Below are 53254 nucleotides of genomic sequence, written 5' to 3'. Positions count from 1 at the left end.
GGGTCTCGTCGGTAGGGTCAGGCCGGCAGCGAGGGTTCCGCCTGGCACAGGGAAAGGCCCAGGCTGGCGCGGCGGCGCAGCCAGGGGCTGGGGCGGTAGCGCGGGTCGCCGCTGAGGCCGTGGAGGCGTTCGAGGATGCGCAGCAGGCGCGCGGCGCCAAGTTCGTCGCCCCAGGCCAGCGGGCCCCGCGGGTAGCCCAGGCCCAGGCGCACCGCCAGGTCGATGTCGGCCGGTTCGGCGATGCGCTGCTGGGCGATCTCGCAGGCCAGGTTGACGATCGACGCCAGGCTGCGCTGGACGATGAAGCCGGCGCTGTCGCGGATCAGCGCCACCACCGCGCCATCGCGGGCGAACAGGGCGTGGGCGGCATCGCGCATGGCATCGGCGGTGACCGGGGTGAGCATCAGGCAGCGCAGGCGCTGCAAATCGGCCAGGACGTCCAGCGCCACCACCCGCGCCGGGTCCACGGCGAAGCGCTGCGCGGCCTGGCTGGCGTCGTCGCCCAGGGGGGCCAGCAGGCACAGCGCCGCGGCGGAGGGGCGCTGGCCGGTCTCGACCCGCGCGCCGAGGCGTTCCAGCAAGGCCAGCAGGCGCGGGCGCTCCTGCTCGTCGTCGACGCCCAGCCATACCGGCGGCAGGCTCTCGCAGGCCGGCACGGCCGCGGCCACCCCGGCGGCCTGCGGCTGCCCTTCGCGGTAGTGGTAGAAACCCTGGCCGCTCTTGCACCCCAGGTGCCCGGCCGCGAGCATCTGGCGCAGCAGCGGGTGCGGGCGGAAGCGCGGCTCCTCGTACCACTGCCGGTACACCGACTCCATCACCGGCAGGCTGACGTCCAGGCCGATCAGGTCGAGCAGTTCGAAGGGCCCCATGCGAAAGCCGGCGCCCTCGCGCAGCACCGCGTCGATCACCGGCACGCCGGCCACGCCCTCGCCGAGGATGCGCAGCGCCTCGGTGCCGAAGGCGCGCCCGGCGTGGTTGACGATGAAGCCGGGGGTGTCCCTGGCGCGCACCGGCTGGTGGCCGATGGCGACCACCAGGGCCTGCAGGCGCTCGCCGACCTCGGCGCGGGTGGCCAGGCCGTCGATCACTTCCACCAGGCGCATGCGCGGCACCGGGTTGAAGAAGTGCAGCCCGGCGACGCGCCCGGCGTCATGGCAGGCCGCGGCGATGGCGGTGATCGACAGCGACGAGGTGTTGCTGGCGAGGATGGCGCCGTCGTCGAGCAGCGCCTCCAGTTGGCGGAACAGCGCCTGCTTGGCCGCCAGGTCCTCGACGATGGCCTCGACCACCAGTTGGCAGCCACGCAGCTCGTCCAGGCTGTGCACCACGTGCAGGTTGTGCAGCGTGCGCTGCATGGCCTCGCCGCTCAGCCGGCCCTTCTCCGCCAGCCTGCCGAGGCTTGCCGCGACCTGCTCGCGGGCCTGCTGCGCCGCGCCGGGGCGCAGGTCGAACAGGCGCGTCGCCAGCCCGGCCCGGGCCATGACCTGGGCGATGCCCCGGCCCATGGCGCCGGCGCCGACGATTCCGATGCGGGTGATGTCCGATGCGTTCATTGGCCCAGGTACTCCGGCTTGCGTTTCTCCAGGAAGGCACGCATGCCCTCCTTCTGGTCGCGGGAATCGAACAACAGCTGGAAGGCCTTGCGCTCCAGCGCCAGAGCCTGCTCCAGCGGCATGTCCAGGCCGGCCAGCACCACTTCCTTGATCTGCGCCAGCGCCAGCGGCGGCATGCCGGCGATCTGCACGGCCAGCTCCAGGGCGCGCGGCAGCACCTGCTCGTCGTCCACCACCTCGCTGGCCAGGCCCATCGCCAGCGCCTCGCCGGCGCTCACCCGGCAGCCGGTCAGCAGCATGCGCAGCGCCTGGTACTTGCCCACCGCCCGCAGCAGGCGCTGGGTGCCGCCGGCGCCGGGCATCACGCCGACGCGGATTTCCGGCTGGGCGAAGGTGGCCGAGGCGCCGGCGACGATCAGGTCGCAGTGCATCGCCAGCTCGCAACCGCCGCCCAGGGCGTAGCCGTTGACGGCGGCGATGACCGGCTTGCTGCAGGCGGCAATCGCCTGCCAGTGGCGTTCGACGTGGCGCTGGTAGACCTGCAGCGCCGAGGCCTCGGCCAGCTCGCCGAGGTCGGCGCCGGCGGCGAAGGCCTGCGCATTGCCGGTGATGACGATCACCCGCGTCTCGGCGCAGCCCTCCAGTTGCCGGAAGTGCGTGGCCAGCGCCTCGCGCAGGCTCATGTTCAGGGCGTTCAGCTGCGCCGGGCGGTTCAGCCGCAGCAGGGCCACGCCCTCCCGCGGGCGCTCCAGCAGCAGCGTGGCTTCGGGGCGCGCGGCCCCATGGCTAGCGCTCATGGCGTTCTCCAAGGCGATGGATTCGAAGGGCGGCCGCCGGCCGCCCGGAAGGCTCAACCGCGGACGATGCCGCGCTGGTACAGGGCCTCGATGGTCTCGGGCGCCAGGCCCAGCTCCGCGAGCACCTCGCGGGTGTCGCCGCCCAGGGCCGGCGGCGCGCTGCGGTAGCTGGCCGGGGTGCGCGAGAGCTTCACCGGCGAGGCGATGCCGCGGTAGTCGCCCAGCTGCACCACCAGGCCGCGGTGGCGGGTGTGCGGGTGCTCCACCACGCGGTCCACCGTGGCCACGGCGCCGCAGGGCACGCCCAGGCGGATCAGCCGCTCGGCCAGTTCGCGGCCGTCGTGCGCCGCCAGGTGGCCTTCCAGCGCCTGCTTCAGCGCCTCGCGGTTGACCAGGCGCTGGCCGTTGTCGGCGAAGCGCGGGTCCTGCGCCAGCTCGCCGGCGCCCAGGTACTCGCAGAGTTTCGCGAACTGGCGGTCGTTGCCCACCGCGAGGAAGATCGGCTCGGTGCCGGTGCGGTAGCTGTCGTAGGGGGCGATGTTCGGGTGGGCGTTGCCGGTGCGCCGCGGCGTGCGGCCGGAGGCGAAGTGGTTCGGCAGGTGCGGGTGCAGCAGCGAGATGCCGCAGTCGTACAGGGCGATGTCCACCGACTGCCCGCGCCCGCTGCGTTCGCGCTCGTGCAGCGCCAGCAGGATGCCGGCCACGGCGTTCAGCCCGGTGACCATGTCGACGATGGGCAGGCCGATGCGCAGCGGCCCGCCCTCGGCCTCGCCGTTCACGCTCATCAGCCCGGCCATGGCCTGGATGGCGGCGTCGTAGCCGGGCAGCCCGCCGAGCGGGCCGTCGGCGCCGAAGCCGGACACCGCGCAGTGGATCAGCCGCGGGAAGCGCTGGCTGAGCACCTCGGCATAGCCGATGCCCCAGCGCGCCAGGGTACCGGGCTTGAAGTTCTCGATCAGCACGTCGGCGCCTTCCAGCAGTTGCAGCAGCAGCTCGATGCCCTCGGGCCGCGAGAGGTCGACGGCGATGCCCTTCTTGTTGCGGTTGACGCCGCGGAAGTAGGACGCGGTGTCGCCCTCGAAGGGCGGGCCCCAGCCGCGCGTCTCGTCGCCGCCCGGGGGTTCCAGCTTGATCACTTGCGCGCCGTGGTCGGCCAGAGCCTGGGAGCAGTAGGGGCCGCCCAGCACGCGGCTCAGGTCGATGACTTTCAGGCCACGCAGGGCACCGGTCTCGTGGTTCATGGCAACTCTCTTGTCGATTCTTGTCGGTTCTTGTCGGTTGCGGGGAATCAGGCGGGCAGCAGCTGCATGGCCTCGTCCAGGCTCAGCTCGCCTTCGTCGAGCAGCCGGGCCAGCACGGCCGGACTGCCCTGCAGACCCAGCGGGTCGCGCGGCAGCAGCTTGTGCTGCAGCACCAGGTGGGCCAGGGCCAGGCGCCGGCGGTCGCTGGCCTGGCGGCCGGCTTCCCAGGCCATGAAGATGGCGCTGCAGATGTGGTAGAGCGCGCTGCCGGCCTGGCGCACCTGCTCGTCCCGGCGGCCCTCGGCCACTTCGGCCATGAGCGCCACGCTGCGCTCCAGCAGCGCCTCGAAGCGGGCGTGGCTGGCGTCCGGCAGGTTGCTCTCGGCCAGCAGGCCGCGCAGGTAGCGGTGCAGCGGCGCCAGGGCCTGCTCGCGGGTGACGGCGCGGGCGATGTCCAGCGCGACTATGTTGCTGGTGCCCTCCCAGATCGAGCCCAGGTGGGCATCGCGTACCAGGCGCGCGTCGCTCCATTCCTCGATGTAGCCGACGCCGCCACGCACCTCCATGGCGTCGCCGGTGACCCGTCGCGCATCGCGGCAGGCGCGGAACTTGATGAGCGGGGTGAGGATGCGCACGCACTTCTGCGCCTCGGCATCACCACCGTCGGCGCGCGGCAGCAGGGTGGCGATCTGCATGAACATGGAGCGCGCCTGCTCGGCCGGCAGCATCAGCTTCAGCAACTGCTTCTGCATCAGCGGCATGTCGACCAGGTGCTTGCCGAACGCGCGGCGGTGGCGGGCGATGAACAGCGCCTCGCTCAACGCCCGGCGCATCAGGCCGGCGGCGCGCACGCCGTTGGACAGGCGCGACATGTTGACCATGTCGGCCATCTGCTGGAAGCCGCGGCCGACCTCGCCGATCAGGTAGGCGCTGGCGCCTTCCAGGCAGATTTCGCCGCTGGCCATGGAGCGGGTGCCCAGCTTGTCCTTCAGGCGCAGGATGCGGTAGGCGTTGCGCGAGCCGTCCGGGCGGTGCCTGGGCAGCAGGAACAGGGTCACGCCCTTCATGCCCTCGGGCGCGCCTTCGGGGCGGGCCAGGACCATGGCCAGGTCGGCGTCGGGGTTGGAGCAGAACCACTTGTCGCCATACAGCTTCCACTCCCCCTCCTCCAGCCGCGCCAGGGTGCGGGTACGGGCCACGTCGGAGCCGGCGGCCTGCTCGGTCATGAACATGGCGCCCTGGAACAGGCTGTCGAAGTCACGCGAGGCCAGCGACGGCAGGTAGCGCGCCACCAGCTCGGGCGAGCCGAACTTGCGCAGGGTGCGGGTCAGCGAGTCGGTCATGCTCACCGGGCAGCACAGGCCGAACTCGGCCTGCACGAACAGGTAGGTGAGCGCGTATTTCACCAGCGGCGGCGGGCCGTCGGGGCGGTGGCTCATGGAGGCCAGGCCGAGTTCCGAATAGGCCACGCGCTCCAGGGCGACGTAGTCCGGGTGCTTGCGGATGCTCTGCAGGTCCTCGCCGCGGCGGGTGCGCGGGGCCAGCACGGGCGGGTTCCTGTCGGCCGACAGGGCCAGCACGTCCAGCTCGTCGCCGGCGCGGGCGCCGAGGCCTTCGAGGGTGTCCTGCCACTGCGCCAGCACCTCCGGCGGCAGGTAGACCTCGAGCAGGCGCCGCAGCGACGGGTCGCACGCATACAGGTTCATGCCCCGGCTGTCGGGAATGTTCAGGGCGTCTTCGGGGCCTATCTCGGGCATAGCGGTCATGGCGCGTCTCCGTGTCTTGTTCTGGCGCCGAGACTAGGAGAGCGTGACGATAAGTATCCAATACAATAAAAATCATCCACGATAAGAAAAACAAATCGTAGAAACCCCGGTGCCCTGCCATGGACCTCAAGCAACTGCGCTATTTCATCGCCGTCGCCGAAGAGCTGCACTTCGGCCGCGCCGCCGCGCGCCTGTTCATCTCCCAGCCGGCGCTGAGCTTCGACATCAAGAAGCTGGAGGAGCAGCTGGGCATCCAGCTGCTGGTGCGCAACAACAAGTCGGTGAAGCTGACCAATGCCGGCCAGGTGCTGCTGGACGAGGCGCGCGACCTGCTGCTGCAGGCCGAGAAGGTGAAGCGCCTGACGCGGCTTTCCGCCGAGGGCGCGGTGGGCCAGCTGCGCGTGGGCTTCGTCAACTCCATGCTCTACCGCGGCCTGCCCCGGGCCATGGCGCGCTTCGAGGCGCAGCACCCGAACATGGAGGTGCTGCTGATGGAAATGAACACCTCCGAGCAGGCCCTGGCGCTGCAGCGCGGGCAGATCGACATCGGCTTCGTGCACTGGGCCAGGCTGCCGCCGGGGATCGTCTCCGAGTGCCTGGTCGCCGACCCCTTCCTCTGCTGCCTGCCGGCCGGCCACCGCCTGGCCGGGCAGGCGCGCATCGACCTCGCCGAACTGCGCGACGAGGGTTTCATCCTGTTCCCGCGCAGCCTGTCGCCGCACTACCACGACCTGATCATCGCCCGCTGCGTGGACGCCGGCTTCAGCCCGCACATCCGCCACGAGGCGCGGCTGTGGCAGACCATCGCGGCCATGGTCGGCCTGGGCATGGGCGTGGCGCTGCTGCCCAAGACGCTGTGCCTGGCCTGGAAGAACGACGTGAGCTACCTGGAGATCGAGCAGAGCGGCGCGCGCTCGGAGATCCACGCCATCCTCGCCGCGCAGGATGCGCCGCAGGCGGCCCAGGGCTTCCTGGCCACCCTGCGCGAGTGCCTGGCCGAGGCCGAGGCGGGCGTCGATACGGAATCGCTTATCACACCATAAGATTAAAAAACTATTGATCCGCAGGGCCCCCGCATAGACTCCGAGCCAACCCGGGCCAACACCGACGCACGCCAGTCGCCACCCCGCGCCCTCCCCCGGAGGGTGCGGGCGGGGCCTGCGCGTCGGCGACAAAAACAATAAGCAGGATTTGCCCATGCCCCGCACGACTCCCCTCTCCGACGCCGAACAGCACAGGAAGGCCCGCAAGGCCGGTATCGCTTCCTTCATCGGCACCACCATCGAGTGGTACGACTTCTACATCTACGGCCTGGCCGCCGCCCTGGTGTTCGGCAAGGTGTTCTTCCCCGCCGACATGGACCCGGGCCTGGCCACGCTGCTGTCCTTCGTCACCCTCTGGTCCGGCTTCATCGCCCGTCCGCTGGGCGGCATCATCTTCGGCCACCTGGGCGACCGCATCGGCCGCAAGACCACCCTGGTGATCACCCTGATCATGATGGGCATCGCCACCACCTGCATCGGCCTGCTGCCGGTCTACGCGCAGATCGGCGTGTGGGCGCCCATCGCCCTGGTGCTGCTGCGCGTCATCCAGGGCATCGCCGTGGGCGGCGAATGGGGCGGCGCCATCCTCATCGCCAGCGAAAGCGCGCCCAGGGGCAAGGGCATTCTCTACGCCGCCTTCGCCCAGCAGGGCTCGCCCACCGGCAACCTGCTGGCGACGCTGGTGTTCTTCGCCCTCAGCGCCCTGCCCACGCCGGAGTTCATCCTCTGGGGCTGGCGCATCCCGTTCCTGATCTCGGCGGTGCTGGTGATCGTCGGCATGGTCATCCGCCTGAAGCTGGAGGAATCGGAGGACATGAAGCGCCTGCTGCAGCAGAACAAGACCGTGAAGCTGCCGCTGGCGGAAGTGCTGCGCAAGCACTGGCTGATCGTGCTGCTGGGCGCCGGGGTGCTGCCGGTGATCCACGTCACCTACTTCAAGAGCACCTTCGCGCTGTCCTGGGCGACCAAGGCCCTCGGCTACAGCCAGGGCACCTTCCTCAGCATCATCGTCATCGCCCTGGTGGTGCAGTTCATCACCCAGCCGCTGGGCGCGCTGCTGACCTCGCGCATCGACATGCGCAAGGCGGTGTGCCTGATGGTGCTGCCGGAGTTCATCCTGATGCCGGCGATGTTCTTCGCCGTGGAAACCAAGGTCTACTGGATAGCCGCCGTGGGCATGTGCCTGGCCACGGTGCCCCACGCGATGTTCTACGGCGCGGTGGGCGGCATCCTCGCCCGCGCCTTCCCGGCCCGGGTGCGCTACACCGGGCTGTCGCTGGCCTACCAGCTGTGCTCGCTGCTGGTGGGCGGCGGCACCCCGGTGCTGGCCCAGTGGATCCTCAACAGCAGCGGCAGCATCGTCGGCGTGGCCATCGCCTCGGGGCTCTACGCCGCGGTTTCGCTGGCCTGCACCCTGGCGCTGCTGCGCATCACCGGCTTCAACGCCAGCGAGCTGTCCAGCGCCGAGCACGCCGACGCCCGCGACCTCGCCGCGGGCACCGAACCGGAGCCGGTGTCAGGCGAGCGCGGCCGGCGCGTGCACGCCGGCCCGCACCCGGCCTGAGTCAGGCTTCCTCGAAGTGCATCTCCGGCGGCTGCTGACGGAAGCCGCCGGTGAGCACGGCCAGGTAGACCACCCCGGCGGTGAGCCAGGCCAGGCCCAGGTAGATGGCCAGGTGGTCGAGGCTGGCCATCAGCCACAGGTCGGCGACCAGGCCGATCAGCGGGAACGCCAGGAACAGCACCGCGCCGCGCAGGCCGCGTTCGCCGCGGGCGATCCAGTAGTGGAAGATCACCGACAGGTTGACCAGGCTGAAGGCCAGGAAGGCGCCGAAGTTGATGAACGAGGTGGAGGTGGTCACGTCCATCTCCAGCGCCAGCAGGGCCACCACGCCGCACAGCACTATGCTGCCCACCGGGGTGCCGAAGCGCTCGCTCAGGGTGCCGAAGAAGGCCTTGGGCAGCACGCCGTCGCGGCCCATGGCGAACAGCAGGCGCGAGGCGCTGGCCTGGGCCGACAGGCCGGAGGTGAACTGGCCGACGATCAGGCCGATGAGGAAGATGCTGACGAAGAGGTCGCCGCCGATGTTGCGGGCGATCTCGTAGGCCGCCGAGTCGGCGTTCTGGAACTCGGTGGACGGGTGCGCCAGTTGCACGAAGTAGCTGGCGGCGATGAAGATGCAGCCGCCGATCAGGGTGATCAGCAGGATGGCGCGCGGGATGTTCTTGCGCGGCTCGTGGGTTTCCTCGGTCAGCGTGCTGACCGCGTCGAAGCCCAGGAACGAATAGCAGGCGATGGCCGCGCCGCTCATGATCAGCGGCAGCTGCACGCCTTCCTTGAAGAAGGGTTCCAGCGACCACAGCGGCTTGCCGGCGTCGCCCAGCACGTAGTGCACCGCCAGCAGCACGAAGGCCGCCAGCACCAGGAACTGCACCAGCATCAGCACGCCGTTGACGTTCTTCGCCAGGCGCAGGCCGATGACGTTGATGCCGGTGGTCACCCCGATGAAGGCCAGCACCCACAGCGCCTGGGGCACCGCCGGGAAGGCCGAGTGCAGGTAGGCCGCGCCGATCAGCCAGATGGCCATGGGCAGGAACAGGTAGTCCAGCAGCACGCCCCAGCCGGCGAGGAAGCCCAGCTTGGGGCTGATGGATTTGCGCACGTAGGTGTAGGCCGAGCCGGCCACCGGGAATGCGGCGGCCATGCGCCCGTAGCTGAGCGCGGTGAAGAGCATCGCCACCGAGGCCACGAGGTACGCGGCGGGCACCACGCCGCCGGTGGTGTCGGCGAGGATGCCGAAGGTGCCGAGGACGATGATGGGGGTCATGTAGGCGATGCCGAACAGCACCACCGCGCCCAGCGAGAGGGTCCGCTTGAGTCGAGCCATTACTGCTTACTCCGAGTTGTGGTTGTTATGGCAGAGTCGAAATCGACGCGTGCAAAGGCGCCTCCCCTCACCCGGGAGACGCAGGCGGAAGGGGCTCCCCCGCCGGTACTGCTTGGGAAGATCGGTCGGCGCGGCCCTGCGCCTTCCGGGGCTCAGCCCGGAATCAGCAGCTCGCGCAGGCCGTCGGCGTGCTCGCGCAACTCGCCGGGCAGCTCGAAGCGACGCTCGGCGAGGTAGCTGTAGTCGTGGCGCGACTGCTGCAGGCGCGCCAGGTCCAGTTCCACGCTCAGCCGGCATTCCTCGCGGCCGGCCTCGCAGAGCAGCTGGCCGTAGGGGTCGACCACCGCGCTGCCGCCGGCGAACACCAGGCCGCCGTCGCCTTCGCCGACGCGGTTCACCATCACCGCGTAGGCCTGGTTCTCCATGGCCCGGCCCATGATCGCGGTGCGGTGGGTGGGGCCGTAGGGGTCCATGTTGCCGTTGGTCACCAGGATCAGCTCGGCGCCCAGCTGGCCGAGGGCGCGGGCGCTTTCCGGGAACTCGATGTCGAAGCAGATCAGGATGCCCACCCGCACGCCCTTGAACAGCGCGGTGGCGTAGCGGTCGCCGGGGGTGAAGATGCCGCGATCGGAGGCCCACAGGTGGGTCTTGCGGTACTTCAGGGCGATGCCTTCGGGGGTGATCAGCAGCGTGGTGTTGTAATGGCGGCCGTCGTCGCCGGCCTCGGCGATGCCCACCACCACGGCGAGGTCGCGCTCCTGCGCGGCCTGCTGCACGGCGCGCACGCTGGGGCCGTCCAGCGGCTCGGCGAGGCGGGCGACGTTGTCCTCGGTGGGGAAGCCCATCAGCTGGGTCTCGGGGAACACCACCAGGTCGGTATCCGCGGCGCAGGCGCGGATGGCCGCCAGGGTACGCCCGAGGTTGTAGGCGGTGTCGCCGTCGCGGCCGGCCAGTTGGACGAGTTCGACCTTCATTGCAGCTCCTGTTGTTCTCGCGCCGGCCTCGATCGCCGCGCTCTGGGTGAATCAGCCGTCCTGGCCAGGGAAACATGACCGCCCGGCGCAAAAGGGTCAGAATGCGCGCCGGGCCGGTGCAAGGCATTCACCGAGTATGCAGTTCGCCATCGCGCCCGGGTAATTACGCCCACGTGGTAACCCAACAGGGGTAGAGGCATGAACCTTACGCTGCAGGACATCGCCTGGCACCGCTCGGTCGGGCAGCTGATCGAGACGCTGGACAAGCCCAACTTCTGGCTCGCCCTGGTGCGCCTGCTCGACGAGTATGTGCCATTCGACAGCTGGGTGGCGCTGCTCTTCAGCAACGGCCGCCCGCAGGTGTTCGCCGAGTGCCCGGGCGAGGACGGCGGCCCCGACCCGCTGTTCCAGGACTACCTCAAGGGCCTGTACCTGCTCGACCCCTTCTACATCGCCAGCCGCGAGGCGCCGGGCAGCGGCCTGCTGCGCCTGGCCGACGTGGCCCCGGAATGCTTCGAGCAGACCGACTACTACCAGCGCTACTTCCGCCTCAACGTGGTGGCCGACGAGGTGCAGTTCAACGTGCAGCTCGACGCCGAGCGCACCCTCTGCCTGTCCCTGGGCAGCAAGGGCCGCTTCAGCGCCGAGCAGGTCGCCCTGCTCGACCTGCTGCGCCCCTGGGTGGCCGGGCTGATGCGCCAGCGCATGGCCTTCGAGCGCGAACTGCTGGAACAGGCCACGCCCCCGGCGCCACGCTGGCAGAGCCGCCTGGAAGAAACCGTGGAACGCCTGGAAACCCCGCTGACTGCACGCGAGCTGGAAGTGGGCCGGCTAATGCTCAGTGGCTGCTCCAGCAAGGAGATAGCGCGCAAGCTGGCGATTTCGGCGGAGACGGTGAAGGTGCACCGCAAGCACATGTACAGCAAGCTGGGGATCAAGTCGCAGTCGGAGTTGTTTTCGTTGTTCCTGCAGGCGCAGGGGTAAGCCAGGGGCAATTTTTCGTAGGAGCGAGCTTGCTCGCGAACCTTGGTCCCCTGCACCTCCCTTAACCTTGTCATTCCCGCGAACTCGGTAACCCAGTGGCTTGGGGGCTTGGTGTAGCGCGCCGCTCCGAGTGCTCGGATGTCTCTCGTTTCGCCCCCTCGGGCGAGTCCCTTTTGTCAAACGCCACAAAAGGAACCAAAAAGGCTTGCCCCGCATACGGGCCCGATGGAGCCGGGCTACCCTCGCGAACTCCCCCGCCACGGAGGCCCGCCCCGACAGCACGTCCCTGTGCTGATCGGGGCTCTCGCGACATCCATGTCGCATGACCTCCTGAGCGCCGGTTTCGCTCGGCCTTCTGAAGGGGCGTTCCGGTGCGCTCGGTTGTTTCTCTGGAAGTCCCAAGGCAAAAGCCAGAGCAAGAGCGGCACGGCTCTTCGTAGGAGCGAGCTTGCTCGCGAACCCTGGGTTTCCGCGTTCGCGATAGTTCGTAGGTTCTAGGAAGCACGGACGTAGGAGCGGACTCCGTCCGCGATAGGCCGAGCGCCGTTGCGAAATCGCAGATGAATCCATGCCTCCCTGGCCTGTAGGACGAATAACCGTTCGCGGTTATCCGCCGTTGGCCCGCGCTCCCGTGGCTACAGCCCCGCATCGGGAGCCGGTTCCAGGATCAGGCTGCCCAGCGGCGGCAGGTCCAGCAGCAGCGAATACGGCTGGCCATGGGAGGGTTCCGGGAGCGTCTCGCAGCGCTCGCGGCTGCCGGCGTCGGAGCCGGCGTAGGCGGCGCCGTCGGAGTTCAGGCGCACGCGCCAGGCGCCCTGCAGCGGCACCCCCACCCGGTAGCCCTCGCGCGGCTGGGGGGTGAAGTTGTGCACCACCAGCAGCGGCGAACGCTCGCGGTCCAGGCGCAGCCAGGCGTAGACGCTGTTGCGCTGGTCGTCGCCGATCAGCCAGTGGAAGCCCTCGGGGCCGTCGTCCAGCTGGTGCAGCGCCGGCAGCCCGCGGTACAGGCCGTTGAGGTCGCGCACCAGCGCCTGCACCCCCAGGTGCTCGGCGTAGCGCAGCAGGTACCAGTCCAGCTGGTCGTCGTGGTCCCATTCGCGCCACTGGCCGAACTCGCAACCCATGAACAGCAGCTTGCGCCCCGGGTGCGTCCACATCAGGCTCAGGTACAGGCGCAGGTTGGCGAACTGGCGCCAGCGGTCGCCGGGCATCTTGGCCAGCAGCGAGCCCTTGCCGTGCACCACCTCGTCGTGGGAGATGGGCAGGATGAAGCGCTCGGTGAAGGCGTACAGCAGGCCGAAGGTCAGGCGGTGGTGGTGGTAGCCGCGGTACAGCGGGTCCTCGCGGATGTAGGCCAGGGTGTCGTGCATCCAGCCCATGTTCCACTTGTGCGAGAAGCCCAGCCCGCCCTCGGCCACCGGCCGGCTGACGCCGGGCCAGGCGGTGGATTCCTCGGCGATCACCAGGGCGTCGGGCACCTCGGCGGCCACCACTTCGTTGAGGTGGCGGAGGAACTCGATGGCCTCCAGGTTCTCGCGCCCGCCGTGGCGGTTGGGGATCCACTCGCCTTCCTTGCGCGAGTAGTCGCGGTAGAGCATCGAGGCCACGGCGTCGACGCGCAGGCCGTCGACGTGGTACTCGCGCAGCCAGTGCAGCGCCGAGGCCAGCAGGAAGCCGTGCACCTCGGTGCGGCCGAGGTTGTAGATGTAGGTGTCCCAGTCCGGGTGGAAGCCCTCGAAGGGGTGCGCGTACTCGTACAGCGCGGTGCCGTCGAACTGCCCCAGGCCGTGCTCGTCGGTGGGGAAATGCGCCGGCACCCAGTCGAGGATGACGCCGATGCCGGCCAGGTGGCAGCGCTCGACGAAGGCGGCGAACTGCGCCGGGCTGCCATAGCGCGCGGTGGGCGCGAACAGCGACAGCGGCTGGTAGCCCCAGGAGCCGCCGAAGGGGTGCTCCATGACCGGCATCAGCTCGACGTGGGTGAAGCCCATGTCCTGCAGGTAGGGGATCAGCCGCTCGGCCAGCTCGTCCCAGCTCGGCGGCCGGCCGTCCAGGGTCTGCCAGGAACCGGCGTGCAGCTCGTAGATCGCCAGCGGGCTTTGCGGCCCCTGGCGGCCGTGGCGCTCGCGCATCCAGCGCTCGTCCCGCCATTGCCGCGGGGTGGGCTCGGCCACCCGCGAGCCGGTGGCCGGCGGCCGCTCGGTGGCCAGCGCCAGCGGGTCGGCCTTCAGCGGCAGCAGGCCGCCGGGGCCGAGGATTTCATACTTGTAGACCTCGCCGGGCTGCAGGCGCGGCACGAACAGTTCCCAGACGCCGCTGGGGTAGCGCAGGCGCATGGCGTGGCGGCGCCCGTCCCAGGCGTTGAAGTCGCCCACCACCGACACACGCCGGGCGTTGGGCGCCCACACCGCGAAGCGCACCCCGGCCACGCCGTCCAGGGTCATGGCCTGGGCGCCGAAGCACTGGCCGAGGTGGCGGTGGTTGCCCTCGGCAAACAGGTAGAGGTCGGTGTCGCCCAGCAGCGGGCCGAAGGCGTACGAGTCCTCGGTGATCTGCTCGCCCTCGGGCCAGTGGATGCGCAGCAGGTAGGCCTGGCGCGCATCCAGGTGGGCGCTGAATAGCCCGCTGGCGTCCTGCTGCTCCATGGCCGCGAGGAACTCGCCCTCGCGGCCCAGCAGCTCGCAGGCCAAGGCTCCCGGCAGCCAGGCCCGCACGCGCCAGCCGTCGCCCTCCGGGTGCGCGCCGAGGAAGGCGAAGGGGTCGCCGTGCTCGGCCCGCTGCAGCCGTTCCAGGTGGTTGCGTTCGTCGTCGTGCGACGCCTGTGTCATGTCCTTCCTCCCAGCAGGTGGAGCGCGAGCTCCAGCATTCCCAGCAGCGGCACCCCGACCCAGTCGGGCCGGTGGCCGCTCTCGTAGACCACTTCGTAGGCCGCCTTCTCCAGGCTGAACAGCGCCATGGCCGCGCCCTCCCCCTCGCGCCCGTGCCATTCGTGGGGCAGCCCGGCGGCCGCCAGGCGGTAGGCATCGAGGAAAGCGTCGCGGGCCTGGGTGCGGTAGCGCTGGGCGATGGCGCGGCGCACCTGCACCGCCTCCTCCGAGACGTCGGCGCTCTGCAGGTTGCGTTCGGCCATGGCGGCGGCGTAGTCGAAGGAACGCAGCACCCCGGCCACGTCCTTCATCGGGCTGTTCAGGGCCCGGCGTTGCTCCAGCGAGCGGTTGGGCTCGCCCTCGAAATCGATCAGGTAGGCGTCCTCCTGCACCACCAGCACCTGGCCCAGGTGCAGGTCGCCGTGCACGCGGATCATCAGCCCGCCCTCGGCCAGCCGCGCCAGGTTGCCCACCGCCAGCAGCAGTTCGTCGCGCAGCTCCAGCAGGCGGGCGGCCTGGGCGCGGCCGCGCTCGTCCAGGCCCGGGGCGTCTTCCAGCGCCTGCAGGGCCTGGCCGACCTGGGCGCCGACGCCCTCCTGCCAGGCGCGGCTATCGGCCGGGCCGCTGCGCCGCGGGGCGAAGTCCGGCTCGTCCACGCCCTCGGCGAGCACCTGATGCATCTCGCCCAGGCGCCGGCCGAGGGTGGCGGCGAAGCCGCGCAGCTCGTCCAGGGCATCGAACTCCGGGGGCTGCGCGGCGCCGGCGGCCAGGGCCTCGCGGATGGCCCGCTCCAGGTTGTTCTGCGTCCAGGTCCAGGCGTCGCCCTGGTTGCTCAGGTAGCCCTGCAGCAGCATCAGGGTGTGCGCCTGGCCCTGCTCGTCCACCCGGCGCACCTCGCCCAGCAGCGGCGCGACGTTGGCAAAGCCGTGGCGGCTCAGGTAGGCGCCCATTTCCGCCTCCGGGTGCAGGCCGGGCGAGACGCGCCGCAGCACCTTGAGCAGCAGGCCGTCGCCGAGCAGCGCCGAGGTGTTCGACTGGTCCGCGGCGAGTACCCGCACCGGGGCGTCCTCGGCCAGCTCCGGCCCGGCCAGGCCGGGCTGCGGCACGAACTGCACCTCGCCGCCCGGGCCGACCAGGGTGGCGCCCTGGCGCAGCAGCTGCAGCACGGCGCGGCTGAAGCGCGGCAGGCTCAGGGCGTCGGTCAGCAGGCCGACGCGGCGGCCACGGCGCAGGCGGGCCATGGCCAACTGCTGCGGCAGGTCGTAGCCGCTGCTGCTCTTTTCCGGCGCCGCGGCCAGGGGCAGCTGGTAGTGCTCGCACAGCTCGCCGTCGCGGTATTCCAGCTCCACCAGCAACGGCGCGGCGTCGCCCTCCTCCAGCGGCAGCGCGTAGAGCAGGCGCACGCTGCCGGGCAGCGCCCGGGCATGGGGGAACCAGCGCCGGCGCGGCAGGTAGCGCGGTAGCGAATCCTTCTCCAGCAGCTCGCGCGGGGTGCCGCCCATGAGTTCCTCCAGGCGCTGGCCCAGCACCAGGGTGGGCAGCTCCGGCAGGCGCTCCTCGGGCTGGCGGTGCCAGCTGGGCATGCGCTGCGAGTCGGCCAGGTAGAACCAGTAGAAGCCGTAGGGCGGCAGTGTCAGCAGGTAGGTCAGCCGGCCGATCGGCGGGAAGGCGGCGCCGCCTAGCATTTCCAGCGGCACGCAGCCTTCGAACTCGGCCAGTTCCAGCTCCACCGCCTGGGCCGCGCCGGACAGGTTGGCGATGCACAGCAGACTGTCCTCGCCCTCCTCGCCGCGGTACTGCCGCAGGTAGGCGAGGATGCGCCTGTTGCTCGGCGACAGCAGGGTCATGCTGCCGCGGCCGAAGGCCTTCTGCTGCCTGCGCACGGCGAGCATGCGCCGTGTCCAGTTGAGCAGCGAATGCGGGTCACGCAGTTGCGCCTCGACGTTGACGCTCTGGTAGCCGTACAGCGGGTCGAGGATCGGCGGCAGCACCAGGCTCGCCGGGTCGGCGCGGGAGAAGCCGCCGTTGCGGTCCACCGACCACTGCATGGGGGTGCGCACGCCGTCGCGGTCGCCCAGGTAGATGTTGTCGCCCATGCCGATCTCGTCGCCGTAGTACAGCGTCGGCGTGCCGGGCATCGACAGCAGCAGGCTGTTGAGCAGCTCGATGCGCCGCCGGTCGCGCTCCACCAGCGGCGCCAGGCGCCGGCGGATGCCCAGGTTGATGCGCGCGCGGCGGTCGGCGGCGTAGTAGTTCCACAGGTAGTCGCGCTCGTCGTCGGTGACCATCTCCAGTGTCAGCTCGTCGTGGTTGCGCAGGAAGATGGCCCACTGGCAGTTGTCGGGGATGGCCGGGGTCTGGCGCAGGATGTCGCTGATGGGGAAGCGGTCTTCCTGGGCGATGGCCATGTACATGCGCGGCATCAGCGGGAAGTGGAAGGCCATGTGGCATTCGTCGCCGGGGCCGCTGTCGTCCATGCCGCCGAAATAGGGCCGGGTGTCCTCCGGCCACTGGTTGGCCTCGGCCAGCAGCATGCGGTCGGGGTAATGGGCGTCCAGCTCGGCGCGGATGCGCTTGAGCACGGCGTGGGTCTGCGGCAGGTTCTCGCTGCTGGTGCCCTCGCGCTCGATCAGGTAGGGAATGGCGTCCAGGCGCAGGCCGTCCACGCCCAGGTCGAGCCAGAAGCGCATCACCCCGAGCACGGCGCGCAGCACCTGGGGGTTGTCGAAGTTCAGGTCCGGCTGGTGCGAGTAGAAGCGGTGCCAGTAGTACTGCCCGGCCTGCGGGTCCCAGGTCCAGTTGGAGGTCTCGCTGTCGACGAAGATGATCCGGGTGCCGGCGTAGCGCTCGTCGCTGTCGGACCAGACGTACCACTCCCGCGCCCGCGAGCCCTTCTTCGCCCGCCGCGCACGCTGGAACCAGGGGTGCTGGTCGGAGGTGTGGTTGATCACGAGCTCGGTGATCACCCGCAGGTCGCGCGCGTGGGCGGCGGCGATGAAGCGGCGCACGTCGGCCAGGGTGCCGTAGTCGGGGTGCACGCCGCGGTACATGGCGATGTCGTAGCCGTCGTCGCGCCGCGGCGAGGGGTAGAACGGCAGCAGCCAGAGGGTGTTCACCCCCAGGTCGGCGATGTAGTCCAGCTTCTCGATCAGCCCGGGGAAGTCGCCGATGCCGTCGTTGTTGGCATCGAAGAAGGACTTCACGTGCAGCTGGTAGATGACCGCGTCCTTGTACCAGAGCGGGTCGTGCAGGAAGGGACGGGGCTTTCTCAGGCGTCTGGCCATGGGCGACTCCTACCGGCGCTGCGGGTGCAGGCGCCAGATGCCGAAGGGAAGGTGCCAGGGCTCGATGCGCATCCGTTGGCGTTTGCCGTACCAGGTCCACTGGTGGCCGTTCATCAGGTCCTCGCCGCCCATGGCGGCGTCGTCCGGCAGGCCGAACTCCCACAGCGGCAGCTCGAAGTCGGCCTCCTGGGCGTTGTCCGGGTCCAGGCACACGGCGACCAGCACGAAGTTGTCCAGGTCCGCGGTGCGCTTGCCGAAGTAGAGGATGTTGTCGTTCCAGGCGTTGTAGGCCTGGAAACCGAGGTGGCTGTGCAGCGCCGGGTTCTCCCGGCGGATGCGGTTGAGCCGGGTGATCTCGCCGACGATGTTGCCCGGCGCGCGGTAGTCGCGCTGGCGCAGTTGGTACTTCTCGGAATCGGCGTATTCCTCGCGGCCGGGGATGGCCGCCGCCTCGCACAGCTCGAAGCCCGAGTACATGCCCCACAGCCCGGAGCCGGTGGCCGCCAGCACGGCGCGGATGAGAAAGCCGGCGCGCCCGCTGCGCTGCAGGAAGAAGGGGTTGATGTCCGGGGTGTTGACGAAGAAGTTGGGCCGGTAGCAGTCGCGCCAGGGCGGCTGGCCGAGTTCCTCGAAGTAGCTCTGCAGCTCCTGCTTGGTGTTGCGCCAGGTGAAGTAGGTGTAGCTCTGGCTGAAGCCGAGCTTGCCCAGGCGCGCCATCATCGCCGGGCGGGTGAAGGCCTCGGCCAGGAAGATGACGTCAGGGTGCAGGTGGCGCACCTCGGCGATCAGCCATTCCCAGAACGGCAGCGGCTTGGTGTGCGGGTTGTCGACGCGGAACAGGGTCACGCCCTGGGCCACCCAGCCCAGCACCACCTCCAGCAGGGCCAGCCACAGCGAGGGCACGGCGTCGGCGGCGTAGAAGTCGACGTTGACGATGTCCTCGTACTTCTTCGGCGGGTTCTCGGCATGGCGGATGCTGCCGTCGGCGCGCCAGCTGAACCAGCCGGGGTGCTGGCGCAGCCAGGGGTGGTCGGGCGAGCACTGGATGGCGAAGTCCAGGGCCACCTCCAGGCCGTGGGCGCGGGCATCGGCCACCAGGGCGCGGAAGTCCTCCAGGCTGCCCAGCTGCGGGTGCACCGCCTCGTGGCCGCCCTCCCCGCTGCCGATGGCGTAGGGGCTGCCGGGGTCGTCCGGGCCGGCCTGCAGGCTGTTGTTGGGGCCCTTGCGGTGGCTGCGGCCGATGGGGTGGATGGGCGGGAAATAGAGCACGTCGAAGCCCATGGCGGCGATTTCCGGCAGGCGCCGGCGCACGTCCTCGAAGCGCCCGTGCACGCCCGGCTGCGCCCCCTCGGAGCGGGGGAACAGCTCGTACCAGCTGGCGAAGCCGGCCAGCGGCCGCTCCACCTCCAGGCTCAGCACCGGGCTGCGCACCCGCTGCAGGCGCGGCTGCACCTGCTGCATCAGCGCCAGGGTGGCCGGGGCCAGCAGCAGGGCCACGCGGCCGTCGCGGGGCTGCTCGGCGGCGAGCCGCGCCAGCAGGGCGTCGAGCTGCTCGGCCGGCTCGCCCTGGGCCGCCTGGCGTGCCTCGCGCAGCAGCTGCTCGCCTTCGCTCAGCTCCAGGTCGATGGCCTGGCCGGCGGCGTACTTCTTCTCCAGGTCGTGGCGGAAGCTGGCGTAGCGGTCCAGCCAGGCCTGGATCACGAACTGGATGCGCCCCTCGTGGGGCGGCAGCAGCTCGGCCTGCCACAGGTCGTTGCCCTGCCAGGCCAGCGGCTGGCTGCGCCAGGCCTCGTCCGGCGCCAGGCGCCAGGTCACCTCGGCGCCCAGTTGCTCGTGGCCGTCCATGAAGACGCGCGCGCTGACCGGGCAACGCTGCCCGGCGATGGCCTTGGCGGCGAAGCGCCCGCCCTCGACCTGGGGCTCGATGCCCTCGATGGCGATGCGCGGCGCCTTGGCCGCGGCGCTGGCGCGCCCGTGCAGGTCCGAATTCATCGCTGCGCCCTCCTCGCCAAGCGATTCGATGATCGTCGGCCGCAACCTGCGGCCCCATGCTTTCCGAGGCTGGGCCAGCCGGCAAGTTCAGACTTTTCGCCGGCGGGCCGGCTCAGCGCGCGGCGCGTCGCCGGCTGCCGGCCTTGCGCCGCGCCGGCGCTTCCTCGGCCGGCTTCTCGCTGGCCTTGCCCTTGCCCGCCGGCCTGGCGCCAGCGCCCTTGGCGTTGCCGCGCAGGCTGCGCCGCAGCAGGTCGGTGAGGTCGATGATGTCGGCGCCCTCGCTGGCCTCCGGCGCCTCGGCGCCGGGCACTTCCTCCAGCTGGCCCTTGGCGGCCTTCTGCTCCACCAGGGCGTGGATCTCGTCGCTGAAGGTGTCCTTGAAGGCCGAGTCGTCCCAGGCCTGGCTCATGTCTTCCACCAGGCGCGTGGCCATCTCGCGCTCGCGCTTGTCCAGGGCGATGTCGTTCAGCTCCAGCGCCAGCTCGTCCACCGGGCGCACCTCGCCCGGCCAGCGCAGCGTCATCAGCAGCAGCGCCTCGCCGTCGGCCAGCAGCGCCGCCAGGTGCTGGCGGCTGTGCAGCACCAGCTGGCACACCGCGACCTTGCCGCTGCGCGCGAGGGTCTCGCGCAGCAGCACGTAGACCTTCTCGCCGCGCCGCTCGGGGCTCAGGTAGTAGGGGGTGTCGAAGTACGGCAGGGGAATCTCGCCACGCTCGACGAAGCGCAGGATGTCGATGGTCTGCGTGGCCCGCGGGCGCGCCGCGCGGATTTCCTCCTCGCTGAGCACCACGTAGCGGCCCTTCTCGTACTCCACGCCCTTGACGATCCGCTCCCTGGGCACTTCCTTGCCGGTCGCCTTGTTCACCCGCTTGTAGCCCACCGGCTCCAGGCTGCGGGCGTCCAGCCAGTCGAAGTCGGTGCCGCCGGAACGGCTGGCGCTGTTGAGCCCCACGGGGATGTGCACCAGGCCGAAACTGATCGCGCCCTTCCAGATCACGCGCGCCATGTGCGCCTCCTACAGTGAGATGCCATCGTCGAAACGGACGCGGCCGTCCGCGCCGATGTCGCGGATGCGCGCCAGCATGCGCCGGGCCGCGTCCTCGGCTTCGGCCGCGTTGCGGCTGCCGGGGGCGAACACCCAGAGCACTTCCACCGGCGCGCCCTCGCGCTTGGGCTGGTACTGGATCAGCCCGACGTAGGCGCCGCCGTCGCACATGGCGTCGGTCCAGGCGCTGCTGCCGCTGAAGTCACGGAACATGGCGCTCCTCCGATGTATCGGACACCTGCGGCCGCTCGAACAGCCGCGGCAGGCTGTGCAGCACCGCCAGCGCCAGCAGGGTGCCGAGCACCGCGGTGGCCGAATGGCCGCGGCCCACGCAGATGCCGATGGCGGTGCTCAGCCAGAGCCCGGCCGCCGTGGTCAGCCCCTTCACCCGCGCGGTGTCGGCGCTGTCCTTGAGGATGGTGCCGGCGCAGAGGAAGCCGATGCCCGCGGCGATGCCCTGGATCACCCGGCTGATGGCGTCGTCGCCGGCGCCGCCTTCGCTGATCGCCATGACGAAGAGCGCGGCGCCCAGGGTGACCAGCATGTGCGTGCGCAGCCCGGCGGCCTTGCCCTGGCTCTCGCGCTCGTAGCCCAGCAGGCCGCCCAGCAGCGTGGCGAGCGCCAGGCGGAAGCAGGCGCGGGTGATCTGCTCCAGCTCGCGCAGGTCGGAAAACTCCGCCAGCAGGGCCTCGGCGATGCGCGACAGGGTCTCCATGGGCCTCTCCGCGAAGGGGTATTGCTGTTGCAGACTGCCGCGCCGGCCGATGGTTTGAACGATTTTCCCGGCGGTAGCGCCAGCACTACCGCCCGGCGGCTGGTCCGCGCGTTTCGCCGCCGCGCCGGTCCAAACCCGGCAATCGCCGAACAAAGGGACGCGCCATGAACAGCGACGAAGACGACTTCGCCCACGCCTACGAGCAGGCCCTGACCGAAGTGGCCCTGCCCGCCTTCGCCGCGGCCGGCGAGTACGCCCGCGACCACGGGCTGCTCTGCCACCTGGGGTTGCACCGCGGCGCCGGCGGGCTTTCCGAACTGGGCCTGCACGCCCGCCGCCCCGGCGAGGGTCTGGACTGCCACTGCCTGATCAGCGCCGACCCGCAGAGCGCCAGCCTGGTGCACGAGAACCACTACGGCGGGCGCGGCGACCCGGAGCGCATCGTCGGGCCGCTGGCCTCGCTCAACCGCATGGTGCTGGACACCCGCCTGCAGGCCTTCTTCCAGGCCGGCTTCGGCCTGAGCCTGGACTACCTGGCGCGCCGCCATGGCGGCGGCTTCTGGTAGGCCCTAGCCGCCCACCGGCACTTTCCAGATTTCCTCGGCGTACTCGCGGATGGTGCGGTCGGAGGAGAACCAGCCGACCCGCGCGGTGTTCAGCACCGCCGCGCGCCACCAGCGGGAGGGCTCGCGCCACAGTGCCTCGACGCGCGCCTGGGCCTGCCAGTAGGCCTCGAAGTCGGCGCAGAGCATGAACCTGTCGTCGTGGCGCAGCCCCTCCACCAGGGCCGTGTAGCGGTTGGCGTCGTCCGGCGAGAAGACCCCCGAGCCGATGGCCTGCAGCGCCTCCTGCAGGCGCGGCGAGGCGGCGATCTCGCCGGCCATGGACAGCTCGCCGGCATGCTTGCGGGCCTCCACCTGCTGGGCGGTGAGGCCGAAGATGAACAGGTTCTCCAGGCCGATGCGCTCGGACATCTCGACGTTGGCGCCGTCCAGGGTGCCGATGGTCAGCGCGCCGTTCAGGGCGAACTTCATGTTGCTGGTGCCCGAGGCCTCCAGGCCCGCGGTGGAAATCTGCTCGGACAGGTCCGCCGCGGGGATGATGGCCTCGGCCAGGCTGACGTTGTAGTTGGGGATGAACACCACCTTGAGCAGGCCGCGCACCGTGGGGTCGTCGTTGACGATACGGGCGATGTCGTTGGCCAGCTTGATGATCAGCTTGGCCTGGTGGTAGCTGGGCGCGGCCTTGCCGGCGAAGATCTTCACCCGCGGCAGCCGCGGCGCGGCCGGGTCGTTGCGGATGTCCTGGTACAGCGCCACGGCGTGCAGCAGGTTGAGCAACTGCCGCTTGTACTCGTGGATGCGCTTGACCTGCACGTCGAACAGCGCCTCGACGTCCAGGCGGATGCCCAGGCGCTCCTCCACCAGCTGCGCCAGGCGCGCCTTGTTGTGCCGCCGCTGCTGGGCGAAGCCGCGTTGCACGGCGGCGTCGCCGGCGTGGGCCTCCAGGCCGCGCAGGCGCCGCTCGGGGTCGTCGAGCAGCTCGCGGCCGAGGCACTCGCAGAGCAGCCCGGTCAGCTCCGGGTTGGCCTGGAACAGCCAGCGGCGGAAGGTCACGCCGTTGGTCTTGTTGCTGATGCGCGCCGGGTACAGGCGGTGCAGGTCGCGGAACACCGTCTCGCGCATCAGCTCGGTGTGCAGCGCGGAAACGCCGTTGACGCTGTGCGAGCCGAGGAACGCCAGGTTGCCCATGCGCACCCGGCGGCCGTTGTCCTCCTCGATCAGCGACACCGCGCGCAGCAGGGCGAAGTCGTGGATGTCCTTGGCCCGCAGCGCATCGATGTGGAAGGCGTTGATCAGGTAGATGATCTGCATGTGCCGCGGCAGCAGGCGCTCCATCAGCGCCACCGGCCAGGACTCCAGGGCCTCGGGCAGCAGCGTGTGGTTGGTGTAGGACAGCGTGGCCACGGTCAGGCCCCAGGCCTGTTCCCACTGCAGATGGTGGTCGTCCAGCAGCAGGCGCATCAGCTCGGCCACGGCGATGGCCGGGTGGGTGTCGTTGAGCTGGATGGCCACCCGCGCCGGCAGGCTGGCCAGCGCCAGGCCCTGGCCCAGGTGGCGCTGCAGCAGGTCCTGCAGCGAGGCGCTGACGAAGAAGTATTCCTGGCGCAGGCGCAGTTCCTGCCCGGCCTCGGTGCTGTCCGCCGGGTAGAGCACCCGCGAGATGCTCTCGGCGCGCGCCGTGTCGGCCACCGCGCCGAGGTGGTCGCCGGCGTTGAAGCGGTCCAGCTTGAGGGTTTCCTCGCCACGGGCGCGCCACAGCCGCAGGGTGTTCACCCCGGCCCGGCGCCAGCCGACGATGGGCATGTCGTAGGCCACCGCGCGCAGGCGCTCCATGGGTTCCCAGTGCTGCCGCGCGCTGCCGTCGCTGCCGTTGAGGGCGTACACGCTGCCGCCGAAGCCGATGCTGATGCTGCATTCCGGGCGCTCGAACTCCCAGGGGTTGCCGAAGTCCAGCCAGGTCTCCGGCTGTTCCTGCTGCCAGCCGTCGGCGATGCTCTGGCGGAACAGCCCGTGCTCGTAGCGGATGCCGTAGCCGTAGGCGGGGATGTCCAGGGTCGCCATGCTTTCCATGAAGCAGGCCGCCAGGCGCCCCAGGCCGCCGTTGCCCAGGGCCGCGTCGGGTTCGGCCAGGCGCACCTGCTCCAGGTCCACGCCCAGTTGCAGCAGCGCCTCGCGGGCGATCTCCAGCAGCCCGAGGTTGCTCAGGTTGTCGATCAGCAGGCGGCCGATGAGGAACTCCAGCGACAGGTAGTAGACGCGCTTGCGCCGGCCGCGGTCGATGCTGTGGCTGGCCTCGTCCCAGCCATCGACGATGTAGCGCCGGGCCGCCAGCGCCAGGGCCTCGAACCAGTCGTGGGCGTAGGCGTCGGCGGCGTCCTTGCCGACGTCGTAGCGCAGTCGCGTCAGCACTTCCTGCTTGAAGTTTTCCACCTGTTCGGGAACGGGGGTGCTGGAGCCTTGCATGGCGGTCTCTCCACGGTTCGCCTGTGGGAAACGGCGGCGCCACCGGCCGCCTCGTGTATCTAGGCCCCCGGGCCGGGGCCGGAGTTCAGGTGTTTTCCCCGCCCGGGGCGGCCGTCCGTCCGAATCGCTGAACACCGCGCGGCGCTGCGGCCTCTCCCGAACGAACCCCGCAGTGAAGCGGCCGACAAAGGAGAACAGCCATGCCCCGAGGCAGCAAAGACAAGTACACCGACAAGCAGAAGCGCAAGGCCGAACATATCGAGGAAAGCTACGAGGAGCGTGGCGTCTCCAGGGACGAGGCCGAAGCGCGGGCCTGGGCCACCGTCAACAAGCAGTCCGGCGGTGGCGAGCGCTCCGGCGGTTCGGGCCAGAAGAAGAGCCCGGGTGCCAAGGCCGAATCGCGGCGTTCCTCGGCGCGCCGCGCGGTGGCCACCAAGCACGGCGTGCCGCGCCCCGGCCAGCGCCTGGAGGCGATGAACAAGCAGGAGCTGCTGGAACGCGCGCGCCGGCAGAACATCCGCGGCCGCTCGAGCATGCGCAAGCAGGAACTGATCGAGGCCCTGCGCAAGGCCTGAGCCCCGCGGCCCCTGGTGCGATAGCGCGCCGGGGGCCGCGTGCGCTTCAGCCATTGACCACGGTGCCACCGTTGACGTGCAGCACCTGGCCGCTCATGTACGAGGAGTCGGAGCAGGCCAGGTAGACGTAGGCCGGCGCCAGTTCGTCGGGCTGGCCCGGACGCCCCATCGGGGTATTGCTGCCGAATGTCTCCACCTCCTCGGCGCTGAAGGTCGAGGGAATCAGCGGCGTCCAGATCGGCCCCGGGGCCACTGCGTTGACCCGGATGCCGCGCTGGACGAGGTTCAGCGCCAGGGAACGGGTGAAGGCGGTGATGGCACCCTTGGTCGAGGAATAATCGATCAGCCTGGGGTTGCCCTTGTAGGCGGTGATCGAGGTGGTGTTGACGATGGCCGCGCCCTCGCCCATCAGCGGCAGCAGTGCCTTGGTCAGCTGGAACATGCCGAAGATGTTGGTGCGGAAGGTGCGCTCCCACTGCTCTTCGCTGATGTCCTCCAGGGAAGCGGCCGGGTGCTGCTCGCCGGCGTTGTTCACCAGCACGTCCACCCTCCCCCAGCGTTCCTCCAGGCGCCGGGCCACCTCGGCGCAGAAGCCGGCATCGGCGACGTCGCCGGCCAGCTCCAGGCAGTGCTGGCCGCAGGCCTCGATCAGTTGGCAGGTCTTGGTCGCGTCCTCGGTTTCCTCCAGGTACAGCAGCATCACGTCGGCCCCCTCGCGGGCGAAGGTCAGGGCCACGGCGCGGCCTATGCCGCTGTCGCCGCCGGTGACCACCGCCACCCTGCCCTCCAGCTTGCCGGCGGCGCGGTAGCTTTCCGAGGCGAACTCCGGCGGCGGCTGCATGGTCTCCTCGCGGCCGGGCTGCTGGTCCTGGTGCTGGGGCGGTAGTTTGTCGCTCATGGTCGCTCTCCTCTCCGGCGCGCGCGCCGGTCGGTGTCGGGGCGTCAGCCGCGTGGCGGCACGGCCTCGCCGCAGTGGCAGTGGGGGTCCTGGCAGTGCTTCTCGCCGTCGGGGTGTCCATCCGCACAGGCCTGGCAGCAATAGGCGCGGCCTTCGGCGAACACGGCGGCGGCGCCCAGGCTGCACTGGCAGCCGGGGCAGGCGCAGGGTTGGTCGCTCATCGCAGGTCTCCTTCGGCTCGGTGTCAGGGAGCGGGGCCGCAGCCCCGCCGGTCACAGGGTTCGGCCGGCGGCGGGCGGTGGAGTTCAGCTTTTTCCGCCAGCGGCCCGCCGGCCGCGTTTTCTGAACCTGCGGCCACCGCGGGCGTCCACCCAGCACAGCCCACCACCGGAGGAAAGGCCCATGGCCGCGCGCATTCCCCTGCTGCTGTTCGCCTGCCTGTGCTGCATCGGCCTGGCGCACGCCGCCCCCGCCAGCGAACCCCACGCCACCTTTGTCGCCAGCGCCCTGGCCAACAGCCAGCAGCAACTGGCCCGCGCCCGCCTGGCCCTGGACCACGGCCACACCACGGCGGTGCGCGACCAGGCCCAGGGGCTGATCGACCAGCACCAGCGCCTGCAGGACGACCTGCGGATACTGGCGCGCAAGAAAGGCCTGCTTCCGCCCCGCGACGAAACCCGCGAAGCCCGCGCCACCCAGGCCCGCGAGCAACTGGCGAACAGCCAGCGCTTCGACCGCGACTACGCCGAGGCGCAACTGGCCTCCAGCCGCCAGGCGGTGGAACTCTTCGACCGCCTGGCCGGCGACGGCAGCGACGCCGAACTGCAGCGCTTCGCCCGGCACTGGCAGCCGCAGCTCTACCACCAGCGGGAGATCGCGCAGCAGTTGGTGGATGGGGAGAAGCCGTGACGCGCGGCCACGGCCACGTGATCCGCTCCTACGCTGCCCGAGCCATGCCATTCCCCTGTAGGAGCGCGCCCTGCGCGCGAAATCGCGGGCAGGGCCCGCTCCTACAATGGGGCAACATGGGAGACGCGGATTTTGATCCAGTCACTCCCGTGAACGAGGGAGCCCAGAAGACAGTTGCTCCTGCGTACGTGGGGCCAGGAAGACGTTCGGTACAGCCAGGAAATCCCGGGTCATCCCGATTCTTTCGAGCGTAGGGCGCATAACGCCTACGGCGTTATCCGCCATCGTCATCGGCGCTGCGCCCCAACTGCTCCCACATCTTCCGCGTCAGGCGCTGCCGGACATCGCCCCAGCCCGCCCAGGGATCGTCCTTGCCCCGCAGCGCCAGGCGTTCATCGATATTGCCGAGGGTCCAGGCATTGGCCCCCTTCAAGGAGTCCAGCTCGCTCTCGGCCACCGGCACCGACACCGGCAGGCCCTCGCGGGCGCGGACCGACCAGGCGCACACGGTACTGGCGCCGCGGCTGTTGCGCAGGTAGTCGACGAAGATCCGGCCCACGCGGTTCTTCGGCCCGGACACAGCGCTGAAGCGGTCCGGCATCTGCTTTGCCAGGTGGCAGGTGATGGCGTGGGCGAAGCCCTTGACCTCGTCCCAGCCGTGCCGGCGCTCCAGCGGCACCAGCACGTGCATGCCCTTGCCGCCGCTGGTCTTGAGGAAGCAGGCCAGGCCCAGCTCGTCCAGCACGGCGAGGGTCAGCCGGGTGGCCTCGATCATCCGCGCCCAGGGCAGGCTGGGGTCGGGGTCCAGGTCGAGGACGAAGCGGTCGGGGTGCTCCAGGTCATCCACCCGGGCGTTCCAGGTGTGCAGCTCGACCACGCCCATCTGCGCGGCGCCGGCCAGGGCCCTGGCGGTGGCGATGCGCAGCAGCGGCGCGTGGCCGGGGTCCAGCCGCGGGTCCAGCTGTTCCACGCCGGGCATGGCGTTGCGCGAAGCGTGGCGCTGGAAGAAGACTTCGCCGCCGACGCCGTCCGGGGCGCGCAGCAGCGACACCGGGCGGTCGTCGAGCCAGGGCAGGATGCATTCGGCGGCCTTCTCGTAGTAACGCGCCAGGTCCAGCTTGCTCAGGCCGCTGGCGGCGTCGATCACCCGCTCGGGGTGGGTGATGGCGACGCCGGCGACCTTCGCGTCGTCCCGCGCCGCCTTCCTCGGGCTTTTGGCCGTGGGTTTCGCCGCCTTGCCGGCCACCCCGGCCGCCGGGCTGGCGCGTTCCTGGACGATGGCCTTGGCGGGCTTGTCGCTGCGCAGGCCGTGGAACACCGCCTGGCGCACCAGGCCCTCGCGGGTGATCTCGGCGAAGGCCACCTCGCAGAGCTGCTCGGGGCGCAGCCAGGTCACGTCGCGGTAGGCCTGGCCGCGGGGCGGCGCGGCCAGCGGGCAGGTCTTGCGCGCCAGCGGGCGCAGGCTGGCGTGCACCCGCTTCAGCGTGGCGGCGTCGAAGCCGGTGCCCACCTTGCCGGCGTAGCACAGCTCGCCCTCGTCGTCGTGCAGGCCCAGCAGCAGCGCGCCGAAATGCTGGCGGCTGCCCTTGGGCGGAGTCATGCCGACGATGACGAATTCCTGGCGGCGCTTGCACTTGAGCTTGATCCAGTCGGTGGAGCGGCGCTCTACATAGGCGCTGCCGGCGCGCTTGCCGATCAGCCCTTCCAGGCCCAGGCGGCAGGCGCTGTCGAGGATGCTGCGCGGATCGTCGGTGAAGTCCTCCGAGTAGCGCAGGCGGTCGCTGGCGTTGCCCTGCAGCAGCGCGGCCAGCGCCGCTCGGCGTTTTTCCACCGGCTGCCGGCGCAGGTCCTCGCCATCCAGCCAGAGCAGGTCGAACAGGGTGTAGCGCACCTCGTCGCTGGCGCCCACGTCGAAGGCGTTCTGCAGGCGCTGGAAGTCCGGGCGGCCCTCCTCGTCCACCACCAGTATCTCGCCGTCGAGCCAGGCCGACCGCAGCGGCAGGGCCCGCAGCCCGGCGCAGATGTCCGGCAGGCGCTCCGACCAGTCGTGGCCGTTGCGCGTCTGCAGGCGCACCTTGCCGTCCGCCACCCGCGCCAGGATGCGGTAGCCGTCGAGCTTCAGCTCGTAGCGCCAGTCGCCCTCGGGCGGCGCATCCAGCAGGGTGGCCAGTTCCGGGGAGATGTGCTCGGGCATGGCGCCGGCCACCTTGCGCGGGGCCTTGGCCGGCATGGCGCGCTTCGGCGGCGGCGTCTTCGGTGGCGGCGCCGCCTCGCCGGGCAGCGTCCGCCCGCTGAGCACGCTCTGCGGCGCCTCGGCGAGGATGTCGTGGCGGGGGAAGTCGCGGGCCTCGTCGTCGCGGCCCTTGACCAGGAACCACTGCGGCTTGCGCCCGGCCATGCGGGTGCGGATGAGGTTCCAGCTGCCGTGCAGCTTGCTGCCTTCCAGGCGGAACTTCAGGTGGCCGTTTTCCAGGCCCTGGCGCGGGTCGCCCAGGGGGACCCAGCGGCCGCGGTCCCAGACGATGACGTCACCGGCGCCGTAGTGGCCCTCGGGGATGTGGCCCTCGAAGCCAGCGTATTCCAGGGGGTGGTCCTCCACCTCGATGGCCAGGCGCTTCACCGAAGGGTCCAGGCAGGGCCCCTTGGGCACCGCCCAGCTCTTCAGCACCCCGTCCAGTTCCAGGCGGAAGTCGTAGTGCAGGTGGCTGGCGTCATGCTTCTGGATGACGAACGCCAGTTCCCCGGCATGCCGCCCGGGGGCTTCGCCGCGGGGCTCCGGCGTACCGCCGAAGTCGCGGCGGCGGGCGTATTCCTCCAGGCTGGAGGTGTCACTGGCCATCGGTGCTTCCTCCGTGGCTCGGGCGTTCAGCGTTCTTCTTCGTCAGTGTCCGGCGGCGATACCCGGTCGGTCCAGGGCTTGCCGTCCAGTGGCGCGGAGCGGCCCAGTTCGGCCTCGTCCAGGCCGATGCCGCCGCCGATCTCCTCCTCGCCCACCACCCGCAGCTCGCGGTCCACCGGCGTGTCGTCGGCCGGTTCCAGCTCGGATTCGCTGCCCTCGTCGAGCAGCGTCTCCGGGGCCAGGTCGTCGCTGTCCACATGGTCCTCGTAGTCGCCGTCGACCAGTGTCTCGCCGCCGGTCATGCCCATCTCGGCCGCCCGTTCCGGCGGGAACTCCTCGTTCACCTCGCGCCGCGGGCGCTCGTCGCCGATGCGGCCCTGGGCGCGCTCCCCGTCGAAATCCAGTTCGCGCACCGAGCCCATGCGGTCCTCGGTGTCGTCGATTTCCTGGGGCTGGCTGTGCTTGCGCTCGTCGTTCATGGCCTTCTCCTCTCGCTGGGCGCCGCCCTGCCCCGGCCTCGGGCTGCCGGGCAGGCAGCGGCGCCGGCCTCAGGGGGAAATGGGGTCGCTGGCGGGAAAGGTTTCTTCCAGGGAGTGGTCCAGCTGCTGCTCCTGGCTCTTCTTCGCCTTGCCGCGGTCGGCGCAGGGGCATTCGGGGTCCTTGCACTGCCGGTCCCCGGGGTGGCCCTGGGCGCAGGCCTGGCAGCAGAAGTAGCGGTCGCCCTCGCGCACGGCGGCATCGTCCAGCTCGCAGATGCAGCCGGGGCAGGCGCAGATATCGGGTTTCATCTCCAGGCTCCTCCGTGCGTCAGCTCTACCTGGGTTGAGCCGGACGCCAGCGGGGAGTTCAGCTTTTCGTGCGGGCGAGGCCGCCGCGGTTCAGGCGGCGTCGTAGGTGCGGATCAGCTCCTGGCCCAGGCTTTCCACCTGCTCGGCGGTGCACAGTTCCTCGCCGCTGATGCCCACCACGGTGGCGGGCGCCCTGCCCTGCGACGGGTGGCGCAGGCTGATCGCGTAGCAGCCATCGAGCTGCCGGCAGCAACTGAAGCGGAACGCCGGATGGTTGTGCTGCAACAGGTCTTCGATTTCACCGCGTGTGAAGTGGGTCATCTGCATGCCCCTCCCAGGAAAAGAATGTCTTTGAGCAAAGGTAGCGCCGGCAGCCGGCGAAAACAGGGTGGCGGGGAGCCATCGTTCGGCCATGCAGAATGCCTGATCGACGAAAGCGCTCCGCGCTTCATCCACTTAGCGGGACTGCGAGCCCGCGCGCCGCTTTCTTGTCGCCAAAAAAAGCGCCAGGCCGGACGAACGGTCGGCGCCGCGGACGTTGCCGGCACCCAGGTCATCCCACCGGCGAGGTGGCGCGCTTCAGCATCACTTGGCCATCATCCTGGCATGCAGTAAGGCGGCGGACGATCCCGCCGCTTTGCAATGCGCAAGTATCAAGGGGCCATCTCTCCAATAAGAAGTTAAACAAAAACAGTTGGTTGAAGATGACGACAGAGACGGAACGATTGCTGCAAAGCCATCGACCACCGTCCAACGAACAGGGAGCACGTCATGCCTGCCACCCCCAACGCTGCCATCGAACACCTGCAGAACCAGTTCCGAGCCTATTCCCCGCGATTCACCTTCCGCCCCGACGGCTCGGTGCTGATGGACCTGCACGACGCCAACGGCGAGCGCATCGCCCTGCGCGTGCTGCACAAGGAAGAGCAGGAAAACGAGGTTCTGCTGAACAACCTGGTGGAACGCATCCGCCGCGACCTGATCACCGAGTCGGGCCCGCTGCAGCCGGACAACGTCGACTGGTTCCTCAAGCGCATCGAGCTGCGCACCTTCGTCCCCGGCAACTACCAGCACCGGCCGCGCAAGATCGTGGTGGCCGGCGAGCGCCTGCGCGCCCAGGCCGACCGCAACCCGCGCTGGTAGGGCCCACCCCGCCGCCGGCAGGGTTCGAACAATCTGCCCGGGCGTCAGGCATGCACCGTCCACTGGCAGGTGGAATCGGCGATGGGCATGGCGTCCACCCGCTCGACCAGGCCGCAGGCGATGGCCTCCTGCGCCCCGAGGATGCGCGGGTAGGCCATCAGGTAGCTGGGAATGTCCAGGCGCTCCGCCGCGCCCCGGGTGCGCTCGGCGACGATGTCGGCGTAGAGCTTCAGGTCGTAGTCCAGGCTCATGGCGTACTCCGCCATGCGCGCATGGTCCACCGCGCCATGCAGCGACCAGTGGAACGGGTGGAACAGGAACTTGCTGTACGGGCAGGCGGTGCGCACCTGGCCGGCGAGGAACAGGATGTTGCCCATGGATTCCACGGTGCCGAGGTTGTGGGTGTCCACCTGCACCGGCAGCGAAAGCAGGTAGTTGTACAGGGTGAAGCCGTAGCTGCAGTCGCCGCCCATGGTGGCGATGTTCAGCTGCAGGTGGCTGGCGCCCTGCTGCAGGGCGCGGGTGCAGGTGCTGATGAGGTTGCCGCAGGTGGACGAGTTGATCGGGCCGGTGAAATGGATGATGTGCGTGGACATGGGCGTGCTCTCCTGGTTGCGGGGGCCTCCGGGCTGGACATTCTGCTGAGTCGCGGCGAAGCCCGGTCGAGCCATCGGCGCGACGAACGGCTGGGGCGTGGTTCCGCCCATGCCCGATGATCGGCGTGGCCGCGGGTCATCGCGGACGGAGTCCGCTCCTACGCAGCCCGAGTCATGCCATTCCCCTGTAGGAGCGCGCCCTGCGCGCGAAATCGCGGGCAGGGCCCGCTCCTACAAAGAGCACCCCGGCGCGGACTGTAAGACAGTTGCTCCTACGATTCCAGGAGGCACGGACGTAGGAGACTCCGTCCGCGATCGGATTCACCGGCCGCGCCGGACCATTCGCTGGCGCGGCCTGTGCTTACGGCGACTCCCTCGCCTTCAACCAGGCCGCTAGGCCCTCGGCCGGTAGCGGCGGGGACAACAGGTAGCCCTGGGCCAGCGTGTAGCCCTGGGCTTCGAGGATGCGCAGTTGCTCGGGGTTCTCTATGCCCTCGGCGACCACCGTCATGCCCAGGCTGCGGCCGATGTGCAGCACGGCGTCGCTGAGGGTGCGGCTGGTGCTGTTGCTCTCCAGGTCGCGGACGAAGCTGCGGTCCAGCTTCAGTTCCTGCACCGGCAGGCGGTTCAGCCGGGCCAGGCTGGAGTAGCCGGTGCCGAAGTCGTCCAGGGCCAGGCGGATGCCCAGTTCGTGCAGCTGGTCGAGCACGCCCAGGGTGTCGCTGTCCGCTTCCATCAGCGCGCTCTCGGTGATCTCCAGGGTCAGGTCGGCGCCGTGCAGGCCGTGTTCCTCCAGGGTGCGCAGCACCGCGGCGGGCAGTTGCGGGTCCTGGAAGTCGCCGGCGGACAGGTTGACCGATATCTCCGGTACCCGCAGGCCCGCGCGGCGCCAGGCCGCCAGTTGCCGGCAGGCTTCGCGCAGCACCCAGCGGCCCAGTTCGATGCTCAGCCCGCATTCCTCGGAAAGGGGGATGAAGCGTTCCGGGGAGATGTTGCCCAGCTGCGGGTGGTGCCAGCGGGCCAGGACCTCGACGCCGCGCAGGCGGCCCTCGCGGATGTCCACCAGCGGCTGGTAGTTCAGGTGCAGGCGCTGCCTGGCGAGGGCTTCGCGCAGGGCGCTTTCCAGCGCCACGCGTTCCTGCGCCAGGCGTTCGAGTTCCTCGCTGAAGAAGACGTGGCCGCCGCGGCCCTTGCCTTTGCCCTTGGCCTGGTTCATCGCCATCGCCGCATGGCGCAGCAGCGTCTGGAAGTCCTCGCCATCCTCCGGGAACAGGCTGACGCCGATGCTGGCCGATGGGTTGTGGGGCGCGCCGGCGACCCGCCAGGGCGCGTCGAGCGCGGCTTTCAGGCGGGCGATGTGGCGGCTGGCCGCCGCGCGGTCGCAGGCCGGCAGCAGGACGACGAATTCGTCGTTGGCCTGGCGCCCGACGTGGTCCTCGCTGCGGCAGGCCTGGCGCAGGCGCCGGGCGATGGTGCGCAGCAGCTCGTCGCCGGAGGGGCGGCCGAAGGAATCGTTGATCTGCCGGAAGCGGTCCAGGCCGATGTACAGCACCGCCAGGCCCTGCCGGCCGGCCAGCTCGGTGCCGGCCAGGACCTGCAGCAGGTGGCGGTTGGGCAGGCCGGTGAGGTCGTCGTAGTAGGCGAGCTGGTGGATGCGGGCGCGCGCCTGGTCGCGCTCCAGGACCAGCGCGCAGAGGTGCGTGCAGATGTCCAGCAGGCACTGCTGCGTCGCGCAGGGCAGCTGTGCCCCTTGGCCGTAGCAGACGAAGCAGCCGATCAGCTGGCCGCCGCTGGAGCGGATCGGCGTGACGCTGCAGCTGCGCAGCTCCGGCGGCAACAGGTGGCGGTAGGCGGACCACAACGGGTGCTGCTCGATGTCGCCGGCCCAGGCCTCCTCGCTACCCGGGCCGTCGCCCAGCGGCAGGCCGTCCAGGGCCTGCAGGTAGGCGGGGGGCAGGCTCGGCCCGGCCAGCGGGTACAGGCGGCCTGCATTTATCCGCAGGACCGAGGCGCTGACCCGCGGCAGCAGCCGTTCGATTTCCAGGCAGGCCGCTTCCATCAGGCGTTCCGGCGCCTCGTCGCGGGCCATGCCTTCGAGGAGGCGGTCCAGCAGCACCTCGTGGATCTTCGACTGGGTGATCTCGGTGAGCGCCAGCAGTCGCAGGCCGGGTTCGCCGGGGGCGCTGTCCAGCCCGGTGCTGGCGATGCCGCACCAGATGCGCCGGCCGTCGCGGCAGCGCACCAGGGTTTCCAGGCGGCCGTTGGCCGCCGGCTGCGCGGGCCGCGGTGCCCCCGCCAGTTCGTCGAATGCCCGGCCCACCAGGGTTTCCGGGGCATGGCCGAGCAGCCGGCCGAAGGCGGGGTTGCAGTACAGCAGGCGCCGGCTGTCATCGTGGATGCAAAGGGCGGTTTCGGCATGCTCCAGGGCTTTGCAGAGCATCCGGGGGAGGTCGGGAATACTGTGGATCGGCATGCTTGCACTCCGGCCTGGCGATCGAGGAACGGCGCTAGAGCTTGAAGCGCAGCACCATGTCGTTGAGCTCCACCGCCAGGCGCGACAGCTCGTGGCTGGCGGCGCTGGTCTGCTGGGCCCCGGCCGAGGCGCGGGTCGACAGGTCGCGGATGTTCAGCAGGTTGTGGTCCACCTCGCGGGCCACCTGGGCCTGTTCTTCGGCGGCGCTGGCGATGACCAGGTTGTGTTCGCTGATCTGGCCGATGGTCTGGAACACCTGTTCCAGTGTCTGGCCGGAGGCGCGCGTACGCTCCAGCGTCGCCCGCGAGCGCTGGGCGCTTTCGTTCATGGACTCGACGGCGCGCCCGGTGCCCTGCTGGATCTCCTCGATCATCTGTTCGATTTCCTGGGTCGAGGCCTGGGTGCGGTGCGCCAGGGTGCGCACCTCGTCGGCGACCACCGCGAAGCCGCGCCCGGCTTCCCCGGCGCGCGCCGCCTCGATGGCGGCGTTCAGCGCCAGCAGGTTGGTCTGCTCGGAAACCGTGCGGATCACGTCGAGCACCTTGCCGATGCCGTTGGCCTGGGCTTCCAGCGCCTGCACGTGCTGGGCCACCGCCTGGATGCCGTCGGCCATGGCGCCGATTTCCTCCAGGGTGGTGCGGACCTGGCTGCGGCTCTGCTGGGCGAGCTGGTTGGAGGCCTGGGAGGTTTCCGAGGTGGCGCTGGCGTTGCGCGCCACTTCCTCGGCCGCGCTGGTCATCTCGGTGACGGCGGTGGCCGCCTGTTCCAGCTCGCGGTGCTGCTGGTTCAGGCCCTGGTTGCCGTCCTCGGTCACCGCGCTGAGTTCCTCGGCGGCCGCGGCCAGGCGGCTGGCCGAGGCGGAAATGCCGCTGAGCATGCCGCGCTGGCCGTCCTGCATGTGCCCGAGGGCGGCGAGCAACTGGCCGATCTCGTTGTCCGAACCGGTCTCTATGCCCTGGCGCAGGTCGCCCAGCGCCAGGCGGTCGCAATGCTGGCCGGCCTCGCGCAGCGGGGCGAGCAGGCAGCGGGCGACGAACCACCAGCAGGCGCCGAGCAGCAGCACGGCCAGGCTGGCCAGCAGGACCGCCTCCAGGCGCGCCATGCCGTAGCGGTCGTGGGCGGCTTGCATCACCGCCTGGGCGTGCGCCTCGATCAGGGCCTCGAAGGCCTCCAGCGCGTGCTCGAAACGGTCGTTGGCCTCCCGCGCCCTGAGGTTGGTCTGGATGTAGCCGCTTTCCGAGCCGGCGCGCAGCACCTGCATCTGCTCGACCAGCACCGCGCTGTAGTCGCCGAAGGCCGCCTGCAGGTCCTTGCCCTGGGCTTGCCAGTCGGCCTCCGCGCCATTGGCCTGGGTGAAGCGGGCGAAGCCCTCGCTGGCCTCGCGGAACAGCTCTTCGCTGCGTTGCACGCTGACGCGGGCCTTGTCGGCGTCGCCGGCGCGCGCCTCGAGGAAGGCGCCGGCCATGGCGATGCGTGCGCGCAGCAGGCGTTCGTAGGCTTTCTGCAACTGGTTGTTGCGTTCCACCGCCACGCGGTTCAGCGACTGGATCTGCTGGTCGCTGCTGCGGGCGCTGCTCCAGCCGGTGAAGATCGAAAGCAGCAGGGCGGCGGCCAGGGTGGCCAGGACGATGAGCATTCCCGTGCGTATTTTCAGCTTGTACAACATGCGGACTTCCTTTCGTGGCGAACCACCATCGAACTGGCTGCGCCGGTGCGGCGGAATGATGGCAATCAGCCGTTATCCTGTTCTCCGGACAAAAGGAAAGTCAATTAGTCAATGATCTATTAAGAAACTTTTATAGACGTCATGCGTCCTTCGGCCGCACGCAAGCTCCCCTGAAAATGGCGTGGGGCGTTATATCGAATGATGTGTGAGGTCAATTTCCATGAAAGGTCGGAACGTGGTCCATGAAGTCGGCGCAGCCATCGCCAACCGCCGCAGGTCCAAGGGGCTGACGCAGGCGCAGATCGCAGAGGGGATAGGGGTGGAAAAGGAAACCATCAGCCGCATGGAGAACGGCGTGATATCGCCGACGCTGCATCGCCTGGGGCAGATCGCGGAGATTCTCGAATGCCCGCTGAGCGATCTGTTCCGCAAGGATTCGATCGACGTCGCTGGGCAGGCCGAGGCCATCGGCGACATGCTCCAGGAACTGGCGGAAAGCGAGCGGGCGCTGGTGGTGAACCTGATCGGCGAGATCGTCAAGGTGCTCAAGGGCCGGCGCAGCCACTAGCGCCGGCGGGCGCCCCGCCCGGCGGCGGGCGGGGGCTCAGGTGCGTTCGTGCGGTTCGTCTTCGCCGCGTTGCTGCCACCACTGGCGGCGCACGTGCAACTGGGCGGCGAAGGCGCGGGCCAGGGGTTCCTGGGAGAAGCGCAGGCCGCGGCGGCCCAGGCGCACCAGCCAGCAGGGCCGTCCCTGGAATTCAATGGCCTCGATCTTCACCTCGTCCTGCATGCAGGGTCTCCCGGCTGACGATTTCCAGCTCCTGCTCGCCTGCCTTGCGCGTCTTGAGCAATGACAGCAGTATGCCACCAGCGAGCAGGCCGAAGGTTACCCCAAGCGACAGCACCGCGGGAACCTTGCCGATGAAGCCGTGGGCGAAGATCTTCGCGCCGATGAACACCAGCACCATGGCCAGGGCGTACTTCAGGTAGACGAAGCGGTGGATCATCGCCGCCAGCGAGAAGTACAGGGCGCGCAGGCCGAGGATGGCGAAGATGTTTGAGGTGTAGACGATGAACGGGTCCTTGGTGATGGCGAAGATCGCCGGCACGCTGTCCACCGCGAACACCACGTCGGCCAGCTCGATCAGGATCAGCGCCAGGAACAGCGGGGTGGCGAAGCGCACCAGCCTGCCCGAGGCGTCGGGCTTGCGCACGAAGAAGTGGTGCTCGTGGAGCTGCTCGGTGACGCGGATGTGCCGGCGCAGGAAGCGCAGCACCGGGTTGTTGGCCAGGTCCGGCTCTTCCTCGTGCCGGACGAACAGCATCTTCACGCCGCTGAACAGCAGGAAGGCGCCGAACACGTACATGATCCACTCGAACTCGCTGACCAGGGCGGCGCCCAGGCCGATCATGATGGCGCGCATGACGATGGCGCCGAGGATGCCCCAGAACAGCACCTGGTGCTGGTAGCGGCGGGGGATGCCGAAGAAGCCGAAGATCATCGCCATGACGAACACGTTGTCCATCGACAGCGACTGCTCCACCAGGAAGCCGGTGTAGTACTCCATGGCGCTGGTGGCGCCGAACTCGTACCAGACGAAGCCGCCGAAGGCCAGGCCGCAGCTGAAGTAGCCGGCCGAGAGCAGCAGGCTCTCGCGCACGCCGATCTCGTGGTGGTCGCGCTGCAGCACGCCCAGGTCCAGGACCAGCAGGAGGATGACGATGGCCAGGAACAGCAGCCAGAACCAGGCGGCGGTGCCGAGGAAGGGGGTATTGAGGAAATCCAATAGGGGTGCCATGCGGGCCCTCTCTTGCTGTCGTTGTCGAAAGTGACTCCGACATGGCGGTCAGCGACCGTCAGAGGGGCCCGGCGTCACGGCGGGAAAAATAGCAGAGCGCGGTCGCGAGGCAAGCGGGGGAAAGTAACAAGTTCCTACGACCATCCACGCCTTCAGGACAGTCTAGACCAGGGTGCCGGCAGCGCGGGCTGCCCTGGGTCAGTACACCCAGACCTCCACGCGGCGGTTCTTCACCCGGCCTTCCTGGTCGTCGTTGGCCGCCACCGGCAGGGCCGCGCCCAGCCCTTCGATGCCCTGGAACACGACCCCTTCCCTGGCCAGCTCGCGGCGCACCGCCATGGCCCGCAGCTTGGACAGCAGCTGGGCGCGGGCCGGGTCCTGGCGGGCATCGCCGAAACCGACCAGCACCGCCTTGCCGTCGAGCTTGTCGTGCTGGCGCAGGTAGGCCAGCAGGCGCTCGACATCGCGCCGGGCCTTGTTGTCCAGGGTGGCGCTGCCCTCGCGGAAGCGGAAGTTCAGCGACAGCCGCCGGGCCTCGCGGGCCAGGGCCTGGTAGGCCTCGGGCATGCCCTGGGCGGGCTGCACGCGCATGGCCTGCACGCGCTGGCCGACGAAGCCGCTGCCGCTGACCAGGGCCTGGCCGCGGTCGCCCTGGGCGAACTGCACCAGGGCCAGGGCCCAGGGGTTGCGTTCGTTGGGCTTGATGTACAGGTACAGGCGGCGCGCCAGCGGGTAGTCCTCGGTGGCGATGCCGCCGGGGGTGGGCAGCATCGCCCGCGACTCGCCGTCGGCGATGGCCAGGGCGCGCGCCTTGAGCACCGAGGCCAGGCCGACGAAGCCGATGCCCTGCGGGTCCGCGGCGACCTGGGCCGAGAGCGCGTCGCTGGACTCGAAGCGCTGGGCGGAGGCGGCCAGGGGCTTGCCGTGGCTGGCCAGGACCAGCTCCTTGAAGGTATCGAAGGTGCCGGAGTTGTCGTCGCGGGCGTACAGGTGGATGGCGCCGCCGCGGCCGCCGAGTTCCTCCCAGGTCGTTACCTCGCCGGCGAAGACCTGGGCCAGCTGGTCGGTGGTCAGCTCGCGCAGGGGGTTGTCCGGGTGGACGACGATGGCCAGGCCGTCGATGCCGATCACCTGCTCGGCCGTGGCGCTGCGCAGGTTGCCCGAGGTGGACAGGGCCACGGCCTCGGCGTCCTTGATCGGCCGCGAGGCGGTGGCGATCTCGGCGCTGCCGTCCTTCAGCGCGGCGAAGCCGGTGCTGGAGCCATGGGCGGCCACCGTCACCACGACGTCATGGCCCTGGGCGTCACGGGCGCGGACCAGCGTCTCGTTCTGCGCCTGGCCGGGTTCGGCGAGGATGGCCTTGTAGCCCTGTTCCAGCAGCAGCCCCCTGACCAGTTCCGGCAGCAGGTGCGCGCCTATGGTGTTGGAGCCCTGGATGCGCAGCACCGGCTGGCCGTCCTGGGAGGCGGGCAGCGCGGCGAAGGCGTGCCAGGGCAGGGCGTAGCAGACGAAGGCGATGAGCAGCCAGGCGAGGGTGACCGGCCAGGCGTCCTTGTCGTGGCGTGTGAAGTGCGGCATCGGCGGTTCCAGAGCGGTTGCGGACCAGGCCGGGAGCATAGGCCGGCAAGGTTTCACTGCGGTGACGCCGGGCGCCGCGGCCGCCCGGGCTCTTGGCTATAGTCATTCAACAGCGGGCAGCCGGACGGCCGCCGACCCACCTCGCCAGGAGCGCCATGGACCTCGCACGCGGCCTCATCCTCTGCTGTGCCCTGCTGCTGGGTGGAGCGCCGGCCCTGGCCGCCGAGCCGCAGCCGCTGACGCTGTCCGGCTACAGCGCGCACATGCCCGACAGTTGGCTGAGCCCCGCCGAGCGGGCCTGGCTGACGCAGCGCGGCCCGCTGCGCGTGGGCGTGGCGCTGAACGACCGGCCGCCGCTGCAGATCGTCGGCGGCGGGCGCCTGGAAGGCGTCAGCGCCGACTACCTGGGGCTGCTGGCCGGCGGCTACCAGCGCGTCTACGCCTACCCCTCGCGGGAGGCGGCGCTGGAGGCGCTGCGCAAGGGCGAGATCGACCTGGTCTGCGGCGGCACCGCCAGCGAGGCCGAGGCCCGCGGCCTGTTGCGCAGCCGCGCCTACCTGCAGGACCAGCCGGTGCTGGTCAGCGACGAGACGCGCCCCTTCGACGCCGGCCGGCCGGGCACCACCCTGGCGCTGGTGGCCGACTACCTGCGCCTGCCCCAGGTGCAGGCGGCCTACCCGAACAGCCGCATCCTGCTCTTCGCCTCGCCGCTGCGGGCCCTGGAGGCGCTGAGCCTGGGCAACGTCGACGGCATGCTCGGCGATGCGCTGTCGGTGCACTACCTGATCAACATGAACTACCTGTTCAACCTGCGCATCGACAACTTCGCGCCGCTGGAGAGCGCCGGCTTCGGCTTCCTCCTGGCGCCCACCGGGGAACGCCTGCTGGGCCTGGTGGACCGCGGCCTGGCGCGCATCGACGTGCAGCGCAACGAGGAGATCCTGCGCCGCTGGAGCGCCGGCGAGCGCCTGCGCCTGGGCGGCCAGCGGGTGGTGCTGACGCCGCGGGAGAACCGCTGGCTGGCGGCCCACCCGCAGGTGCCGGTGGTGCTCAACCGGCACAGCGGCTCGCTGGCCCAGGCCGACGCCGCCGGCCGCGTCAGCGGCATCGCCCGCGACTACCTGGACCTGCTGGGCCGGCGCTCCGGGCTGCATTTCACCTATGCCGCGGTGGACGACTACGCAGACGTGTTCGCCGAACTGCAGGCCCGGCGCGCCTGGCTGACGCCGGTGGTGGTGCCCAATGCCGAGGGGCTGACGCTGCTGCCGCCCTACCTGCGCGCCACCATGATCCTGGTGACGCGCAAGGGCGAGGAGGGTGTCCACGACCTTGGCGACCTGGCCGGCAAGCGCGTGTCCGTCGCCATCGGCCCCTACCTCAACCGCACGCTGGCCGAGCGCTACCCCGAGGTCCGCCTGGAGTCGTCGAGCAACCAGCGCAGCGCCCTGCGCGACGTGGTCGAGCGGCGCAGCGACGCCGCCGTCAGCACCCTGTTCAGCGCCCGGGCGCTGATCGCCGGTGAGTTCAAGGACAGCCTCAAGGTCGCCGGCATACTCGAGGACCTGAGCACCCCCTTCGGCATCGGCGTGCTGCCGGACCAGCCGGAGCTCTACTCCATCCTGGAGAAGGCCCAGCTGTCGGTGGACCCGGAGGAGGTGGCCGAACTGGTGCGGCGCTGGGAGCCGCGCCTGGCGGCCAGCGGCGGCGACTTCTGGAGCCGCTACCGCGAGGCGATCCTCGCCGGCCTCGCGGTGGCCACGGCGCTGGTGGCGCTGTCGCTGGTCTGGGGCTTCTACCTCAACCGCCAGGTGCTGCGCACGCGGCGCGCCGAGCAGCGCCTGGGCGAGCAGGTGGGCCTGCTCAACGAGTTGATCGAGGCCTTGCCCAACCCGGTCTACCGCCTCGACCGCGAGGGCCACCTGGACCACTGCAACCAGGCCCTGCTGCGCCTGTTCGACGCGCGCCTGGCGGATTGCCGGGGCAAGGCCATCGGCGAGCTGGACTGGTTCCCCGGGGAGGAGGCCGAGCGCCTGATGCAGACGCACCGGCGGCAGGTGGCCGACGGCCAGATGCCGGTGCCGGGCGACTACGTGCTGCGCCTGCGCGACGGCGAGCACTACGTCTATCACTGGGCGGTGGCCCAGCGCGACGAGGCGGGGACCATCCAGGGCGTGATCGGCGGCTGGATCGACCTGACCGAGCGCCAGCAACTGGTGAACCAGCTGGAGGGCGAGCGGCAGCGCGCGGACCAGGCCAGCGCCGCCAAGAGCCAGTTCCTCTCGACCATGAGCCACGAGATCCGCACGCCGATGAACGCCATCGTCGGGCTGCAGGAGCTGGTGCTGGAAAAGGCCCGCGGCGGCGTGCTCGACCGCGAGGCGCTGGAGGTGGCGCAGGACGCCGCGCGGGCCCTGCTGATGCTGATCGGCAACGTACTGGACATGGCGCGCATCGAGTCCGGGCGCATCGACTCGACGCCGCAGCCGGCGCTGCTGCGCCGCGAGATCGAGGGCGCGGTGGCGCTGTTCGCCGGCCTGGCCACGCAGAAGGGCCTGGGCCTGGACCTGGAGACCGAGGGCGAGCTGGACCACTGGGTGCTGCTGGATGCGCTGCGCTTCAAGCAGGTGCTGTTCAACCTGCTGAACAACGCGGTGAAGTTCACCGAGCACGGCGGCGTTCGCGTGCGGGCCGGCGCCCGGCGGCAGGGCGAGCGCCTGGAGCTGCGGGTGGAGGTGATCGACAGCGGCATCGGCATTTCCGCCGAGGACCAGGCCCGGCTGTTCCAGCCCTTCGCCCAGGTGCAGCAGCCGGCACGCCAGGCCGGCAGCGGCCTGGGCCTGCACATCAGCCGCCACCTGGCGCAGCTGATGGGCGGCGACATCGGCCTGCGCAGCACGCCCGGGGAGGGCTCCTGCTTCAGCCTGCGCCTGCCGCTGGTGCTCACCGCGGCGCCGGAGCAGGCGCCCCGCCAGGGCTCGCAGCAGGCCAGCGGGCAGGGGCTGCGGGTGCTGGCGGTGGACGACCATCCGGCCAACCGCATGGTGTTCCGCCAGCAGCTGGCGCACCTGGGCCACAGTGCCACCCTGGCTGCCGGCGGCGAAGAGGGCTGGCTGGCCTGGCTGGCGGGCGACTTCGATGCAGTGGTCAGCGACTGCCGGATGCCCGGCGTCGACGGCTACGAGCTGAGCCGGCGCATCCGCGCCCACGAGCGCCAGGAAGGGCGCAGGCGGTGCCGGGTGATCGGCGCCACGGCCAATGCCCAGGAGGAAGAAGTGCAGCGTTGCCTGGATGCCGGCATGGACCAGGTGCTGTTCAAGCCGCTGACCCTCGAAGTGCTGGCCCAGGCGCTGGCCGGCGCCCAGGGCGTGGCGCCGGCCGGGCCGGCCGAGGAACCGGCGGCCTTCGACCTGGGTGGCCTGTTCGGCCCGCAGCCGCTGGAAAGCGAGGCGGCGCGGGAGTTCGTGCGCACCCTGGCGCAGACCAACGCCCGCGACATCGAGCAGATGCACCAGGCCTGGCGCAACGGCGAGCGCAAGGCCCTGGGCGACCTGGCCCACCGCCTGGCCGGCGCCGCGGCGATCATCGGCGCCGCCGAGGCGGAAGGGCATTGTCGCGCCCTGCAGCGGATCTGCGAAGGCGACGGCGAAGGGCTGGAGGCGCGCCTGGGCCAGGCCGACGCGGCGCTGGCCGGACTGCAGCGCGCGCTGGCCGACTGGCTGGCGCGCGCCGGCGGCTGATCAGCTCAGCTTGAGCCAGATGGGCGCGTGGTCGGAGGGTTTTTCCATGCCGCGGATCTGGTAGTCGATGCCGGCATCGGCCAGGCGCGGGCGCAGCGCCTCGGAGGCCAGGATGACGTCGATGCGCAGGCCGCGCTTGGGCTCGTCCTCGAAGCCGCGGCTGCGGTAGTCGAACCAGCTGAAGCGGTCGTCCACCTGCGGGTGCAGCTGGCGGAAGCTGTCCACCAGGCCCCAGGCCTTGAGCTTGCCGAGCCACTCGCGTTCCTCGGGGAGGAAGCTGCACTTGCCGGTGCGCAGCCAGCGCTTGCGGTTCTCCTCGCCGATGCCGATGTCGCAGTCTTCCGGCGAGATGTTGATGTCGCCCATGATCACCAGGCGCTGGTCGGGCTTGAACTGGTTCTCCAGCAGGTGCTGCAGGTCGGCGTAGAAGCGCTGCTTGGCCGGGAACTTCACCGGGTGGTCGCGGCTTTCGCCCTGGGGGAAGTAACCGTTCATCACGGTGATCGGCTGGCCGTCGGCGTCGGCGAAGGTGCCCCAGATGAAGCGGCGCTGGGCGTCCTCGCCGTCGTTGGGGAAGCCGTAGCGGATCTCCAGCGGCGCCTGGCGCGAGAGCAGGGCCACGCCGTAATGGCCCTTCTGGCCGTGGAAGTGCACCTGGTAGCCCAGGGCCTCGATCTCTTCGCGGGGGAACTGGTCGTCGGCGACCTTGGTTTCCTGCAGGCCGATGACGTCGGGCTGGTGCGTCTCGACGATCGCCTTGAGTTGGGCGGGGCGGGCACGCAAGCCATTGATATTGAAGGAGACGATTTTCATCCGCAGCGTCCTGGGCAAAGTGACGATGCTAGCCGCTGGCGCCGGCAGCGGCAAATGCCGTAGCGGCCCGACGGCGATGCTGGCGGTGCGGGCGCGGCGCTGCTAGGGTTCGGCTCTGGGCCCACAACAGTATAAGAAGAGGTGTCCGCATGCCTGAGACGCTCGCCGAAGTCCGCTTCCTGGGCGATTCCTATGCCCGGGAGATCCGCTCGCTGCTCTACCACGCCTACCGCCACGAGCCGACCTTCGCCTACCTGTTCGAAAGCGACCGCCCCGGCTTCGACCAGCGGGTGCGCGCCACCGTGCGCGAGCTGACCAACCGGCACCTGTCCGAGGACCTGCCGGTGCTCGGCCTGGTGATCGACGAGCGCCTGGTGGCGGTGGCGCTGATCGCGCCGCCGCAACGCCGCCTGGACATCACCGACAGCTGGGCCTGGCGCATGCGCATGCTGCTCACCACCGGCTTCCGCTGCACGCGGCGCTACCTGGGCTACCACGAGGCGGTGCTCGGCTGCCTGCCGCCGGGGCCCTACCACGTGCTGCCGCTGCTGGGCGTGCACCCGGAATTCCAGGGCCGCCACCTCGGCGAACAGCTGCTCGACGCCCTGCATGCTTGGTGCGCCGAGGACGCGAATTCCCAGGGCCTGGTGCTGGACACCGGCAACGCCCGCTACCTGGATTTCTACCGCCGCCACGGCTACGAGGAGGTGGGCGAGGTGGCGCTGGGGCCGATCCGCGAACACGTGCTGTTCCACCCCAACCCGCAGCCGGAATCGCGCCTGGCCCGCGAGGGCTGATAGCCCCTCGCCATCGCGCAAAGCCGCGGCGCAGGGGCCGCGGCGCTGGATTGTCACGGCCATCGTGCTAGCATCTCGCGCCATGAGACTCCAAGGAACGATTCGGCTAGCGCTGATGGGCCTGCTGTGCTGGATCGGCGCGGCAGTGGCAGCGGAAAGCCAGCTCGACGTACGTATCGACCCCGCCAACTCTGCGCTCAAGGCCAATATCGAGGCCTATGTGGGCAGCGTGGAAGGGCGCGACGAAACCGCCCTGCGACGCCTGCGCCGCACGGTCCAGCAGCAGGCCGTGCAGGCCGCCCAGGCGCTGGGCTACTACCAGGCGCGCATCCGCGCGCGGGTGCGCGGCGACGACAAGACCCCGCGCCTGCGCATCGACGTCTCGCCCGGCGAGCCGGTGAAGCTGCGCACGGTCGACATCCGCATCGAGGGCCCGGCGGCGCAGCTGAAGAGCTTCCGCACTCCCGCCGGCGATGGCCTCAAGCCCGGCGCGCAGCTCAACCACGGCACCTACGAGGACGCCAAGCGGCTGATCCAGAACCAGGCCTCGCGCTTCGGCTTCTTCCGCGGCCAGTTCACCCGCCAGCAACTGCGCGTCGACCCCGAGGCCGGGGTGGCCGACATCGAGCTGGTGTACGCCAGCGGCCCGCGCTACGCCCTGGGCGCGGTCAGCTTCAGCGGCGACTTCCCCTTCGACGAGGAACTGCTGCAGCGCATGGTGCCCTTCCACCAGGGCGAGGCCTACGACTCCGAACTCATCGCCGACCTCAACCAGGCCCTGCAGTCCAGCGGCTACTTCGACGGCGTGCGCGTCGACGCATCGCCCCTGCAGGCCAAGGGCGAGAGCATTCCGGTGGCGGTCCACCTGACCGCGCGCAAGCCGCGTTCCCTGGGCGTCGGCCTGGGCTTCTCCACCGACGTGGGGCCGCGCGCCAAGTTCAGCTGGACGCGCCACTGGGTCAACCCCCAGGGCCACAGCCTGGGTACCGAAGCCGAAGTCTCGGGGCCGCGGCAGAACGTCGGCGCCTGGTACGAGGTGCCGCTGGACCCGCCGCTGACCGACAAGCTGCGCTTCACCACCGGCTACCAGAACGAAGACCTGGTGGACACCGAGAGCAAGCAGTTCACCATCGGCGGCGAATGGCTGCGCAAGCTGCCCAGCGGCTGGCAGCGTTCCTTCTCCCTGGGCTGGCTGCACGAGGAATACCTGCTGGGCGACGACTCGGGCAACAGCAGCTTCCTCATGCCCGGCTTCGGCTATTCCATCCTACAGGCCGACAACAAGGTCGACCCCCACCAGGGCTACCGCCTGCAGCTGGAGACCAAGGTGGCCAAGGAGGGCCTGCTGGCCGACGCCGACCTGGCCCACGTCAGCGCGCAGGCCCGCGGGTTGACCACCTTCGCCGGCGGCCACCGCCTGCTCGGCCGCGCCCAGGTCGGCTTCATCGCCACCAACGACTATTCGAGCATCCCGCCGTCGCTGCGCTTCTTCGCCGGCGGCGACCAGAGCGTGCGCGGCTACGACTACCAGACGCTGTCGCCGAAGAACTCCCAGGGCGACCGCATCGGCGGGCGCTACATGGTCGCCGGCAGCGTCGAGTACCAGTACCCGCTGGCCGAAAAATGGCGCCTGGCGACCTTCATCGACCAGGGCAACTCCTTCAACTCGCTGGACTTCCCCTCGATCAAGACCGGCGTCGGTTTCGGCATCCGTTGGGTGTCGCCGGTGGGGCCGCTGCGCCTGGACCTGGCCGACGGCCTGGACGAGGGTGGCGGCTGGCGCATCCACTTCTCCATGGGGCCCGAGCTGTGACGCGCCTGCTGAAATACTTCCTGGCCGCGCTGCTCGGCCTGATCCTGCTGCTGGCCGTGGCGCTGTTCGCCATCCTCGGCAGCGAGGCCGGCAGCCGCTGGGCCCTGGGCCTGGTGCCGGGCCTGCAGGTGCAGGGCTATGCCGGCCGGCTGGGCGGGGCCTGGCAGGCCGAGCACCTGGCCTGGAGCGACGGCGCCACCACGCTCGAGGTCGAGCGGCCGCAGTTCGCCTGGTCGCCGGCGTGCCTGCTGCAGGGGGCGCTGTGCATCGACCGCCTGGTGGTCGAGCGCGTGCAATTGCGCCTGGCGCCGGGGCCTGCGGAACCCAGCGAAGGGCCGATCCGGCTGCCGGCGCTGAAGCTGCCGCTGGCGGTGCGCCTGGGCGAAGTGCGCCTGGGCAGCTTCCTGCTCGATGGCAACGAACAGGTCAGCAACGTCCAGGCCAGCGCCCACTGGGAGGCCGACGGCCTGCACATCGACACCCTCAAGGCCGCTCGCGGCGACCTCGCCGTGGACCTGAGCGGGCTGCTCGTCCCCCAGGGCAACTGGCCGCTGCAGGCTCAGGGCAGCCTGCGCCTGCCGGCGCCCGGCGAGCAGCCCTGGGCATTGAAGCTGCAAGCCAAGGGCGAACTGCTCGGCCACCTATTGCTGGAGGCCGACAGCAGCGGCTACCTGCAAGGCCACCTGAGCGGCGACCTGCAACCGCTGGCGGAGAACCTGCCGGCCAGCGCGAAGATCACTGCCGACGGCTTCCGCGGCGCAGCGGACCTGCCCGACACCCTGGTGCTGAACAAGGTGCTGCTGCAGGCCAGGGGCGACCTGGCCGCCGGCTACCAGGTCAGCGGCTCGGCGGTGCTGCCGGGGGAGGGCGGCGACGTCGCCCTGGCCCTGCAGGGCCGCGTCGACGCCAAGGGCGCGGACATCGCGGCGCTGAACCTCAGCTCCGCGCCGGAACAGCGCCTGGGCCTGAGCGGCCGCCTCGACTGGCAGGAGGGCTTCGCCGCCGACGCCAGGCTGGACTGGCTGGACTTCCCCTGGCTGCGCCTGTACCCCATGGAGCCGCCGCCGGTGGCCATGCACCGCCTGCAGGCCGACCTGCAGTACCGCGACGAGGCCTACCTGGGCAACTTCGCCGCCGAACTCAGCGGCCCGGCCGGGGCCTTCCAGCTGAGCAGCCCGGTGTCCGGCAACCTCGCCGAGGTGCACCTGCCGTCGCTGCAGCTCACCGCCGGCCAGGGCAAGGCCGAGGGCAGCCTGGGCCTGAAGTTCGCCGGCGGCCTGGCCTGGGACGCGCAACTGAAGCTGAGCGACCTCGACCCGGCCTACTGGGTGGCCGAGCTGCCGGGCAAGCTGGCCGGCCCGCTGAGCAGCCAGGGCAGCTACAAGGATGGCGTGCTCGCCCTGCAGGCCAACCTCGACCTGCAGGGGCGCCTGCGCGGCCAACCGGCGGTTTTCAAGACCGCCGCCAACGGCCAGGGCCAGAACTGGAAAGTCGACGGCCTGGAGCTGCGCCTGGGCGACAACCGCATCAGCGGCCAGGCCAGCCTCGACCAGCGCCTGGCCGGGCGCCTGGACATCGCCCTGGCGCGCCTGGGCCAGCTCTGGCCGCAATTGCAGGGCCAGTTGAACGGACGCCTCGACCTGGCCGGCAGCCTCAAGGCGCCCCAGGGCGAGCTGAGCCTCAAGGGCCAGCGCCTGGCCTTCCAGGACAACGGTGTGCGCAGCCTCGACCTCGGCGCCCGCCTCGATGCCGGCCAGCGTGGCCGCCTGGAACTGCTGGCCGACGGCGTGCGCGCCGGCGAGACGCGCTTCGGCCAGTTCAAGGCCAGCGGCCAGGGCGACCTGCAACGCCAGCAGCTCGAGCTGTCCCTGCAGGGCCGCCCGCTGGTGCTGGCGCTGGGCTTCGACGGCAGCTGGAACGGCCGCGACTGGCGCGGCCGCCTGGCCAAGGGCGAGATCCAGAGCGGCGGCCAGGACTGGCGCCTGCAGCAGCCGGCGCGCCTGGAGCGCCTGGCCGACGGCCGGCTGAACCTCGGTGCGCATTGCTGGGCCTCCGGCGCGGCCAGCCTGTGCGGCGGCGAGCAGCGCCTGCTGCCGGAGCCGCAACTGCGCTGGCAACTGCGCGACTTCCCGCTGGACAGCCTGGCGCGCTGGCTGCCCGAGGACTTCGCCTGGCAGGGCAAGCTCAACGGCGAGGTCAAGCTCGACCTGCCGGCCCGCGGCCCCAGCGGCAACATCCTGCTGGATGCCGGCGCCGGCACCCTGCGCCTGAGGGAGCAGGAGCAGTGGGTCGACTTCCCGTACCAGAGCCTGCGCCTGGAAAGCCGCCTGACGCCCACGCGCATCGACAGCAGCCTGCAGTTCCACGGCAACAAGCTCGGCACCCTGGAAGCCCAGGCCGTGCTCGACCCGCGGCCGAAGAGCAAGCCGCTGACCGGCAGCTTCACCCTGGCCGGGCTGGACCTGGCGGTGGCGCGGCCCTTCGTGCCCATGGTCGAGACCCTCAAGGGCCGCCTGAATGGCAGCGGGCGCATTTCCGGCGGCCTGCTGCAGCCGCGCCTGGACGGCGAGCTGCGGCTGTCCGGCGGCGAGCTGTCCGGCGGTGACCTGCCGACGCGGGTGGCCAACCTGCAGGTGCTGGCGCGCATCGCCGGCGAGCGCGTCGACCTCAGCGGCACCTGGAGCGGCGGCGACAAGGGCAACGGCAGCCTGGGCGGCTACCTGGCCTGGAGCCAGGGCCTGGACATGGACCTGGCGCTGCGCGGCACCGACCTGCCGGTGACGGTCGAGCCCTACGCCACCCTGGAAGTCACCCCGGACCTGGCGCTGCGCATGGCCGACCAGAAGCTCAGCGTCGCCGGCAAGGTGCAGGTGCCGCGCGGGGCCATCGTCATCCGCCAGTTGCCGCCCTCGACGGTGAAGCTCTCCGACGACACCGTGATCGTCGGTGCCCCGCCCAAGGAGGCCAGCGGCACCCACCTGGCCATGGACGTGGACGTGCTGGTCGGCCAGGACAAGCTGACCTTCGAAGGCTTCGGCCTGGGCGCCGAGCTGGCCGGCCAGGTGCACGTCGGCAACGACATGGACACCCGCGGCGAGCTGAGCCTGAACAAGGGCCGCTACCGCGCCTACGGCCAGAAGCTGACCATCCGCCGCGCGCGGCTGCTGTTCGCCGGCCCCATCGACCAGCCGTACCTGGACATCGAGGCGATCCGCAAGGTCGACGACGTGGTCGCCGGCCTGCGCCTGTCGGGCAACGCCGAGCAGCCGCGCAGCGAGGTCTTCTCGGAGCCGGCGATGAGCCAGGAGCAGGCGCTGTCCTACCTGGTCATGGGCCGCCCGCTGTCCACCGGCGAGGACAGCAACATGCTCGGCGAGGCCGCCCTGGCCCTGGGCCTGGCCGGCAGCGCGCCGGTCACCGGCGAGGTGGCCCGGCAACTGGGCATCAAGGACTTCGAACTGGGTACCGAGGGCACCGGCAACAGCACCAGCGTGGTCGCCAGCGGCCAGCTTTCCGAGCGCCTGAGCCTGCGCTACGGCGTGGGCGTGTTCGAACCGGCCAACACCATCGCCCTGCGCTACCTGCTGAGCAAGAAGGTCTACCTGGAAGCCGCCAGCGGATTGGCCAGCTCGCTGGACATCTTCTACAAGCGCGACTTCTAAGGGCCCCCTGGTCTTCATGGCGCCTTAAGGAACACCTCGCAGACTCCCGCTGCCGCCGGCCAGGGCGGCAGTGATGGGGAGTCGTCATGCGTTTCGAACAGATCCGGACCCACCTGCTGGAGTTCCTCAACAAGGGCCTGCCCGCCCGGCAGCTGCGCCGGCTGGTGCTGCTCGACCTGCTGCGTGGTTCGGCGGCCGGGCGCCAGGCCCCGGCGCAACTGGCCCAGGGCCTGCTGGAGTGGTCGGTGCTGGAGCCGCAGGCGTTGTTCGAGCGCCTGGGCAGCCGCCGCGAGGGCCTCAGCGAGGCCGAGGCCGCCGAGCGCCGCGACAGCGTCGGGCTCAACGAGGTCGACCAGGCGCGCCCCATGCCCTGGTGGACGCACCTGTGGCTGTGCTACTGCAACCCCTTCAACCTGCTGCTCAGCGTGCTGGCGCTGGTGTCGCTGTTCACCGGCGACAGCCCGGCGGCGGTGGTGATCGGCGCCATGGTGGGTATTTCCACCCTGCTGCGTTTCGTCCAGGAGAAACGCTCCAACGACGCCGCCGAGCAGCTCAAGGCCATGGTCAGCAACACCGCCACCGTGTTCCGCTGTGCGGAGGGCGGGCAGGGCACGGCGCAGCGCCTGGAGGTGCCGATCCGCCAGCTGGTGCCCGGCGAGGTGCTGTGGCTGTCGGCCGGCGACATGGTGCCGGCGGACGTGCGCCTGTTCAGCGCCAAGGACCTGTTCGTCAGCCAGGCTGCGCTCACCGGCGAGTCGCTGCCGGTGGAGAAGTTCGCCCAGGTCCGCGACGCCCGCCAGGGCAACCCGCTGGAGCGCGACAGCCTGTGCTTCATGGGCACCACCGTGGTCAGCGGCTCGGCCCGCGCGGTGGTGGTCGGCACCGGCGCGCAGACCTATTTCGGCTCGCTGGCCGAGCGGGTGATCGCCAGCGACCACACGCCCACCGCCTTCCAGGCCGGGGTCAACAAGGTCAGCTGGCTGCTGATCCGCTTCATGCTGGTGATGGCGCCCATCGTGTTGCTGCTCAACGGCTTCACCAAGGGCGACTGGCTGCAGGCGGCGCTGTTCGCGCTGTCCATCGCCGTCGGCCTGACCCCGGAAATGCTGCCGATGATCGTCACCTCGACCCTGGCCAAGGGCGCGGTGGCGCTGAGCCGGCGCAAGGTCATCGTCAAGCGCCTGGACGCCATCCAGAACTTCGGCGCCATGGACATCCTCTGCACCGACAAGACCGGCACCCTGACCCAGGACCGCATCGTCCTGGAGCGCCACACCGACGCCTTCGGCGAGGTGGAGGACCGCGTGCTGCAGCTGGCCTTCCTCAACAGCCACTACCAGACCGGGCTGAAGAACCTGCTGGACGTGGCCGTGCTCGAACACGTGGAACTGCGCCAGGCGCTGCGGGTGGACAGCCGCTACCGCAAGGTCGACGAAATCCCCTTCGACTTCGCCCGCCGGCGCATGTCGGTGGTGGTCAGCGAGCGCGACGACCACCACCTGCTGATCTGCAAGGGGGCCCTGGAGGAAGTGCTGGCGGTGTGCACCTCGGTGCGCGAGCGCGAAGGCGTCGAGCCGCTGACCGGCGAACGCCTGGCGTGCATCCGCGCGGTGGCCGAGGCGCTCAACCAGGACGGCCTGCGGGTGGTCGCGGTGGCCACCCGCGAGCTGCCGCCCAACCGTGACACCTACGGCCTGGCCGACGAGCAGGGGCTGTGCCTGGACGGCTACATCGCCTTCCTAGACCCGCCCAAGGAGACCACCGCCCCGGCCCTGCGCGCCCTGGCCGCCAACGGCGTGGCGGTGAAGGTGCTGACCGGCGACAACGAGCGGGTGACGCTGAAGGTCTGCCGCGACGTCGGCCTGGCGGTCGACGGCGTGCTGCTGGGCCCGCAGCTGGACGACATCGACGACGCCGCGCTGGGCGAGCTGGCCGAGCGCACCACGCTGTTCGCCAAGTTGACGCCGACGCACAAGGAACGCCTGGTCCGCGTGCTGCGCGAGCGCGGCCACGTGGTGGGCTTCCTCGGCGACGGCATCAACGACGCCCCGGCGCTACGCACCGCGGACATCGGCATCTCGGTGGACTCGGCGGTGGACATCGCCAAGGAGGCGGCCGACCTGATCCTCCTGGAGAAGAGCCTGATGGTGCTGGAGGAGGGCGTGGTGGAGGGGCGGCGCACCTTCGCCAACATGCTCAAGTACATCCGCATGACCGCCAGTTCCAACTTCGGCAACGTGTTCAGCGTGCTGGTGGCCAGCGCCTTCATCCCCTTCCTGCCGATGCTGCCCATGCAACTGCTGGTGCAGAACCTGCTGTACGACATCTCGCAGATCGCCATCCCCTTCGACGGCGTGGACGCCGAGCAGCTGAGCCGCCCGCAGCAGTGGAACCCCGACGGCCTGGGGCGCTTCATGGTGTTCTTCGGGCCGCTCAGCTCGATCTTCGACATCACCACCTTCCTGCTGCTCTGGCACGTGTTCGGCGCCAACGCCCCGGCGCACCAGGCGCTGTTCCAGTCCGGCTGGTTCGTCGAGGGGCTGCTCTCGCAACTGCTGGTGGTGCACATGATCCGCACCCGGCGCATCCCCTTCCTGCAGAGCCGCGCCTCCTGGCCGCTGCTGGCGATGACCGCGGCCATAGGCGCGCTGGCGATCTTCCTGCCGATGGGGCCGCTGGCGCGCTACTTCCACATGCAGCCGCTGCCGGCGGGCTACTGGCCGTGGCTGGTGGCGATCCTGCTGGGCTACATGGGCCTGACCCAGGCGGTGAAGGGCTGGTTCGCGCGGCGGTATGGGTGGTCGTAGGGTGCGGGTACCGCGGGCTCTCGTAGGGGCGAGCTTGCTCGCGAAGGGTGTTCACCTGTCGCTACGGTGTTTTGGGGGGAGCGCCTTTCCCTCTCCCCAGCCCTCTCCCTTCAGGGAGAGGGTTAGGGAGAGGGCGCTCTCCGGCACAACACCAAACTCCCCGACAGAACCCCCTTCGCAAGCAAG

At 70.4% G+C, this 53254-nt stretch carries 39 protein-coding genes; 13 read left to right on the top strand and 26 right to left on the bottom strand.

Annotated features, from left to right (window positions below):
- Window positions 1–17: 17 nt before the first annotated feature.
- Genes DK254_RS10685 through DK254_RS10670 form a run of 4 tightly spaced genes read right to left on the bottom strand, consistent with a single transcriptional unit; the run spans window position 18 to window position 5357 of the window.
- Entirely contained in the window at window positions 18–1553 is a 1536-nt protein-coding gene (locus tag DK254_RS10685; protein WP_109933753.1) for a 3-hydroxyacyl-CoA dehydrogenase, read from the bottom strand.
- Window positions 1550–2350: an enoyl-CoA hydratase gene (locus DK254_RS10680; protein WP_109933982.1), complete on the bottom strand. Its 801-nt coding sequence runs from the start codon at window positions 2348–2350 to the stop codon at window positions 1550–1552. The genes DK254_RS10685 and DK254_RS10680 overlap by 4 nt, the downstream gene beginning before the upstream one ends.
- A 53-nt stretch (window positions 2351–2403) precedes the next feature.
- Window positions 2404–3591 carry a CaiB/BaiF CoA-transferase family protein gene (locus DK254_RS10675; protein ID WP_109933752.1) on the bottom strand — a complete coding sequence of 396 codons (1188 nt, stop codon included), beginning with the start codon at window positions 3589–3591 and terminating at the stop codon, window positions 2404–2406.
- Window positions 3592–3638: 47 nt separating this feature from the next.
- Entirely contained in the window at window positions 3639–5357 is a 1719-nt protein-coding gene (locus tag DK254_RS10670) for an acyl-CoA dehydrogenase family protein (protein ID WP_109933751.1), read from the bottom strand.
- Window positions 5358–5476: 119 nt separating this feature from the next.
- Here DK254_RS10670 and DK254_RS10665 point away from each other — a divergent pair, with 119 nt between their 5' ends.
- The gene (locus DK254_RS10665) at window positions 5477–6400 is read left to right on the top strand and encodes a LysR substrate-binding domain-containing protein (RefSeq protein WP_109933750.1); all 924 of its coding nucleotides are present in this window, start codon (window positions 5477–5479) and stop codon (window positions 6398–6400) included.
- 154 nt (window positions 6401–6554) lie between these two features.
- Complete coding sequence (locus tag DK254_RS10660; protein WP_109933749.1) at window positions 6555–7964, top strand: MFS transporter; 1410 nt, start codon at window positions 6555–6557, stop codon at window positions 7962–7964.
- Between the two features lies 1 nt (window position 7965).
- Here the strand turns inward: DK254_RS10660 and DK254_RS10655 are convergent, their stop codons facing one another.
- Both DK254_RS10655 and DK254_RS10650 read right to left on the bottom strand, forming a co-directional pair.
- On the bottom strand, window positions 7966–9288 hold the full coding sequence (locus tag DK254_RS10655) for an APC family permease (protein ID WP_109933748.1): 1323 nt from the start codon (window positions 9286–9288) through the stop codon (window positions 7966–7968).
- Window positions 9289–9440: 152 nt separating this feature from the next.
- Window positions 9441–10262, bottom strand: a complete 822-nt coding sequence (locus DK254_RS10650; protein WP_109933747.1) for a carbon-nitrogen hydrolase family protein — start codon at window positions 10260–10262, stop codon at window positions 9441–9443.
- A 198-nt stretch (window positions 10263–10460) separates the two neighbouring features.
- Between DK254_RS10650 and DK254_RS10645 the strand changes: the two genes are divergently transcribed.
- Window positions 10461–11246, top strand: a complete 786-nt coding sequence (locus DK254_RS10645; RefSeq protein ID WP_109933746.1) for a helix-turn-helix transcriptional regulator — start codon at window positions 10461–10463, stop codon at window positions 11244–11246.
- Window positions 11247–11881: 635 nt separating this feature from the next.
- On the opposite strand, the gene glgB is transcribed toward DK254_RS10645, so the two are convergent.
- From glgB to DK254_RS10615, 6 genes are all read right to left on the bottom strand, one after another.
- The gene (gene glgB / locus DK254_RS10640) at window positions 11882–14074 is read right to left on the bottom strand and encodes a 1,4-alpha-glucan branching protein GlgB (RefSeq protein ID WP_109933745.1); all 2193 of its coding nucleotides are present in this window, start codon (window positions 14072–14074) and stop codon (window positions 11882–11884) included.
- Window positions 14071–17397 (bottom strand): maltose alpha-D-glucosyltransferase, encoded by a 3327-nt coding sequence (gene treS / locus DK254_RS10635; protein ID WP_109933744.1) that lies wholly within the window; start codon window positions 17395–17397, stop codon window positions 14071–14073. The genes glgB and treS overlap by 4 nt, the downstream gene beginning before the upstream one ends.
- 9 nt (window positions 17398–17406) lie before the next feature.
- Entirely contained in the window at window positions 17407–19389 is a 1983-nt protein-coding gene (locus tag DK254_RS10630; protein WP_109933743.1) for an alpha-1,4-glucan--maltose-1-phosphate maltosyltransferase, read from the bottom strand.
- 112 nt (window positions 19390–19501) lie between these two features.
- Complete coding sequence (locus tag DK254_RS10625; RefSeq protein WP_109933742.1) at window positions 19502–20395, bottom strand: Ku protein; 894 nt, start codon at window positions 20393–20395, stop codon at window positions 19502–19504.
- Window positions 20396–20404: 9 nt separating this feature from the next.
- Window positions 20405–20647: a hypothetical protein gene (locus DK254_RS10620; RefSeq protein ID WP_109933741.1), complete on the bottom strand. Its 243-nt coding sequence runs from the start codon at window positions 20645–20647 to the stop codon at window positions 20405–20407.
- Window positions 20637–21149 carry an MgtC/SapB family protein gene (locus DK254_RS10615; protein ID WP_109933740.1) on the bottom strand — a complete coding sequence of 171 codons (513 nt, stop codon included), beginning with the start codon at window positions 21147–21149 and terminating at the stop codon, window positions 20637–20639. The genes DK254_RS10620 and DK254_RS10615 overlap by 11 nt, the downstream gene beginning before the upstream one ends.
- A 164-nt stretch (window positions 21150–21313) precedes the next feature.
- Between DK254_RS10615 and DK254_RS10610 the strand changes: the two genes are divergently transcribed.
- Window positions 21314–21715 carry a hypothetical protein gene (locus DK254_RS10610; protein WP_109933739.1) on the top strand — a complete coding sequence of 134 codons (402 nt, stop codon included), beginning with the start codon at window positions 21314–21316 and terminating at the stop codon, window positions 21713–21715.
- Window positions 21716–21718: 3 nt separating this feature from the next.
- Here the strand turns inward: DK254_RS10610 and DK254_RS10605 are convergent, their stop codons facing one another.
- Entirely contained in the window at window positions 21719–24175 is a 2457-nt protein-coding gene (locus DK254_RS10605) for a glycogen/starch/alpha-glucan phosphorylase (protein WP_109933738.1), read from the bottom strand.
- A gap of 200 nt (window positions 24176–24375) precedes the next feature.
- On the opposite strand from DK254_RS10605, the gene DK254_RS10600 reads away from it, so the two are divergent.
- Window positions 24376–24750: a Rho termination factor N-terminal domain-containing protein gene (locus tag DK254_RS10600; RefSeq protein WP_109933737.1), complete on the top strand. Its 375-nt coding sequence runs from the start codon at window positions 24376–24378 to the stop codon at window positions 24748–24750.
- A gap of 46 nt (window positions 24751–24796) precedes the next feature.
- Here DK254_RS10600 and DK254_RS10595 read toward each other — a convergent pair whose 3' ends face one another.
- Entirely contained in the window at window positions 24797–25648 is an 852-nt protein-coding gene (locus DK254_RS10595) for an SDR family oxidoreductase (RefSeq protein WP_109933736.1), read from the bottom strand.
- A gap of 44 nt (window positions 25649–25692) precedes the next feature.
- Window positions 25693–25869: a metallothionein gene (locus DK254_RS10590; protein WP_089393194.1), complete on the bottom strand. Its 177-nt coding sequence runs from the start codon at window positions 25867–25869 to the stop codon at window positions 25693–25695.
- 181 nt (window positions 25870–26050) lie between these two features.
- Here DK254_RS10590 and DK254_RS10585 point away from each other — a divergent pair, with 181 nt between their 5' ends.
- Window positions 26051–26557 (top strand): DUF4142 domain-containing protein, encoded by a 507-nt coding sequence (locus DK254_RS10585; RefSeq protein WP_109933735.1) that lies wholly within the window; start codon window positions 26051–26053, stop codon window positions 26555–26557.
- A gap of 274 nt (window positions 26558–26831) precedes the next feature.
- Here the strand turns inward: DK254_RS10585 and ligD are convergent, their stop codons facing one another.
- From ligD to DK254_RS10565, 4 genes are all read right to left on the bottom strand, one after another.
- On the bottom strand, window positions 26832–29396 hold the full coding sequence (gene ligD, locus DK254_RS10580; RefSeq protein ID WP_109933734.1) for a DNA ligase D: 2565 nt from the start codon (window positions 29394–29396) through the stop codon (window positions 26832–26834).
- A 26-nt stretch (window positions 29397–29422) separates the two neighbouring features.
- Window positions 29423–29875, bottom strand: coding sequence for a phosphotransferase system, HPr-related protein (locus tag DK254_RS10575; protein WP_109933733.1), 453 nt, complete (start codon window positions 29873–29875; stop codon window positions 29423–29425).
- Between the two features lie 69 nt (window positions 29876–29944).
- Complete coding sequence (locus DK254_RS10570; RefSeq protein ID WP_089393198.1) at window positions 29945–30184, bottom strand: metallothionein; 240 nt, start codon at window positions 30182–30184, stop codon at window positions 29945–29947.
- A gap of 90 nt (window positions 30185–30274) precedes the next feature.
- Complete coding sequence (locus DK254_RS10565; RefSeq protein ID WP_089393199.1) at window positions 30275–30505, bottom strand: hypothetical protein; 231 nt, start codon at window positions 30503–30505, stop codon at window positions 30275–30277.
- Window positions 30506–30955: 450 nt separating this feature from the next.
- Between DK254_RS10565 and DK254_RS10560 the strand changes: the two genes are divergently transcribed.
- Window positions 30956–31327, top strand: a complete 372-nt coding sequence (locus DK254_RS10560) for a DUF3509 domain-containing protein (RefSeq protein WP_109933731.1) — start codon at window positions 30956–30958, stop codon at window positions 31325–31327.
- A 44-nt stretch (window positions 31328–31371) separates the two neighbouring features.
- Here DK254_RS10560 and DK254_RS10555 read toward each other — a convergent pair whose 3' ends face one another.
- The 3 genes from DK254_RS10555 to DK254_RS10545 form a co-directional block, all read right to left on the bottom strand.
- Window positions 31372–31923 carry an ATP-dependent Clp protease proteolytic subunit gene (locus tag DK254_RS10555; RefSeq protein ID WP_109933730.1) on the bottom strand — a complete coding sequence of 184 codons (552 nt, stop codon included), beginning with the start codon at window positions 31921–31923 and terminating at the stop codon, window positions 31372–31374.
- A gap of 361 nt (window positions 31924–32284) precedes the next feature.
- Complete coding sequence (locus tag DK254_RS10550) at window positions 32285–34396, bottom strand: EAL domain-containing protein (RefSeq protein WP_109933729.1); 2112 nt, start codon at window positions 34394–34396, stop codon at window positions 32285–32287.
- A gap of 34 nt (window positions 34397–34430) precedes the next feature.
- A complete protein-coding gene (locus DK254_RS10545; protein ID WP_109933728.1) occupies window positions 34431–36062 on the bottom strand; it encodes a methyl-accepting chemotaxis protein in 1632 nt (543 codons plus the stop codon).
- A 220-nt stretch (window positions 36063–36282) separates the two neighbouring features.
- On the opposite strand from DK254_RS10545, the gene DK254_RS10540 reads away from it, so the two are divergent.
- On the top strand, window positions 36283–36630 hold the full coding sequence (locus DK254_RS10540; protein ID WP_109933727.1) for a helix-turn-helix domain-containing protein: 348 nt from the start codon (window positions 36283–36285) through the stop codon (window positions 36628–36630).
- 36 nt (window positions 36631–36666) lie between these two features.
- Here DK254_RS10540 and DK254_RS10535 read toward each other — a convergent pair whose 3' ends face one another.
- The 3 genes from DK254_RS10535 to DK254_RS10525 form a co-directional block, all read right to left on the bottom strand.
- Complete coding sequence (locus DK254_RS10535) at window positions 36667–36852, bottom strand: hypothetical protein (RefSeq protein ID WP_109933981.1); 186 nt, start codon at window positions 36850–36852, stop codon at window positions 36667–36669.
- A complete protein-coding gene (locus DK254_RS10530; RefSeq protein ID WP_109933726.1) occupies window positions 36821–37861 on the bottom strand; it encodes a TerC family protein in 1041 nt (346 codons plus the stop codon). The genes DK254_RS10535 and DK254_RS10530 overlap by 32 nt, the downstream gene beginning before the upstream one ends.
- A 198-nt stretch (window positions 37862–38059) precedes the next feature.
- Window positions 38060–39439 carry a substrate-binding domain-containing protein gene (locus tag DK254_RS10525; RefSeq protein ID WP_109933725.1) on the bottom strand — a complete coding sequence of 460 codons (1380 nt, stop codon included), beginning with the start codon at window positions 39437–39439 and terminating at the stop codon, window positions 38060–38062.
- Between the two features lie 155 nt (window positions 39440–39594).
- On the opposite strand from DK254_RS10525, the gene DK254_RS10520 reads away from it, so the two are divergent.
- Window positions 39595–43176 (top strand): ATP-binding protein, encoded by a 3582-nt coding sequence (locus DK254_RS10520; protein ID WP_109933724.1) that lies wholly within the window; start codon window positions 39595–39597, stop codon window positions 43174–43176.
- On the opposite strand, the gene xthA is transcribed toward DK254_RS10520, so the two are convergent.
- Window positions 43177–43989: an exodeoxyribonuclease III gene (xthA, locus tag DK254_RS10515; protein ID WP_109933723.1), complete on the bottom strand. Its 813-nt coding sequence runs from the start codon at window positions 43987–43989 to the stop codon at window positions 43177–43179.
- Between the two features lie 149 nt (window positions 43990–44138).
- Between xthA and DK254_RS10510 the strand changes: the two genes are divergently transcribed.
- The 4 genes from DK254_RS10510 (at window position 44139) to mgtA (ending at window position 53068) form a co-directional block, all read left to right on the top strand.
- Window positions 44139–44786: an N-acetyltransferase gene (locus tag DK254_RS10510; RefSeq protein WP_109933722.1), complete on the top strand. Its 648-nt coding sequence runs from the start codon at window positions 44139–44141 to the stop codon at window positions 44784–44786.
- 115 nt (window positions 44787–44901) lie between these two features.
- Window positions 44902–46599 carry an autotransporter assembly complex family protein gene (locus DK254_RS10505; RefSeq protein ID WP_109933721.1) on the top strand — a complete coding sequence of 566 codons (1698 nt, stop codon included), beginning with the start codon at window positions 44902–44904 and terminating at the stop codon, window positions 46597–46599.
- The gene (locus tag DK254_RS10500) at window positions 46596–50261 is read left to right on the top strand and encodes a translocation/assembly module TamB domain-containing protein (RefSeq protein ID WP_109933720.1); all 3666 of its coding nucleotides are present in this window, start codon (window positions 46596–46598) and stop codon (window positions 50259–50261) included. The genes DK254_RS10505 and DK254_RS10500 overlap by 4 nt, the downstream gene beginning before the upstream one ends.
- An 86-nt stretch (window positions 50262–50347) precedes the next feature.
- Window positions 50348–53068, top strand: a complete 2721-nt coding sequence (gene mgtA, locus DK254_RS10495; RefSeq protein ID WP_109933719.1) for a magnesium-translocating P-type ATPase — start codon at window positions 50348–50350, stop codon at window positions 53066–53068.
- Window positions 53069–53254 lie beyond the last annotated feature (186 nt).

It is taken from the genome of Pseudomonas sp. RW407, from assembly GCF_003176655.1.
Taxonomy (GTDB): domain Bacteria; phylum Pseudomonadota; class Gammaproteobacteria; order Pseudomonadales; family Pseudomonadaceae; genus Pseudomonas; species Pseudomonas delhiensis.
The sequence above is the reverse complement of the archived record's forward strand: the minus strand, read 5'-3'. Positions and strand labels throughout refer to the sequence as shown.

What these genes read in the sequence shown, in the direction of transcription:
- DK254_RS10665 (WP_109933750.1), top strand. Translation starts at nt 5,477, where the DNA reads ATGGACCTCAAGCAACTGCGCTATTTCATCGCCGTCGCCGAAGAGCTG.
- DK254_RS10630 (WP_109933743.1), bottom strand. Translation starts at nt 19,389, where the DNA reads ATGAATTCGGACCTGCACGGGCGCGCCAGCGCCGCGGCCAAGGCGCCG.
- glgB (WP_109933745.1), bottom strand. Translation starts at nt 14,074, where the DNA reads ATGACACAGGCGTCGCACGACGACGAACGCAACCACCTGGAACGGCTG.
- DK254_RS10510 (WP_109933722.1), top strand. Translation starts at nt 44,139, where the DNA reads ATGCCTGAGACGCTCGCCGAAGTCCGCTTCCTGGGCGATTCCTATGCC.
- DK254_RS10520 (WP_109933724.1), top strand. Translation starts at nt 39,595, where the DNA reads ATGGACCTCGCACGCGGCCTCATCCTCTGCTGTGCCCTGCTGCTGGGT.
- DK254_RS10595 (WP_109933736.1), bottom strand. Translation starts at nt 25,648, where the DNA reads ATGAGCGACAAACTACCGCCCCAGCACCAGGACCAGCAGCCCGGCCGC.
- DK254_RS10645 (WP_109933746.1), top strand. Translation starts at nt 10,461, where the DNA reads ATGAACCTTACGCTGCAGGACATCGCCTGGCACCGCTCGGTCGGGCAG.
- DK254_RS10565 (WP_089393199.1), bottom strand. Translation starts at nt 30,505, where the DNA reads ATGACCCACTTCACACGCGGTGAAATCGAAGACCTGTTGCAGCACAAC.
- treS (WP_109933744.1), bottom strand. Translation starts at nt 17,397, where the DNA reads ATGGCCAGACGCCTGAGAAAGCCCCGTCCCTTCCTGCACGACCCGCTC.
- DK254_RS10675 (WP_109933752.1), bottom strand. Translation starts at nt 3,591, where the DNA reads ATGAACCACGAGACCGGTGCCCTGCGTGGCCTGAAAGTCATCGACCTG.
- DK254_RS10650 (WP_109933747.1), bottom strand. Translation starts at nt 10,262, where the DNA reads ATGAAGGTCGAACTCGTCCAACTGGCCGGCCGCGACGGCGACACCGCC.
- DK254_RS10660 (WP_109933749.1), top strand. Translation starts at nt 6,555, where the DNA reads ATGCCCCGCACGACTCCCCTCTCCGACGCCGAACAGCACAGGAAGGCC.
- DK254_RS10610 (WP_109933739.1), top strand. Translation starts at nt 21,314, where the DNA reads ATGAACAGCGACGAAGACGACTTCGCCCACGCCTACGAGCAGGCCCTG.
- DK254_RS10655 (WP_109933748.1), bottom strand. Translation starts at nt 9,288, where the DNA reads ATGGCTCGACTCAAGCGGACCCTCTCGCTGGGCGCGGTGGTGCTGTTC.
- DK254_RS10600 (WP_109933737.1), top strand. Translation starts at nt 24,376, where the DNA reads ATGCCCCGAGGCAGCAAAGACAAGTACACCGACAAGCAGAAGCGCAAG.
- DK254_RS10550 (WP_109933729.1), bottom strand. Translation starts at nt 34,396, where the DNA reads ATGCCGATCCACAGTATTCCCGACCTCCCCCGGATGCTCTGCAAAGCC.
- DK254_RS10525 (WP_109933725.1), bottom strand. Translation starts at nt 39,439, where the DNA reads ATGCCGCACTTCACACGCCACGACAAGGACGCCTGGCCGGTCACCCTC.
- DK254_RS10615 (WP_109933740.1), bottom strand. Translation starts at nt 21,149, where the DNA reads ATGGAGACCCTGTCGCGCATCGCCGAGGCCCTGCTGGCGGAGTTTTCC.
- DK254_RS10560 (WP_109933731.1), top strand. Translation starts at nt 30,956, where the DNA reads ATGCCTGCCACCCCCAACGCTGCCATCGAACACCTGCAGAACCAGTTC.
- ligD (WP_109933734.1), bottom strand. Translation starts at nt 29,396, where the DNA reads ATGGCCAGTGACACCTCCAGCCTGGAGGAATACGCCCGCCGCCGCGAC.
- DK254_RS10685 (WP_109933753.1), bottom strand. Translation starts at nt 1,553, where the DNA reads ATGAACGCATCGGACATCACCCGCATCGGAATCGTCGGCGCCGGCGCC.
- DK254_RS10540 (WP_109933727.1), top strand. Translation starts at nt 36,283, where the DNA reads ATGAAAGGTCGGAACGTGGTCCATGAAGTCGGCGCAGCCATCGCCAAC.
- DK254_RS10670 (WP_109933751.1), bottom strand. Translation starts at nt 5,357, where the DNA reads ATGACCGCTATGCCCGAGATAGGCCCCGAAGACGCCCTGAACATTCCC.
- DK254_RS10590 (WP_089393194.1), bottom strand. Translation starts at nt 25,869, where the DNA reads ATGAGCGACCAACCCTGCGCCTGCCCCGGCTGCCAGTGCAGCCTGGGC.
- DK254_RS10545 (WP_109933728.1), bottom strand. Translation starts at nt 36,062, where the DNA reads ATGTTGTACAAGCTGAAAATACGCACGGGAATGCTCATCGTCCTGGCC.
- DK254_RS10575 (WP_109933733.1), bottom strand. Translation starts at nt 29,875, where the DNA reads ATGAACGACGAGCGCAAGCACAGCCAGCCCCAGGAAATCGACGACACC.
- DK254_RS10620 (WP_109933741.1), bottom strand. Translation starts at nt 20,647, where the DNA reads ATGTTCCGTGACTTCAGCGGCAGCAGCGCCTGGACCGACGCCATGTGC.
- DK254_RS10530 (WP_109933726.1), bottom strand. Translation starts at nt 37,861, where the DNA reads ATGGCACCCCTATTGGATTTCCTCAATACCCCCTTCCTCGGCACCGCC.
- xthA (WP_109933723.1), bottom strand. Translation starts at nt 43,989, where the DNA reads ATGAAAATCGTCTCCTTCAATATCAATGGCTTGCGTGCCCGCCCCGCC.
- DK254_RS10555 (WP_109933730.1), bottom strand. Translation starts at nt 31,923, where the DNA reads ATGTCCACGCACATCATCCATTTCACCGGCCCGATCAACTCGTCCACC.
- DK254_RS10505 (WP_109933721.1), top strand. Translation starts at nt 44,902, where the DNA reads ATGGGCCTGCTGTGCTGGATCGGCGCGGCAGTGGCAGCGGAAAGCCAG.
- mgtA (WP_109933719.1), top strand. Translation starts at nt 50,348, where the DNA reads ATGCGTTTCGAACAGATCCGGACCCACCTGCTGGAGTTCCTCAACAAG.
- DK254_RS10680 (WP_109933982.1), bottom strand. Translation starts at nt 2,350, where the DNA reads ATGAGCGCTAGCCATGGGGCCGCGCGCCCCGAAGCCACGCTGCTGCTG.
- DK254_RS10605 (WP_109933738.1), bottom strand. Translation starts at nt 24,175, where the DNA reads ATGCAAGGCTCCAGCACCCCCGTTCCCGAACAGGTGGAAAACTTCAAG.
- DK254_RS10570 (WP_089393198.1), bottom strand. Translation starts at nt 30,184, where the DNA reads ATGAAACCCGATATCTGCGCCTGCCCCGGCTGCATCTGCGAGCTGGAC.
- DK254_RS10585 (WP_109933735.1), top strand. Translation starts at nt 26,051, where the DNA reads ATGGCCGCGCGCATTCCCCTGCTGCTGTTCGCCTGCCTGTGCTGCATC.
- DK254_RS10535 (WP_109933981.1), bottom strand. Translation starts at nt 36,852, where the DNA reads ATGCAGGACGAGGTGAAGATCGAGGCCATTGAATTCCAGGGACGGCCC.
- DK254_RS10625 (WP_109933742.1), bottom strand. Translation starts at nt 20,395, where the DNA reads ATGGCGCGCGTGATCTGGAAGGGCGCGATCAGTTTCGGCCTGGTGCAC.